This is a genomic window from Apibacter sp. B2912 (genome assembly GCF_009827835.1).
In the GTDB taxonomy this organism is placed as follows: domain Bacteria; phylum Bacteroidota; class Bacteroidia; order Flavobacteriales; family Weeksellaceae; genus Apibacter.
The window spans coordinates 1-57,671 of the sequence record NZ_WINV01000003.1 but is presented as its reverse complement, the minus strand read 5'-3'; the positions used below and the strand labels follow the sequence as shown (position 1 = coordinate 57,671).

Sequence of the window (57,671 nt, the reverse complement as noted above, 5' to 3'; positions counted from 1 at the left end):
ATTTTTTGGACATGGAATCTTTGGCTAAATAAATCCTTCCCTCATAATGTTCCACTATTTCATCTAATTCCTTAACTAGAAATGGTAATTTTTTATTGATTTTAAAATCCAATGCTAAACTGTATCCGTCAATAGGAAACGAATTATGAGCATTTATATTTCCTTTTTTATATAATTTTAAAACTGCAAGGAATGAACCTTGGCCACTTTTTGCTATGGTTTTTAAAATCTCTGTCATTCCCTCTTTACCAACCTTTTTAGGTATTATAAATTGATATTGTATAAACCCATTTTTACCATAAATTCTGTTCCAATTGTTGATCGCATCTAAAGGGTAGAAAAATGTATCATAGTCTACTACATTACTTATGATTTTTTTTCTTTGTTTCAAATAATATAAAAAATTAAAAGCCTTAACAGACCATGTATTCAACACAAATGACGGAAAATCAAAAGGAACATTTAATTTTAATTTTTTCTTAGTTTGTAATGGATTTTCTTTCCATTGAGTGGGTAATTCAGACAACTTTGCATGTTCTCCCACCATTAATATTGATCTCCCCATTTGGTTGCCTTTTTGTAGGCAATCAATCCATGCTACACTATACGTCCAATTTTCACATTCCTCGAAAAATTTAAAAATCTCCTCAAGATTTTCAGCTTTTAAGACCTTTTGTTTAATATAAGCCGTCTGTATTCTTTTTAAAGTAAATTTTGCAGAAATGATGATACCGGTTAATCCCATACCTCCAATGGTATTCCAAAATAAATCGGAATTTTCCTCACGGGAGCATTTTTTTATTTCTCCATCTTGGGTGATTATTTTAAAATCAATCAAATAATCCCCAAAACAACCTTCAGAATGATTATTTTTTCCATGAACATCAGATCCTATAGCCCCTCCAACCGTAATTAATTTAGTACCTGGTGTTACAGGTAAAAAATAACCTTCCGGAACAATTACATCAAGTATATCGGATAAAATAACTCCGGATTCACATTCAAAAATACCCTTTTCCCTATCAAAGGATAAAAATTTATTTAATCGCAGAGTAGATAAAATATGATCGCTGTTTAATGAATTATCACCATAGGACCTCCCATTTCCCCTTGCAATAATAGAAGTACTATTTTTTATTATTTTTACTATTTCTTTTACGTCAGATGTTACATGAAAATTAGTATTAACTACCGGATATTTCCCCCAATTAGTTATATTTATTTTATTTTCAATTTCACTCATCTTTTTAATTTAAATATTTTAGTATAAAAATCATCACAACCCAAATTGCCAAGTCTATTTGGAGAAATAAGTCTCTGTAAAGCACCTTGGTAGGAGATTCTGTTTTATTATATACAAAAGTTAATTGTAAATACCTTAGTATACCAATTAACGCAAACAAAGAAGTATATACAATATAATAATGGAAGTTCATTTTTATTACAGGATCTAAGGTATACATAATATAGCAAACGACAAAACAGGTAGAAACCATCGTAATTGCAATATCTATAAATTGAAGATTATATCCGTCTAATGCTTTTCTAGTTTCGCCGGTTAATTGAACGTTTATTAATTCTCCCCTTCTTTTCCCTAAAGCCATAACTAGTGCTAAAAAAAAGGTAACTAATATCGCCCATACAGTAATGGGTAAATTTGTTGCAAATCCTCCCATATAAATCCTTAGTAAAAATCCTAAGGCAATAATCACTACATCTATAATAGCAATTTGCTTTAATTTAAAGCTATAAGCTAAATTCATTACAAAGTAAACCGAAATTATTAAAATTACTCCCCAAGAATGAATAAGATACCCCATAAAATAGGATGCAAGAACTAGAAATAGAAAAACAATAATTGCATGATTAATTCGTATCTTCCCGGCGGCCAGAGGTCTATTTTTTTTTTCAGGATGCATTTTATCTTTTTCAATATCTATATAATCGTTAATTATATAAATTGAACTGGCTATAAATGAAAACGAAAAAAAAGCGACTATTGAATTTAACAATAAATGCAAATCCAAAATCTTACCTGCAAAAAATATAGGAAGAAATACAAAAAGATTTTTTAACCATTGCTTGATCCTTATTAACCTTAAATAATCCACTTTTATTTTATGTTCTTGAATATATAAGTTGTAAAGATATAAAATTTATGTCAATTATATCTTTATACAATGAGCTTTAAAAGCTATAATTTATAAATTTAAGAATAATTGATTGTCTAACAGTTTAAAAGTCTTTCTATGAAGGTAAGTAATTCCATATTTTTTTATTGCTTGCCTATGAGCAATCGTTGGGTACCCCTTGTTCTTTTTCCATAAATAATCAGGAAATTCTTCATGGAATTTATCCATTAAAAAATCTCTGTGATTTTTAGCCAAGATGGATGCAGCAGCTATATTCATATAATTAGCATCACCCTTTATCGCACAAAAATGCGGTATTTCTTTATATTTATGGAATCTATTTCCATCAACTAATAAAAATTCGGGTTGAACTTTTAATTTATCTACAGCTAAATGCATAGCTAAAAAGCTGGCATTTAAAATATTAATTTCATCAATTTTTTGTGGAGAAACTTCTGCAATAGCATAATCAATTGCATTTTGTCTAATAATACTATCTAATTCTTTTCTTTTCCTTTCACTTAGCTGTTTGGAATCATTGATTTCTTCATTAAAAAAGTCTTCAGGAAGCACGACTGCTGCTGCAACTACAGGACCTGCCAAACAACCTCTTCCTACTTCATCCAGTGCAACTTCAAATTTATATTTTGAATATTTTAATTTCATTTAGAATATTCTTCTGATAAAACGCAACTGATGCGTATATTTATTAAGGTCTGAATTAAATATCCCTGTATAATCTAAATTGTCAATGCGCACTTTTCCGTGGGCATGTAAAATTTTCCGATCAGGAAGTATAAACCCCACGTGTATAATTTTTCCATCCTGATTTTCAAAAAAAGCAAGATCTCCCGGTTCTGCTTCTTCTATAAAACTTAATACTTGCCCTTCTAATGCTTGTTGACCGGCATCTCTTGGTAATTTATACCCGGCTAATTTATAAACCATTTGAACCAAGCCACTGCAATCAATGCCATAGGTTGTTTTCCCCCCCCACAAATAGGGAGTGTTTATGTATTTAAAAGCCAATTCTAAAATTTGATCTTTTTTTTGTTTTCCTTTTAATAAAGTCTCATCAATAAAAAAATGTTTATCGGGAGCTAATTTAAAAACACTATTATCAATAGCACCGTGAACCTCTGCCCCAATGGTAACCGGAAAAGGTTGATTATTTAAAATTAATAAGCTGAAAGGCTCAGATATATATGAATGATCTTGAGAAAAATTAGCAAATTCTATTTCACTGAGAATGGAAACCTGTTTATAATCTACCCATCCTTCATAGCCATCAAAATAAATTTTAATTTTAACCCATTGTTGTTTCACTTCTAAAATCTCACATAGCTCTCCAAACAACAATTGAGTAACCATTTCTGAAGAATCAGACGGTTCTTTTCGTACTGGGGCAACACTTACCTGGCAAATAGATTTACTCATAAATGCAAATTTATTTTTTTCTAACAATACTTATACCATCTCTGATAGGTAAAATTAGCACTTCTAGTGATGAATCTGATCTCATAAAAGAATTGAATTCCCTTATACTTTCCGTTTTTTTATCTTTAAAATCTTCGACAACCTTTCCCTTCCATAAAATATTATCTGCTATTATTATTCCCCCTGAACGCAACTTTGGCTTAACTATCTCAACATACTTACTATAATTCTTTTTATCGGCATCCAGAAAAACCATATCAATTTCCTGATTGATTTCTTGTAAAACATTTATAGCATCATCCAAAATAAAATTAATTTTGTGGGAGTATTCAGATTTTAAAAAGTATTTTTTAGGTATATATGCCGTTTCGCGATTATTATCTACTGTAATTATTTTACCGGACTCTGAAAGTCCTTCAGCTAAACATAATGTTGAATATCCGGTAAAAGTTCCTATTTCAACTATTAAATGGGGAGAAATTAATTTCGAAATCATACTTAGTAGCCTTCCTTGCAACAAACCGGACAACATATGTGGTTGTGTCGTTTTTAAATACGTTTCTCTCCTTAATTCTTTTAATAAAGTCGGTTCTTCTGTACTGTTTTTTTCAATATAATCTTCAAGTAAAGGGGTTATCTCCATTATTTTATATTATTCTTTACAAATATAATTCGTTTCTAAAAAATCGTTACCATTAAATGGTATTATATCTAACTAATAATTAGGATATTTAATCTTACTAATATTTACACCCTATTATATAAAACGTCTTCTATAAAGCAAATTATAAACAAAATTCTTTTATTAAAATTTAATTACACATATTTTTAATGAATTTAATAACATAAATTATATTAATTTTTTAACAGTATAACATAATGCTTAAAATACAATATTTTTGTACACATAAAAGTTACAAAGAAAAAATATAACCATAAAGTATATATAAGATAAACTAAAATCATATAAAATTGCATGCAACTAGTGAAAAATGCAAAAATGTCAGTATACAATTTTGTGTACACCGTTGTAAAAATTATCTTAAAAAATGTTAAAATTTAAATTATAAATTTTATTCAAAATAAGCTACAATCCTTTATTTTAGCCTATCCTATGATGTAATCACATTTTTTATCTATTGTTAAAAAATACAGAATAGTTTTGTTTATAAAATAATGGCATGATTTTTTCCTACCTTATGCCATATTAACACTAAATAGTATAACAATATGTTTGAAATTTTCAAAGACAAAGAAGGAGCTTTTTTCTTTAGATTAAAAGAAAAAAATGGTCAAATTATTCTTGAAAGTGATGGATATACACAAAAAACAAATTGTCAAAAAGGAATCAGTTCAGTAAAAAGAAATTCCAAAAATGAAGATCGTTTTGAAGTGAAACAAGCTTCCAATAAAAAATGGATGTTTAGTTTAAAATCCGGAAACGGACAATTAGTAGGGACCAGTTCTTATTTTGATTCTGAAACCGATGCTAAAAACGGTATAAGAACAGTAATGAAAACTGCACCTGTATCCGAAACAGTTGACTTGTCAAAATAATAGATTCCATAAATTGTTATCAAAAAATGAAAAAACCATCCGCTGGATGGTTTTTTTTTATAATTAATACGATACTAATTACATTTTTAAAAAATTATTTATTTCCCTACCTTTGTATATACTATATTTATAGTAAAATAGCATTACTTTTCAATTTAGCTAATCAAATACAAACTTTTGAAAACAAATAATAAAATTAAAACACATCCAGATCAAGATGTGGTTTTCATAAAAAATGCACATCTTCATAATCTTAGAAATATAGATGTTTCCATTCCCAAAAATAAATTAACCATAATAACAGGGGTATCCGGAAGTGGAAAATCTACCCTGGCTTTTGATACCTTATATGCAGAAGGTCAAAGACGATATGTGGAAAGCCTAAGCTCCTATGCGCGGCAATTTTTAGGAAAATTAGAGAAACCTCAAGTAGATGACATTAAGGGACTTGCTCCGGCAATTGCCATTCAACAAAAAGTCATTTCAGGAAACCCTAGATCAACCGTAGGAACTTCTACTGAAATTTATGATTATTTAAGACTATTGTTTTCTCGTGTTGGTAAAACCTATTCGCCCATATCGGGACAAGAAGTAAAAAAAGATGAGGTTACAGATGTTATCGATTATATACTCTCTTTAGCGGAAGGTGGTAAATACATCTTATCTGCTCCGATTACTACGATAGATAAAGATTTTAAAATATTTTTAAATACTTTGAAAGGCCAAGGATATGTCAGGTTGGAAGTTGGTGGAAATATTGCTACTATTGAGGATTTGGAAAGTTTTGGATTTGTACCGGATAGCAATACCCCTATAAATTTAGTTATTGAACGTTTTTCCGTTGAACATAATGAGGAATTCTTACAAAGATTTGCTGATAGTGTTCAAATAGCTTTTTACGAAGGCAAAGGCTCTTGTTCCATTAAAAATGTTGACACCCAAGAAATTAAAACCTTTTCTAATGCTTTTGAACTGGACGGAATTAAGTTTTTGGAGCCTACCATACATTTTTTTAGCTTTAATAATCCTTATGGAGCTTGTCCGGTTTGTGAAGGCTATGGAAAAATTTTAGGTATTGATGAAGACCTGGTAATTCCTAACAAAAATTTATCCATCTATGAAGATGCTGTTGTTGCTTGGAGAGGAGAAAAAATGAGTGAATGGAAAGATGATTTTATTAAAAAATCATCTAAACTCAACTTTCCCATTCATAAACCGTATTTCGAATTAACAGATAAACAAAAAGATATTTTATGGAAAGGTACAGGGGATCATAGTTTTCCCAGCCTGAACCATTTCTTCAAAATGGTTGAAGAAAATACATATAAAATTCAATACAGAGTAATGCTTTCCAGATATAGAGGCAAAACTATTTGCCCAGAATGCAAAGGAAAACGTTTACGACCTGAAACCAATTACGTTAAAATCAATGGATATTCGATTAACGATTGGACTGATTTACCTATAGACCAGTTACACGGTATAATAAAAAATTTAACGCTTAATGAATATCAACAAAAAATTGCCAAACGATTACTTTTTGAAATTAATAGCAGAATTGAATTTCTTTTAGACGTTGGCTTAGGATATTTAACTTTAAATCGAGCTTCTAATACCCTCTCAGGGGGAGAATCTCAACGAATTAATTTAGCAACGTCATTAGGAAGTAGTTTAGTAGGATCTATCTATATTTTAGATGAACCTAGTATCGGACTACATGGAAGAGATACCAACCGCTTAATTACTGTTCTGGAAAAATTAAGAGATCTGGGAAATACCGTGGTTGTAGTTGAACATGATGAGGATATTATGAAAGCTGCCGATTATTTGGTTGATATTGGACCAAAAGCAGGTAGTCTGGGAGGGAATGTCGTATTTTCGGGCACTTATTCGGAAATGATGCAAACCCATACATTAACCGCCGAATATTTAAATGGTGAAAAGAAAATTGAAATACCTAAAACTCGAAGAAAAACTAAAGAATTTATTGAAATAACGGGAGCCAGACAAAACAATTTAAAAGGCATTGATGTTAAATTACCCTTACACTGTTTAACGGTTATAACCGGAGTAAGCGGTTCAGGTAAAAGTACCTTAATGAAAAATATCTTAACTCCTGCATTACAAAGAAAATTGGGAATAAACGGTGATAAACCCGGTAATTTTTCTGAATTAAAGGGAAATTGGAAGGAAATTAAACATCTAGAACTGATTGACCAAAATCCAATCGGAAAATCTTCTCGATCTAATCCTGCTACCTATGTTAAGGCTTTTGACGATATACGCGATTTATTTTCCAAGCAAAAACTAAGTAAGCTTAACAATTTCAAACCGAAACATTTTTCATTCAATGTAGAGGGCGGACGTTGTGAAACTTGTTTAGGAGAAGGATTTATAACTGTTGAAATGCAGTTTATGGCAGATATTGAATTAGAATGCGAAACCTGTCATGGCAAAAGATTTAAGCAAGATGTTTTGGAAGTAAAATATGAAGGTAAAAATATTGCTGATGTCTTAGAAATGACCATTGATGAGGCCATAGCCTTTTTCAACGAACACAATCAGGATAAAATTGCAACCAAATTGCAACCTTTACAAGATGTGGGCTTAGGTTATTTGGAATTAGGACAATCATCCGGTACACTATCCGGAGGAGAAGCTCAACGAATTAAATTAGCTTCATTTTTGGTAAAAGGTAATTCTTCCGAAAATACCTTATTTATTTTTGATGAACCAAGTACCGGTTTGCATTTTGATGACATAAATAAATTACTAAAATCATTTAATGCATTAATTGAGAAAGGCCACAGTGTAATGGTTATTGAACATCATCCGGATATCATCAAATATGCAGATTATCTGGTTGATATCGGGCCGGATGCCGGAATTAATGGAGGAAATATTGTCTTTCAAGGCACTCCTGAAGAAATTATTAAATGTAAAGAATCTTATACCGGACAATTTTTAAAAGAAAAGTTTAACGAATAATGATACGTACACTTTGTTTACACGTTTAAATGTTTATTTAAAAATGACAAAATTTCAGTGGTCAATCATTATATTATTAAAAGAAAAAACACCGGAATGAACCGGTGTTTTGTTATGATTGTTTTTTTATTTTAGATCTTACCCTCATTTTTCTTAATTAAATTTAATGCTGAACCTGCCTTAAACCATTCGATTTGTCCATTATTATAAGTATGATTGGCTATGATATTTTCTCTAGTTCCATCAGAATGAACTAATTCAATAGTAATAGGTTTTCCGGGAGCAAATTGATCTAAATCTAAAAAATTAAATAGATCATCTTCCTGAATTTTATCGTAATCTTCGGGATTACCAAAAGTTAAAGCTAACATCCCCTGTTTTTTTAAGTTTGTTTCATGTATTCTTGCAAAGGATTTAACCAAAACAGCTCTTACTCCTAAATGACGTGGCTGCATAGCTGCATGTTCTCTTGATGATCCTTCTCCATAATTATAATCCCCTACAACAATAGTAGGAACTCCATCTGCTTTATATTTTCTTGCCGAATCAGGAACAGCCATATATTCCCTCGTATCTTCATTCTTAACTTTATTTGTTTCCATGTTAAAAGCATTTACAGCACCAATCAAAGTATTATTTGAAATATTGTCTAAATGCCCTCTGTATTTTAACCAAGGTCCGGCCATAGAAATATGGTCTGTAGTACATTTTCCATAAGCTTTAATCAGCAATCTCATTCCGGTAATATTTTTGCCGTCCCATGCAGGGAAGCTTTCTAACAACTGTAATCTTTCTGAAGTAGGTGAAACTTGAACCTGTATTCCGGAACCATCTTCGGCAGGTTTTTGATATCCCGGATCATCTACTTCAAATCCTCTCGGTGGAAGCTCAAATCCTTGAGGTTCGTCCAACATAACCTCTTCTCCTAGATCGTTTATCAATTTATCTTTTCTAGGATCAAAACTTAAATCTCCTGCAATAGCCAATGCAGTAACTAATTCCGGAGAAGCTACAAAAGCATATGTATTAGGATTTCCATCTGCTCTTTTGGCAAAATTTCTATTGAAGGAATGTACAATAGTATTCTTTTGTTGTTTTTCTGCCCCTTCTCTAGCCCATTGTCCAATACATGGTCCACATGCATTTGCAAAGACTTTGCCTCCAATTTTATCGAAAACAGTTAAATATCCATCTCTTTCTACGGTATAACGTACCAATTCTGACCCCGGTGTAATGGTATATTCTGCTTTAGGACTAATCTTTTTATCTGCTGCTTGTTTCGCTATCGAGGCTGCTCTTGAAATATCTTCATAAGAAGAATTGGTACAAGAACCTATTAATCCGACATCTACTTTTAAAGGCCATCCATTTTTTTCAGCTACTTCTTTAATTCGAGATATAGGTGTTGCTATATCCGGAGAAAATGGACCATTGAGATGAGGCTCTAAAGAAGTTAAATCTATTTCAACAACCTGGTCATAATATTTTTCCGGGTTTTCATAAACTTCTTTATCGGAACGAAGTTCCTCTTTAATTTTATCTGCCATGTCTGCAACCTCTGTACGTCCGGTAGCTTTTAGATACTTTGACATATTTTCGTCATAAGCAAATATTGAAGTAGTTGCTCCTACTTCCGCACCCATGTTACAGATAGTTCCTTTTCCGGTAGCCGATAATGATTCTGCTCCTTCTCCGAAGTATTCTATGATACATCCGGTACCTCCTTTTACGGTCAAAAGACCTGTTACTTCCAATATGATATCTTTAGGTGCAGTCCAGCCATTGAGTTTACCTTTAAGATGAATTCCAATTAATTTTGGAAATTTTAATTCCCAAGACATACCCGCCATAACGTCGACCGCATCAGCTCCTCCAACTCCAATGGCAACCATCCCTAAACCACCTGCATTCGGCGTATGGGAATCAGTTCCTATCATCATTCCTCCCGGAAATGCATAATTTTCAAGAATTACCTGATGTATAATTCCCGCTCCGGGTTTCCAAAATCCTATATTGTATTTGTTGGAAACCGATGATAGAAAATTATATACTTCGTTATTTTTATTGATTGCCTCTTGCAAGTCTTTATCGGCTCCAACTCTGGCCTGAATTAAATGATCGGCATGAACGGTAGACGGCACCGCTACCTTTTTCTTACCGGCTTGCATAAATTGTAATAAGGCCATTTGTGCAGTAGCATCCTGCATAGCTACTCTATCCGGTGCAAAATCTACATAAGATTCTCCTCTTTTATATGCTTCAGATGGATTTCCATCAAACAAATGTGAATATAATATTTTTTCAGAATATGTCAGAGGCCTCCCCACTACTTTTCGCGCCATTCCAACCTTTAACTGAAAGCGATTATACACCGCTTTTATCATATCTAAATCAAAAATCATATAGTAAATTTATTTTTTGCATTGTTAATTTTATGTAACATTTAAATTTTACTTTACTATTGCTGTTTAATGACAGCCTTTTAATAAAACGAGTATTTTTAAAGGAAAATTTATCTGCTAGGTTTTTAAATATACAATTTTAAAATCAATATATACGATGTTTTAATTTTCTGACAGATATTTATAAAGATTCTAAATAATTTTAAGATATATTACAGGTATTATATTAAATAAAGCACTTTATATATAAATTTATTTGATATAAGAATTTATCTTTTTTATTTAATTTATACGCATTTATTAATGTTTAAATACAACTAATTAAATAAACTGTAAAACTATTTATAATTTAAAAAAAAGAGGCCGTTATTAACATATGTTTAAAATTATTCAAGTATATAAATGGAATTATTTACCTATAAATTTAAAGCATTAAACAAACAAAAAATAATTTTATTTAATCGATTAAATTTTATTTGAGTTTTCAATTAAAAGCTCTCTTTTTTTTAAAAAAAAGAGAGCTTAAACTACACTAATTAGTTGTTTTGGCTATAACAATAGGTGCTTAAATATTTAAAATTTGTACTTAGCAAAGATATTCTATTATTACTATATTAAATTGAGGAATCCCGTAATAATTATTTTTTTTATTGATTTTTTTTATCAAAATATAGTTTTTTAATTAAAAAAAATTTCATTATACAATAAATCTTCTTTATTATAGCTTATTCACGTATAATATAATTCATTATAAATTTATTTTATAATTTTAATTTTAAATATAAATTTAATCGAAATATGAAAAAAATCATATTAAAAAAAAATTACCTAATAATCTAAGATATATACTAAATACTATAAATGAATAAAAATATATTACATTTTGAAGAATCTAAAATTACAATTTTTATATTTAGTATATTTATATAATATTAACATACAAATAAACATTATAATTATATATTATTATAATATTTAATATTAATGCTTTTAATTAATGACAAAAATATTTTTTTCTTAAATTTTAAAATATTTACATCACTGTTGAAACGATTAAGCTGAATTTAATATTTTTAAATTAACAATTTTATTGTAAATATTGATTTTATAATATGCTAAAACTCTTATTATTTAAAATTTAAATCTTCATAATAAAATTATAAGCATATATTTTAATAATTCTTATGAATCATTAATTGCTTAAAGTATAAGAAACTAAATCTTCAATCTTTATGAAATATTTTCCTATTAATCTATTACTTAATTAAATTTTAAATTACATATTTATTATTCTTACTATACAAATAATAATCTATCGGTTGCGGAACACCTTCTAAATAATAATCATAATGATTAAATATATTTTTTTCTCGTTTAGAAGCTTCATACCATTCTTTAAATTTATGCAATCCGTAATAATTATTTTTTTTAAATTCTTTTTCATATCTACCATCATCTTTATAACGATAAAAGTGCCCCATAAACATCTGATTATAATTGTAACATTTATCGTATTTAAATGATTCTCCCCAGTATAGAAGATATGCAGCAATTTTTGCCTTTAATGAAATGTTCAATTCTTTTTCATGTTCTAATTTATTGGCAAGATATTCTGCAATATACATGATATATAAATTTTTATTAGGAGTTGACAGCTCTTTGAATACGTCCAACGTATTCTGATTGATATGTACGTTCCCATCATAATCTTTAGTCCATAATAATTTACCTAATTCCTCAAGATCATTATCATTAGCATGCTTATAAAAATTTGGCAATTTAGTATTCTCTATTACCCATTTCAATAATTTTTTATCTTCCGTATACCCAAAATCAATCACTAAGCTTCTCATGAAACGTGAATCATGTTTAATTAACCAAGAAAATTGACTTGAATCATCATTAAATAAATACTTATTACGAGAAATTAATACTTTTTGATTTATGTTTACCTGTTGAGGCAATTCTTCAATATCTTTCCATCTTAATGTCATCGTAATTTCACCCGTAGAATCAATTATATATGGGGGTTCTTCAAATGGAATATCGCGATATATATTCTGATAATCTAAAATGTATGGTAATGGTAAAAATGATGTTATAAAATTTTTTTTATCAACTATGTATACATTACTATTAATATTTGAATAATCATATTGGTATTTAGATGACTTATCATTTTCTTTAAGACTACTAATTTTTAAATATGAATTTTCTGATTGTGAATCTATAACTTTACCAAAAATTGATTTAATTTTTTCATCAAATATTTCTTGATTTGGAAATTCAAATCCACTACTTTTTAGTATTATTTCTTCTATTGATACTAAAACATCAAAATCTTTTTTAGAATAAAAATTACTGAAAAATTTTGTATTAGCCCCAATTTTAACTTGATTTCTTAAAGTATTTAAAAGATCAGGAATTTCTTTTATATTTCTAATTTTTCTATTTTCTTTTGCTCCTTTTCTTTCTTCCTCCATACTCTTTTCTTGTGTTTTATTCTTTTTAGAATAAATAATTTTATCTTCTTTACAATTATATAGGAATATGATAAGAATAGCAATAATTAAGTTTATTTTCATAGCTTTTGTTAAGAGTTTTACCCTTAGTAAATAATTATCATAAATTAAATTTAACCTTTACATCTTCTTATTTATAATAAATATACTTATTATGATATTTAAAATAATATTAACAAAAGAAACATGTCAAAGAAATAAAGCATGATTATACTTCAATATTTCTCCTAATATTTTTAAATCCAATATTTAATACTGGAAACCTAAAAATTTATAAGTATCATTTATTAATACTAAGATTTAAGCCTATATAGAGGCATTATCAATAAGATAATTATATCGATATTATTTCTTTAGCTTAACCAAACTTTTAAGTATAAAACCATGTGATTCTTTTTACAACGTATAAGATCAGTTTTAAGAAACAATTAATGTCATTGCATCTTAAAAATCTAATTAGTTTAAAATAACTAAATTTATTTATTAATACAACTTTTAAATATTCGTAATTAATAAGTTATAATTTAATTTTTAATAAAAAATTATGATAAAGAATTATAAACATTAAGATCTTTTTCTTTCTGAATAAGATGAAGATTAATTACAATATAACTTAAAAATGAAATTTTTCTCTAAATAGCAGCTTTTGTGAAAAAAATAACAAATAAGATACTTCGATTGAGTAGAAACGAAAATTTTATTTTGATTTATAAATGTTAAATCAATATTTTTTTTCTCATAAGAAGACTTATAACTCATATTATGAAAATTGATATAATAATTATTGTAAAATTTACGATGATTATTAATATTTATCTTATTATTTAAATTTAATTGAAAATTGATGAGATTTTCCTTTCTATTAATAAATTGAGGCAAACTTGAAAGCAAGAACGAACTTTCATAGATTTCTTTTTCTCTGAATTTATCAAAATAAAATTTTTCATTTTTTTTGATTAGATAAAAAAACAATCCATAAAATAAATCATATTTGGCAGAAATATTCATATAAAATAATTTTTATTATTAGTAAAATCAAATTTTAAGCAAATTTAGTAATTATTTTGATATTATATTTATAATTAAAAAAAACAAAAAATATCCTAATAAATAATACACAAAAAAGTAAACATTTTGTTTTATATAAACATTATTTATACTTTTTAATCAACAATACATTTTTACATATTTTCATTAGTATTATTTTTTTTATACTCTATAGTCAATATTGACAATTCATTTTTTACTAAATTAACTTAATTGATTACTCTTATTTTATAAGAATTCTGATTCTACCTAATTATATAATTTTAATTTTAAAATTTATTATTTTTAGATTTTATTTTTAACTTTTTTTATTCAAATAATTCCTATTTTATAAAAATTACTACTTAAATCAATAACTTTATTTTATATTTTTAAAAATTTTATATTATTTTTAAATTATAAAAATGATTGACTAATTTCTTAATTCTCAACATCTACTTTATTATTCAAATTCATAAAGTAATTAATATTTTAAATTTTATGAATTCCTCTTTACAGTTGCAATACAGGCAATTAACTTCCTATTAGATAAATGCCCTATAAGTTTTAGAATATTGTTGGTCATTATCTTTATTAATTATACCGTTTCAGATTGTGGATTTTAATGAAATAAATTGTGGATTTATATTTACCTAATCTTGAAATTTTACAAATTTTGTCAATAGAGAATATTCTATTTATATATAATATTTAGTTGTTAAAAATTCAAATAGTTTATCCTTGTATTTATTTATCCCCGCTAAAATATTCTTTATCGGTAACCCGATGAAGCCACACAGCCCCGCCTAAATTACTATTAGTTCCAATGGCAATATGTGTCATGGACTGATCTTTTGAAGCTCCATGCCAATGCTCAATATCAGGCGGACATTTTATTACGTCTCCTTTTTTAATAATTTCAACGGGCTTACCTTTTTCTTGATACCATCCTACCCCTTCAGTTATCAATAATATTTGTCCTCCTGGGTAATAATGCCAATGAGTTCTTGCTCCCGACTCAAAACTTACAGAACCAATTACAACATTATAAACGCTATCGGATGGAGCTAAATATGTTAACCATACGTTTCCTGTAAAATGCTCATTGGAAACCTTAGTTCCTTTAGGAAAAATCGCCGACACTTCCCGTGCATCCAATCTATTACTTTGTTGGGTACTCCTACACGCAATTAATAATAAAGTACATAAAAGTATTCCTTGAAAAAATGAGCTCCTAATTTGATTCATGGTTTATTAAATTTTAAAAAAACTCGATGATTTATCCACTACTTTTTAAAGGTTTTTCTTATAAAATTCAACTAATTTAGTTACTGCATGAGATACATATTCAGGCTTCCAATAGGTTTGTATATGAGTTGCCCCTTCTATTTGGAATAACTCCTTATTTTTTGCATTAATAGCCTTAGAAAAAGCTTCTTCGGTCATGTATTTGGTATCTGCTTTACTTCCCGCAATCATTACTAATGGCTGATTAAGTAATTCTATTTGATCGGTTGCATCCCACGCCATTAAATACATAAGGCTACTAGTAGTATAAAGAAAAGTTGAATTGGGATGTGCATGAGTTCTATAATAATATACATATCCTTCACGATATAAATCCGTAGGAGTTTTATTAATCTCTTCATCCGTAACACTAGCTACTCCCGAATACAAAATTTTTCCTCCGGATGCTTCTTGGGCTCGAGCCTCGGATGCTTGTTTTAAACGTTCTTGAATAGTACTGACTTGTGAATTTTGGAACCCATTGCGTCGTACTTCTCCCGAATTAAACATACTAAGAGTGGCTATAGCTTTTAATCTTTTATCCGTTTGAGCCGCCTTAAGTGTATACCCACCGCCCCCGCAAATTCCCAGAGCTCCGATACGATTGGCATCAACTCCGGGGTATTGAGAAATGTAGTCTGCCATACCATGAATATCTTCGGTGCGATAGGCCGGATTATCCGTATGACGAGGATCTCCCCCACTGGCTCCTTGATAGGCTGCATCGGCAGCTATGGTAATATAACCTGCTTCTGCCAATTTTTGCGCATAAAGTCCGGCAGTTTGCTCTTTCACTCCCCCGTTAGGATGGGCTACAACTACAGCCGGATATTTTTTTGAAGAATCGTAATGGGCCGGAGTATAAACATTAGCCGCTATTTCAATCCCATGTAATTTATAGGTAACCGGATGTATATTTACTTTTCCCGGTTCATTTTTTCCGATCGCGCCTTCATAAACTAAGGTAAACGGATTATGTTGATCGTTTTTATGAGACGATTGTGCTTGCATTGCATCAGCCCCTACTAATGATGTTGCAATAGCTAATATTGAGGTTAATTTATTCATGATTAAAATGGTATGTATTTTTTTCTTGCTGTTCAACTATTTCATTTACAATTTTTCGCACAGAGGTTGCTTCTTTTCTTTTTAAAGTTGTTTTTATTATAGTTGTAAATTGTCGAAGTTGTCGGGGAGACCAACCTACATTAAGACAGATATTTAAATGGGAACGAAGCATAGGTTCTGCTTTTCCTATTGTACTAATAGCTGAAATGGTTACTAATTCCCTTTCAGCATAAGTAAGAATATCTCTTTCAAAAATATCGGCAAATAAATGTTCTTTCAAAAAGGTATCAATTATCGGAGCAAATGCTGAATAACCACTAAGTTTTACAGGTTGTTGGGTTTTAGTCAATTCTTCCAGTATCTTTTTTCCTCTTTCATATTTGTTTTCGTTCCTCTTAAAGTGAGAAATATCTTTTCCATCTATATCTTTTATGCCTTGATTTTTACGATCCTCAATCACTTCCATAAAGGTTTGTAATCCCGGAATACTTCGCGGAAATCCACAATAGGCATATAAATGTACCAAGATCTCTTTGATTTCATTTACTGTTAAACCGGAGTTAAGCCCATTATTTAACGCTTTTTTAAGTTGAGATAAGTCTCCTTTAGCTGTATAGCTCGATATAATTATTATACTTTGCTGTCTGGAATTCAAAAGAGGATCCTGTATTATATTGTTATGTTGCGATTTAAGATGGCTAACCATACCTATGACAATAAATAAAAACAGTATGGTTTTATAATATATTATTTTCATCCTTTAAATACATGCAGTTGTTAACAAGAATCTTCTAAAATTTAATTACTTCATCTCTACCTATACTCTAATTGCAATGATTATACCTTTATAATTTTTAAATCGTTGATAAAGACACCGATGATATTTTTTTAAACTTTTTTTATTTCATAAACAAATTATTTTAATGATAATCTTGTTTATTAACATTGATAGAGCTAATGTAAATTTCTGATTTTAAACCACGTTAATTTGTATACTGATTACCTTTATTTCTACCAATAAAACTGATTTTTATATGGATTGATTTTCAAAGGAGAGGAGGTACTTATAAGTGTAGAAATTAGAGTAATTAAAAAAATAAAAGCACCGAAAATATAATTTGGTGCTTGGATATTATGCTCAAGTTTAATTTCTTTTTTAAATAGTAAAATAAAGAGCTAATTAAATACTAATCCGGTGTCCATCTCCTGCCCACTTTTACTGTTTGTATATTCAACACTAAGTCTAACACTTTATTGAAATATTTTTATCCATCTTTTTGATTAATATTATATCATGCTAAAAAAACAAAGTCTTTTATAGTTAAGGTTGAATTTTTCAACAATTAACTCTAAAGTTTCTTCAAACTTAATTTTAGACTAATAATATTCTAAATATTTTAAAAAAGACATAATAAAATACGATAAATGTAATCCAGCATTGCCTTATTTATTAAATAAATGTTTTTATGAAATAACTTTAAAATTTAATTGTTGGATTACTTGATTGTATAATTTCATATCTCATTTTGTTTGCATCTGCCAATTGTTTAGCATACTCACTTTTAGCTTTTACCACATCATCATCAATCATATAATCAGCTTTCACTTCTAATATAACATATGAACCATCTTTAAGCAATACTAGAAAGTCAGGATAATAACTGCGTAATGTATGCGAAACATTATCTATGTAATGTATTACAAAATCAGATTGGCCATTTGCTAACATGCCTGTAAACCATACTTTGTCAACCTTGTTTTCATTAAGCAATATTTGGAATAATATTTTTTCTGGAACACTATCAAAACAATAATTGTCAAGATGGAACGATTTGTTTTTGAAAGGTTTGTATTTATTGTCTTCTAAACTTGCTAAGAGTTCAGGCTTAACCTTCATTTGGTAAAATCCTTCTTTTGGTGCTTTTACTAATTTAACTTTTATTTCATCCGTAGAGGTAAATTCCTGTATATCCCAATAATAATTGAATAGTTTGGGTATAACCCAATCGTATAACAATTCATTATAGTCATTTACCCATTTTAAAACTTCATCAAGCCTTTGTTTGGATTCTTGTAATATCTGTTTTATATGTGTTGGTTTGAGATTCAAATATCTTGATATTTCACCGATTAATAATAATGTTGAATATTTAAATTTCTCTTTTATATAAGTAATATCTTTAAAATATCTTTTTTTTGATAAATCGGTAATTGATCTTTCTGTTTGAATAATCCTATACCTTTCAATATCAACCTTTTCAAATTCAAAGTCTATACCCTCATTAAGTTTTCGTTCTTTCAGTTTGTATAATTTCTTAACCTGTTTTAATTTCAATTCTACTGGTGGTGGAACGAAACGAACCTCAACTAATTCTTTGTCATCGTTTTCTCCTTTTAAATCATCAATCGTTAGTCTGAAATTTTCTTCCAATTCAGCATTCAAAATATCAACGTTTTCTTTGGATAGGAATACCATGGCTGTTTCTTGATACTCTGTGATTTTACGCAAACAACGCATTGTCGCCTGAAGTACAAATATCTTTGACTTAGGGCATCGATGCATACCCACACCAAATAATGAACGACAGTTCCAACCCTCTTTTCCTTTGTTTACAAGAAGAACGAATTGCTTCTCTGAGCTTATGGTGTCCAAATTAATAAACTCTCTTAAATCATCATTATTTGTGATAGTTGCATCACCTACATTTACAAGAATTTTTGAAATTGGTATATTCAATTCTATTAATACCTGCTCAACTGCAGGGCGTAATTCATTTTGAAGTTCATCTATTGAACTTGCAAAGAATGCTATTTTAGGTAACATCCCTTCAAAGCGTTTCCCATCATAAGCATCCCAAAATTTAGTAATTGAATATCTTACAAATGCTTGTGTTTGATTTCTTATATTTTCAAATTCTTCTATTTTGACTTTTTTCAAATACTTGTTATCAATCGCATCTTTCAAACCGTAATAATAAACTACCTCAGGTAATAAACGTTTACCAACGTATGGAGTTCCTGTATAATTGTAACAGCCTACAATGTGAGTTCCTGCGTAATTCAAACTTTCTGCTAACTTATTGATAGTGTTTCGTAAACTTGTAGCCTTGTTGGGATCAAAATCTTTCTTTAAGGTACTACCAAATACATGGTGAGCTTCATCAACATAAATTCCTAGTTGAGAAATACGCCTTAAGGATTCAAAACGTTGATTTGTAAGGAGATTGTGTACATTTAGTTCTTCACCATACAAGTCTTTTCCCATTTTCAAAAATGCATGGGTTCGATCACTGAATAATTGTTGAATTTGAGTTTGCTCATTTTGTTGCCTTCTCAAAATTATTTTTTGAGTATTGGATATGATAATATTAAATCTTGAACCTTCGAGCAGATTCAATGTAAGTCCTGTATCATCCAAAAAATGGAATTTTATATTTTCTATAAAATTGACATATTCAGGAGGTACAACTTTTGATTTGTCAAAAGTTTGAATCTCTTTTAGTGATTGTAAAACAGTCTTGTCTGGTGCAAATACCAAAGCATTATGACAAAATTTTGGGTCTTTGGGAAATTTATTTGCTAATAGGAATTCATAAAAGATCGATGTAGCCATCAGAACAGTCTTCCCTAGCCCCATTGTGAGAGAAAAGATATAGTTGGGATACTCTTGTTTGAATTCTTCTATTTGATTAAAGACTGCTTGATAAAGATCCTTATTTTCATCGAAGTTAAATTCGTTTTCAAATAAATCTATTTGTCCTTTAGAACTTAATCCCGTGGTTTCTCTGTCTTTAAACTCATTTTTTTTATAAACCCATTCTATAAATATTTCGTTTAAATGCTTGTTTTCACAAAACTCTTTTAGGAAAACATACATTTCCAAGGCTTCAAATTGTGGTTTGCGAAGATAGGCTTCAACATTTTCTTCAGGATTATTAAAAATTAAATATTTCTTAGTTATTCCTTTAAATTCTTTATATATCCGTTTCCTTTCTTGTGAAATGAATAAGTTCAAATACCGATAAAAGGGAAAATCAATATGTGATGATTTTTTCTTTGCCATTATTTAATAGTCTTTTCAAAAGTTTCACTCAAAAGGTCTGTTATTTTGATATGGATTGTACCCGAATCTTTTGGTATATCATAGACTCCCTTTACCAATTCATTTTTCTCCGGTATATCAACAATCTGAGGTTCGAAAATAGAACCATCATAATTGAAGTCTATCATTATACTTTCTGTCATTTCTTTCCAATTCTCTACATTTTCTTTTTGGATGGAAAGTTTTTGAAGTAAATTCATTGGATAGAATTCACGAACCAACAAACGATTACCCTCGATACTGATTTCAGCATCGCTGTCATGTTTGAATTCTAAGTTCGATTTATCCCTCAAAACATCCACTATTTTCACATCTAATGGAAAGGGTACTTGTTCTTTCAAATGTGCTGCCAAATCGGGTTCGTGTCCCATACACACCAAAAGAATGGCTTCAACAGGTTTGTTTGGGCTTTCATTGTGACGTTTTTCAAATGTTTTGTAATCGAAATTAACTATTAGTTCATTCAGGTCGGCACGTGTAGCAATACGATTTACAGGCATCACTTTTACAAAACGTCCATCTTTTTCACCATCATACAACATGCTGTTTGGCATGGGTTGTACTTCTAATGCCTTTAGCAACAAATCTTTTGCTTCGATAGGATTACGAAAAACATCGTAATTGTTAACATTATAAACTTGAAATCCTGTATAGTAATTCTCAATCTTATTTTCATCATCAAAGCCGATCTTATTTTGTTGACTATTCAACTCATTAGCTACCTTTATCAAACGTTTAGTGGTTGTTTGAACTGCTCCTAAATTGATATCTGCACCAATAAAACGTCTGCCAAGTTTCATTGCAACAGCCTGAGTGGTTCCACTTCCCATAAAACAGTCAAAAACAAGGTCTCCTTCTTTTGTTGACGCTTTTATTATTCGTTCCAATAGAGTCTCAGGTTTTTGAGTTGGATAACCTTGTATCTCATTAGAGGTTGCTGCTTGTTGAAAGGACATGATGTCATCCCAAACATCACCCATCGCAATGCCTTTTAATTCATCTAAATATTGTTTTTCTCCATTACTCCTGTCGTCTCTGTACTTTCTACCTTGTTCATCTACCCTATGAAATCTTTTCTTATACTCTTCGGTATAATCCCAATATTGTTTATTGAATTTATATTCAGGTGTTTTTGTATAAAAATATAAAATGTCATGAGTTCGAATCCAATTATATGCCGATGTTTTAAAACCCGAAGAGGTTTTAGTAGACCAAATAATTTCTCTTTTAAAATTTGAAGAGCCAAATATCTCATCTAAAATGATTTTTATAAAATGCCCTCTTTTTTCATCCATATGTATATAGATACTTCCATTTTCAGCTAATAACTCTTTCAATATCATTATTCTTTCATACATAAATTGCAGATATTCGTCATTAGACCAAATATCTGTATATTGTTTTTCTTCAAATGCAGTATTATCATTTTCTACACTTTGTCCTTTCAGCGATATTTTCTTTTTATAATCAGCTTTACTGTCATAAGGAGGGTCAATATAAATTAAATCTACCTGTCCACGATATTTTTTCAAAAGATGTGACATTACTTGCAGGTTATCACCCCAAAAAATTTGATTGATCCAACCATCGGTTTCTTCACCATGTTGTTCCTTCAATTGTGCAGGGTAATATTGCGTACTTGTAAAAGGACGTTTACCCTTCCATCTCAACATGGGATAACCTTTGATAGGTTCAAATTTAAATTTTTCAACCGAATCTATTTTTCGTTCTGCATTCAGATTTAATATATTATCTTCCATAGTATTTAATTCTTTCTTTTATTCACTAAACATATGTGGATTACAATAATATCGCATATCACATTCACCGCATTGCTTTTCACCTTTAGGCGTACGACTCATATCGTAATCTTTTGATTCTATTCTGTTTACTACCTCAGAAAATATATCAATCGTAGCGTTTATATTATCTATATTTGCTTTAAAAGTAATGTATGGGATACCATCATCTTCTTTTGGGTAGCACAAATGCAGTTTACTTATTTTTACCCCTTTGTTTTTCTCGATAATATGTGCATAAACTTCCAATTGACGTTGGTATTGGTTCAACAATTTTCGCTCCTTAGGGTCAGTTGAGTTTACATCGGGTTTATCACCTGATTTGAAATCCACCAATTCTACTGTTTCATTATCACCCTTTATAAGGTCGATAGTTCCTTTCAGAATATAATCTTCTTTTACCAAAGACACATCAACTTCGGTTTCTAATATCAAATTCCAACGACTCTGATTGCGGTCACGATACCTTAACACCTGTTTCAACAATGCGTTAAGCTGTCCTTGGTGTAGATAACTTCTTTGCTGTTTGGATAATAGTTGATAATTACGATTAAACCAATCGGTTATATTATCATTAGTGAGCTTATTTTCTTCTTTCTTCAATACTGCACGATGAATATCTTCAATCGTTTGATGTAATAAACTACCCCCTAAAACGCCCCCTGTACGAACTTCAACAAATCCTAATTCTTTATAGAATTTATATTGTAAAGGACAGTTTTCATATAATAAGATATCGGATGTAAAAGCATATTCACGCTTTATATTGATGGGTTTTAGGTTTTCTAATTCAAGCAATTCGGGTTTAAAACGTTCATCTGTCCAAGATGGCAATTTATTAAAAGTATCCGCAAAATGTTTGGATGGTGTGCGTCCTTGTCCCTCTCTTGTACAAGCTGATAATACCAATAGGTTCTGAGGTCTTGAAAAAGCAGTATAAAACAACCTGTAAAAGTCATAATACTTAGTTTTTTCAATCGGTTCGAAGGGTGGCTTGTGATAGTAGTCTGATTGAAGTTTCAAATCAATATCATCATATTGTTTTCGTGGTGATGCGTTTAGTGAACCAACAATAACAATAGGGAATTCAAGCCCTTTGGATTGGTGAATAGTCATAAATGAAATACAACCTGAGGGAGCGTATTCTTCAAAGTCTTCATATTCTTCAAGACCACCTTCCTTCAAAAATCGTAAGAATTTATTAAACAATTCTTTTAATGTTCTGTCAATATTCTTTTCTGTAAAAACAGTGAAATTATAGGTATGTTCAAACTTAAATAATAGTTTGGAGAACATAGCGATATTATATGTTGCTCTCAGGTCTGTTTTCTTTTCTTGTAGGTTGACATCCAAATATTTTGAAAACATTGGAAATTCAAGAAGTTGATACAAAAGGGCAGCAAATGCATAGTTGGTACTTTGAGAAAAGTTATTATGAGCTTTCATCTTACTCAAAGTCCACTTATAAAGTGTTTTGTGAGTTTGTGAGTCTTTCGTAAACTCATTCATAAATTCTACCTGACAACCTCTATAATAATCCCATATATCCAATTCTGCTGTATCATTCCATTTCAGACGTTGAAATAGGTTAGGAAATATGGTAACAAATGCACCAATCAGCAAACGTATTTCTTCACGTTCAAAAAACATCTTGGAACGTGGTGAGAATACAGGTATGCCCTTATCTTCTAAAAATTCAGCTAATCCAATGGCTTGGTCACTTTGAACAGATTTGAATAGAAATGCTATTTGATTGTAATCAGTCAGTACACCCTTATCTTTTAAATCTTTGATGAAATTATAAACTTCTTGATGATAAGCTTCTGTATCATTATGTTTAGATACTTTTATTACAGCAGGGATGTTTGGAAATTCACCATCATTTGGTTTGATGGTCTTTTCATATCTGAAAGTTTTACCATTATGATTCCAATTATGTCTGTTCATAAACCTGTTATAGAAATTGATAATATCAGGGTGTGAACGATAATTGGTATCTAATGTAACCTTTTTACAAGTCCCTTTTTCAAAGTGTGTAGAAAACTCTAAAATATTTCGTATAGAAGCTCCTCGAAAACGATATAAACTTTGATCATCATCTCCAACAACACAAATATTTTTGTGTTTATCAGCTAGTAACAGAATAAGTCGTTCTTGAATAGTATTAGTATCTTGATATTCATCAATCATTATATATTTAATCTTATTCTGCAATTCTGCTAATATATCAGGATTGTCCTCTAATAACCCTAGAGCTTTACTCTGTATAGTAGCAAAATCAAGTACGTTTTCTTCTTTCAGTAGGTTTTGATATTCTTTGTAGAAATTACCAATCACCTGTAAATCAGGCTCATCAGAATTGTATAGCTCATCAGGGTCGATATATTCTTCTGCTATTTTAGATACATATTTTACAACGATATCAGCTTTAATCCAATTGGATAAATTTATCTTCCAAATGAAGTCACTATTTTCAACTGCTGTGAATCTATTGATATTTCTAAATATAAGATATCGTTGGTCAAATTGATCAAGAATATTATAGTTTCGGTTAAGACTCGTAAACTCTCTATATTCTTCCAATATTCTAAGAAAAATAGAATGTAGTGTACCAATATACATTTCATTGAGATTAATATCTATCCCAAGTTGTAATAATCGATTTGAAATTCTTGTGACAAGTTCTTTTGCTGCTTTCTCAGTGAATGTAGCAACAAGTATATTCTCTGCATTAACACCTTTTGATATAAGGTAAACTACACGTTCCACAAGGGTTTTTGTTTTACCTGCTCCTGGACCCGCAATTATTAGCAGGGGGCCTTCTGTATTTAAAATAGCTTCCTTTTGGTTTTTATTAAGAGCTTGTTTATCGATTTTCAATATTTCTTCTAATACCATTGTATATCAACATAACGTCAAAATCAAAGGATAAATATATATATTAATATAAAATAAAACAACAAAAAGTAAAAGGCTTATATACTTAATACTTTGACACTAAACAAAAACAAATCAATTTTATAAACCATTATTTGTTTCATGTATCTATAATTAATTGAATATAAAAACAATGATGGGAAAATTGTTTATAATAAAAAATGCTAGGGAAATCTTATTTTCGAGCTAGATCCAAAAATGTATCATGGAAAAAATGTAATATCTTCTTGAATTATTAAGAGTTTAGCTGGAAGAATAGGTAAATAAGTTGAAACTTTCTTAACAAACGGTATCTAAACTTGAGAAAAAGGAGTAAATAAATGATAATATTCTAGATAAAAATGCTTCTGCTCTACATTTTCTTATTGAAGCCATTAAGATTTATAAAGAAAAGGGTATTATTATAATAAATACATGTCAAGATGAATCATTCAGTTACGCTGTTCATTATAAATATGCTATTTATCCTATTGAAAAAAAAGTAGAACTCTACAGTATGAAATAAGCACTTTAAGAAAAAATGATTTAATAGAGAAACTATTTAATAAGTAAAATAATATTTATTGAAAATAAAAATCAAACCGGCTTTATAGATATTGCCTAAAAATAAAAAACACCAAATATTAAAATTCGGTGTTTCAGATATTTGAATTTTAATCTTGTGGAGCTGATGGGGCTCGAACCCACGACCTTTAGACTGCCAGTCTAACACTCTAGCCAGCTGAGCTACAGCCCCGAATTTTCGATCACAAAGATAACTTATTTTTCTTTTTTGCCAAACTTGCTAAGGTTGTTTTTCTATAGATTTCTAAGGTTGCATCTCGAACTTCTATAAATACATCGCGTATGGTACAAGTGTCTTCTGTTGTACACGTATCACACGGCTGATGGTACATAATCGACACACAAGGCAATAATGCTATCGGCCCATCCATTAATCGAATCACTTCTATCAAGGTTACTTTTTCGGGATCTTTATTCAATCGATACCCTCCTTTTGCTCCTCTTCTACTAGTTAAAAATTGTGCATTCTTAAGGTCTCTTAAAATATTCTCCAAAAACTTTTTGGGAATATTTTCATCATTAGAGATTTCTGTCGACAATATACTTTTATCCTTATCTTGTCTTGCTATATAAATTAAAGCTTTTAAAGCGTATTTACACCGGTTGGAAATCATAAATCTAAAGATACTTATTTTCCTTCAATTAGTAAAACTATTTCGCCTTTCAAAGGCTTTTCTTTGCATATTTTTACTATTTCACCTACGCTGCCCCGCAACGTTTCTTCATACATTTTGGTAAGTTCCCTGCTTATGCTAACTCTTCGATCTTCTCCGAAGATTTCAGAGATTTGTTCCAAAGTAGTATTTATTTTATGGGGGCTTTCATATAAAATAATAGTTCTGCTCTCTTGAGATAGCTCTTTAAGTTTGGATTGCCTTCCTTTTTTGGCCGGTAAAAAGCCTACAAAAATAAATTCATGAGAAGGAAGCCCGGAGATTGCCAGGGCAGGAACAAAAGCCGTTGCTCCCGGAAGGCATTCTACCGATATATTTTTTTCGATACACGATTTTACAAGCATATATCCGGGGTCCGAGATACCCGGCGTTCCGGCATCGGTGATTAAAGCAATGACACGTCCTTCAGAAATTTGCTGAGTATACCCCTCTGTTTTTTGATGTTCATTAAACATATGATATGATTGCATAGGTGTTTGGATATCGTAATGCTTTAAAAGCTTTCCGGAAGTACGAGTATCTTCAGCCAAAATTAAGTCTACTTCCTTTAAAAGCCGTAAAGCCCGCAGGGTAATATCTTCCAGATTTCCAATAGGAGTTGGAATTAAATATAGCTTTCCACTCATATATTTTATAAACTTTTAAGAATCAAACCTGTGTACTATTAAACCGGATAGACGTTCCACATATTCTTCTTTGTTTTTCCAATTGTATTTTACGAACATTTTTTCCATCCATCTTTTTGCTTCTTCTATCGTTTGGGTTTGGTTTAACTGAGCAAATTCAGCATCCATATCTGATTTGCTGCCATTAAACAATTGACTGATAAATGCTATGGAATCATTAAAATCTAAATTAATTGGTCGTACAACTCTATTCTTTTCTTGAGGTTTTATTTCTGCAATTTGTATATTCAGAGAATCCATTTTTTTTAAATTTTCTTCCTCTGATTTTCTCATCTCCTCAGTTGTATCAACTGCTTCTACAAAAGGATCCTCAACTTTTTGTTCTTCTATGATTATATTGTTTTCAACATTATCTTTATTTATTGATTCTATAGGATCAGACACTTCACTTGCCGACTCTTTGTCCGTTTCATAAAAATCTCTAACCTCTACTTTTTTTTCCTGAACTTTACCATTACTTTCTAAATTTTCAAGAATCTGCTGATATTTAGAAGTAGATAATTGTTTTAAAAAAATAAATTTTTCGTATAAATTTTGAATTTTCTGCTGATGTGACAAAAGACCTGAAAAGCTTTGCACACGGCTAATTTCTCCGGCAATGGATTTGATTTCCTCTAGAACTTCCTTTTGAAATATTTCTTTAGCATTCATAATTTGCTTTTTAATATGTTCGTTAATTTCTACTTTTGTAAAAATTTTTATTAAAGACCCGAAATTTACAAATGTTTCTTGAAAATACAACAAATAGCACTCAACAAACTGGCTGGATTGAAGTAATTTGCGGTTCCATGTTCTCCGGTAAAACAGAAGAACTTATACGCAGACTCAAACGTGCAGAATTTGCAAAACAAAAGGTTGAAATTTTCAAACCTGCCATGGATGTAAGATATGATGAAACATTGGTGGTTTCCCATGATCAAACTTCTTATCCCAGCACTCCTATTGATAATCCTTTAGAAATTCCTCTTTTGGCAGCCGATTGCGATGTTGTAGGAATCGATGAAGCTCAGTTTTTTAGCGATACTATAGTGGAAGTTTGCAATCTACTTGCTAATCAAGGCAAAAGAGTTATAGTTGCAGGTTTGGATATGGATTTTAAAGGCAGACCTTTTGGACCGATGCCTTTTTTAATGGCTACCGCCGAATACGTAACAAAAGTACATGCTGTTTGCGTAAAAACCGGAAATTTAGCTAATTATTCCCATCGAATTTCATCCGGCGAGAACTTGGTGGAATTAGGAGAAAAGGACAAATATGAACCTCTAAGCAGGCAAGCTTTTTGGGAGATAATGAATAAGGAAAAAGTACAGAAAAAGGATGAAATTTAACTAGAGATTCTACGATGAAATATTCAGCATCTCAACTGGCTCGAATTATCGATGCCCAACTCATCGGCAATCCTGATAGAATAATTAAACATGTATTCTATGACAGCCGAAATATAGTATCTCCTGCAGATGGTACTTTTATTGCATTTAAAGGAGTTCGAGACGGACATACTTATATGGAAGATGCTTATAATAAATCGGTTCGAATTTTTATAGCGTCACATATTCCCTCAATGCATCCTGATGCTACATATTTAATAGTAGATGATACGGTTTCAGCGTTGCAAAAATGGGCTCGCCATCACGCAAATCCTTTTCCTAATCTTCTAACCATAGGCATTACCGGAAGTAATGGTAAAACTATACTAAAAGAGTGGCTTGACCAATGTTTATGGGATGAATTTTCAATTATAAAAAGTCCTAAAAGTTTTAATTCACAAATTGGACTTCCCCTATCTCTATTACAAATTACATCTAAACACAATTTAGGAATTTTTGAAGTCGGAATTTCCAAACCCGGTGAAATGGATAAACAGGAAGATGTTTTGCATCCTTCAATTGGTGTCCTCACAAATGTATTAGCAGCTCATTCCGAATATTTTAAAGATCGGGAAGAGCAAGTTATAGAAAAAATTAAACTTTTTAAAAACTCACGGGTAATTATTTATCCAAGTGATCCGATTATTTCAAAAATAATTCAAAAAACGTATCCCAATAAAAAATTAATTTCTTTCGGAAAGGAAAATTCAGACATCCAATTATTAGATATTTCTCTTACCGGTAATACAACAGAATTGAACGTTTCCATTTGGGGGGAAAAAAGAACATATACTATCCCTTTTACTGATAATGCCTCTATTCAAAATGCATTATGTTTAGTAGCCGTACTTTCTGAATTGGGTTGTAAATACGATTTTATACAAGAAAAAATTTTTCATTTGCAACCGGTATCGATGCGTTTAGAACAAGTATCGGGAATTAATAATTGTACTATTATAAACGATACCTTCAATTCCGATTATCAATCTTTGGAAATAGCCTTACAGTTTCTTTTTCAGCAAAATAAACCTAAAAAAGTATTGATATTGTCGGATATTTTCCAATCTCGTCTTCCTGAAGCTTCATTGTATAAAAAAATTGCTGACTTAGTTAATTCTTTTCCTTTACATCATGTCCTTTTAGTAGGAGAAAAAATGCACCAATATCAAAGCTTATTTAATGCTATGTTAAAAAGCTTTTTGTCAACAGCAGAAGTTATTAAGTTTTTAGAAAGTCGATCTATAAAAGATGCTGCCCTATTAATTAAAGGGGCCCGTGCATTTGAATTGGAAAAAGTTGCTCAATTATTGCAAGTTCAATCTCATGATACCATACTGGAAGTTAATCTGAATTCACTTTTGAATAATGTAAATTATTTCAAAAGTCAATTAAATCCGAAAACTAAAATTATTGCCATGGTTAAGGCTTTTTCTTACGGTTTGGGAAATTTTGAAATTGCAGAAGTTTTACAATATTATCATATAGATTATCTGGCCGTAGCTTATGCGGATGAAGGTATTAATTTAAGAGACCGGGGGATTTATTTGCCCATTATGGTTATGAATCCTGAAATAAGCAGTTATGATCGTGTCATTGAATATAACTTGGAGCCGGAAATATACAGTTTTAGAGAACTTGACTTATTTACACAAAAATTAAAAGAAAAAAACGTATCGGATTATCCTATTCATATTAAAATAGATACCGGAATGCATCGCTTAGGCTTCCAACCCGATGAAGCTCAAAAATTAGGTGACTTATTAAAAGATAATATTTATGTAAAGGTAAAATCGGTTTTCAGTCATTTTGCAGTGTCCGATGTGTTAGAGCAAGAAGAATTTACCAGATTGCAAGCGACGAAACTGAAATATTCATTTGATCTATTAGTTAAAATATTAGGTTATCGACCTCTTCTTCATATAGCAAATTCAAACGGTATTCTTAATTATCCCGAATATCAATTTGACGCTGTTCGTTTAGGTATTGGTATGTATGGATATATTGATAACGAAAAGGCTTTAAAAATGCTGGAAAATGTAATTACTTTAAAAACTGTTATCTCTAATATTCACAATCTTAAACCCGGAGAAACGGTCGGATATGGTCGACATTATGTTGTTGAAAAAAATTCTTCTATTGCAACTTTACCTATTGGCTATGCAGATGGTATTCGTAGAATCATAGGAAATGGTAAAGGATATGTAACGATACATGGAATGAAAGCTCCTATCATTGGAAATATTTGTATGGATATGATGATGATTGATGTAACGGGGATTGCTTGCAAAGAAGGAGATCCAGTCATTATAATTGGTGAAAATCCTAGTTTGAAAGAATATGCTGACTGGTATCAAACAATTCCTTATGAAGTCTTAACCTCTATTTCGCCCAGAGTAAAGCGCATCTATTACAGGGATTAAATATTCCTTATTATACTATTATATTTGAGGATCATCTATATTCTTATATAATTTTGAACTAATAAGCCTTTAATTACTATCGATCACAATATTATTTATTTATAAAAAATTTATAATATCTACAGGTTTTAAAAAAAACGGTTAAGGTAAAAAAGTTACTTTATGAAGTTTACAAATAAATTTTACTTAACCGTATAAAATCTTAAATGTATTAAAAATAGTAATTTAATTATGCAACCGTATACTTGCTCGTATTAAAGCAATAGCATTTATATGTTCCATTAACATATCTTTAGGCTGATGATGTTGATTCTGTGAAACCAGCTTTATATAATTGTCTCCTAATTCGGATTTTTGGACAAACTTAACGGTAATATATTCACTCCAATCATCAATTTTTATAGATAGTAAATACATTTCTCCCCAAAAAATTTTATCTAAAGTTATTTCTTTATATAATACTATATCACCACTTTTCAGTAATGGATACATGGAATCTCCTTTCACATATACTCCTCCATCACAATTAGCTATACCCGGTATACGAATTCGATCCAGAACCGCTTCACTGGAAGTCCCCTTAAAAAGCTCAACCAAACCGGCTGTAGCTTCTAAATCATATAATGGAACATCTTGTATTTCTCTAACAGGATCCGCCGTTTTACGGTGCATATTTATCGGAACAGTAATAATTTCTTTTCCTCTCGGAAATCCAGATCCTCTTTTTAACATAGATTCTCTTCCGGTAAGAAGCCAATTTACATTTATTTCATCAAACTTATTGGCAATATCTTCTAATATGTCATAAGAAGGTTTAGTTCCTTCCCTTTTTAATCGGTTTAATTTTTCCGAAGAACTATATCCCAACCCATTAATTGCAAAATCATGAACACTTCTAAATCCTTTATATTTAATGATCTCAGCTATTCTTTCAAAGAAATTTGTGTTATTTTTCATATTTTATTTATTTTTTGCAAATATGTTTGTATGTTTGCTTTGTATTATAACGTAAATATACATTATTTTTTTAAAAACCCATATAATTACCAGAAAATTAATTTATTAGATATCGAAACTTTTATTTCGATTTACAAACAAACAAGAAAGATGTTAACTAAATAGGAACTAATAAATGATTATATGAATATAAAGAACAAAATACCATTTTTAAGATTGATTCCACGAATTATAACGGTTTAGTTAAATATAGTGCGCGAATTTAGAATGATCCAATTATTAATATTCAATTATAATCCAATTTAGTTTAGTCTCAATTAGCATTTAAAGAGAAGCAATTCACCAATTAATACACCATACCATGAGAAAAAGAAAATTAAACATCCATGATTTAAGAACCTGTTTAAGCTATGATTCTGAAGTTCGAAAATTTCTTAGTTTAAAGGAAAGATGTATCATCCATCATAATCAAATTAAAATTTTAGAGTGGTCCTACCCTTTAGAAATACCCGTCGACCTCATTGATAAAATTGAAGATAAATTAGATGAAATACGTCGAAAAAGATGGAAACGACCTGAGTTTCATTTTGAAAGAGAAAGCAACCATATTACGAGAATACAAATAAAATGAAAGAAAATATTCTTTTTTTAAGATTTATCTATTGATATGTTACCGATTTCATTTTGTAAGAATTTCCTTTTTTTATTCTTTTTTATTGAAAGCTTCTTTATTATTAGCTTTTCTTATCCCTTAATTTTCAAGAAGTAATAAGCTAATAATTTTTGTTATCGAAACTAGACACCCTAAAAATTAATATTTTATATGATATAATTAAAGTGTATTTCATATTAAAACCTTAAATAACAACCTTTAAAAAGCCCATATGATACCATATTGTAAAGAAATTAACGAAACACTATTTGATTTTTTTATCCAAAACAAAGGTGTGATCTTTGTTACTGTGATCAGTATGATAGCTCGTTCCTTATATAAAGGAACTTCGGTATGCAGACTTCTAATCAAAACACCCATTTCCATAATAATAGGAATTTCCATGGGGATACTGATGCAAGAATTTACCGATGTATCCCACAATACTATATACGTATTATGTATGCTTACCGGTGCATATACGGGAGAAATTTTAGATGGCATTGAACAACTTTTAAAATGGATTCCTTCAGCTTTAAAGAAAATTATAAGTAAAAAACTGGATATTGACGATAAAGACTCTTAATTTAAAGAGAATCAACATCAAATGAATTTATTAAACCATACTTTTTTAAATAAGAAGTATTTTAAAATGAGAGATTTTCTGTGAAATATTCCATTTAATAGGAATTTGCATTAGTAAGTCTTTGAAAAATATTTATTTAAATAATGTTAATCAATTTTGAAATCAATAAAATTTATAACCTATTTTTTACAGCAGTTATAAAGGTAGTATATTTGTTTTTGAATAAGTTTAAGATAATATACGATAAAAATGCTATCAATAAAAAATTTGCACGCAAGAATTGGAGAAAAAGAAATACTTAAAGGAATAAATCTTGAAATTAACAAAGGAGAAGTACATGCGATTATGGGGCCTAATGGAGGGGGAAAAAGTACGCTTTCCAATGTAATTACCGGAAGAGAAGATTATGAAGTTACCGAAGGTTCTATTCTTTTAGATGGAATAAATTTGTTAGACCTTGCTCCTGAAGAAAGAGCCAATGCCGGTATATTTATGTCTTTTCAATATCCCGTGGAAATTCCGGGTGTTAGCGTTTCCAACTTTTTAAAGGCAGCCATAAATGCTAACCGCAAAGCTCGTGGACAGGAAGATATTTCGGCACAAGAATTTTTACAAAAAGTTAAAGAAAAATCTGAAATGCTTGAAATAAGAAAAGATTTTCTTTCCAGATCTCTTAATGAAGGATTTTCAGGTGGTGAAAAGAAAAGAAATGAAATTTTCCAAATGGCTATGTTAGAACCTAAATTATCCATCTTGGATGAAACGGATTCAGGACTTGATATTGATGCATTACGTATTGTTTCTAACGGGGTTAATAAATTAAAAAATAAAGATAATGCCGTTTTAGTTATTACTCATTACCAACGCTTATTGGATTATATCGTTCCTGACTTCGTACATGTTTTAATGAATGGAAAAATTATAAAATCGGGAACTAAAGAATTAGCATTGGAATTAGAAGAAAAAGGTTACGATTGGTTATAATTTTCAAATACGCCAATCAGTCATCCTCTTAACTAAAATTAGTAAAATGAACATTCCACAACATACAGAATTAGTAAAAATTATAAAACAAGCTCAACAAACATTAGAGAATAGCAGTCTTCCAACCTCAAAAAATGAAGATTGGAAATTTTCAAAAATAGAAGATTTTAATCCGGAAACTTATGAAGCTGCAAAAAATAATCCTGTTTCTAAAGAGATTATAGAGAGTATTTTAGGTAATGAATCGACTTCTTTTAGAATAGTTTTGATTGATGGAATCATTTCACCAATGTATTCCAATTACCCACAGGATTCATGGAAAGTGCTTCCTTTTTCTGAAGCTTTAAAAAATGAAACATATCAAACAATTATTCTCTCTAAGCTAAATTCCATTTCTAATAATGAGAATTATTTTAACGTATTAAATACGGCATCATATCAAGAAGGAACTTTTATTTATGTACCTAAACATACAATAGAGAATCAGTTAATTGAATTAATCTATATAAGTTCAAAACAAGAATATAAGGCCATTAGCAACCTTCGTAATTTATTTGTTATTGAAGATCAGTCTCAAATTCAAATTTCTGAAAGAATTCATACGCTTTCTGAATTGGACTTCTTTCATAATATCGTTACAGAAATTTTTGTTGGAAAAAATACGAATTTCAGCCTTTATAAAATTCAGGATGATAAACATTCCTCTTGTTTAATAGACTCTACCTATATTGAACAAGAAAAAGACAGCAACGCCTTTGTGCATACTTTTTCTTTTGGCGGCAAAACGGTTCGTAATGAATTATCTTTTGATCATAAAGGAGAAAATATCAATTCAACGTTAAAAGGGGTTACCCTTATAGGAGATGGACAAGAAGTGGGAAATCATACACTTGTTAAACATAACCAACCTAATTGTGAAAGCCATGAACTTTATAGAGGAATATATCAAAATTCTGCACATGGCATATTTAACGGAAAAATTAAAGTAAATAAAATAGCTCAAAAAACGAATGCTTTCCAGCAAAATAATAATATTTTGCTTTCTGAAAATTCGAGCATCGATACGAAACCTCAGTTAGAAATTTTTGCAGACGACGTGAAATGTTCCCATGGGTGTACCGTAGGGCAACTTGATGATGATGCCTTGTTTTATATGAAACAAAGGGGAATTCATGAGAAAGAAGCTAAAGCTTTACTTATGTTCGCATTCTGTGCGGATGTAATGGAATCTGTTTCCATTCCTTATTTGAAAAATAAAATAAACAAGATTATTGCTCAAAAATTAGATGTAAATTCTGATTTTGAAATATAAAAAATATATATAATTTTTTTCAAAGGTTAGGATTAATTCCTAACCTTTCGTATTTAAATAAGTTAAATTCAACGTTTAAACTTCAATCTTTTTTAATAACTTAGCTACATCGCTAATAAATTTTAAATGAAAATACTTCTTTCTCCGGCAAAAATTATGAGTTTGGAAACCAATTCAATCTGGAATCAACACACTCAACCCGAATTCATTGATTATAGTAAAAAATTACAATTTGTTTTAAAGGAATATTCTCCATCTGAATTAGAAAATCTATTGAATATTTCATCAAAATTGTCCGAAGAAAATTGGGAACGAATTCAGAAATGGACTCCCAATCCTTTAAAAAAGGAGTGTGTACAGGCAATTTTTGCATTTAAAGGAGAAGTTTACAGAGGGCTAGATGCCGAATCCTTATCTAAATCCGCCTTAGATTATTTACAAAAAAATTTATTAATTCTTTCAGGCCTTTACGGTTTGCTTCATCCATCAGATGATATTATGTTATATCGATTGGAAATGGGAAAAAAACTTAAAACCGAACAAGCCAACGATTTATATGGGTTTTGGAAAGATATATTGAATACTTATTTGAATAACTTACTTGAAAATGATGAACCTATACTAAACCTTGCGAGTAAAGAATATTTTAAAGTAATTGACCTAAAAAAGTTGAAAGGTCAAGTTATGGATATTGAATTTAAAGATTATAAAAATGGATCTTTAAAAAGCATTATGATGTATTTTAAAAATGCCCGTGGAAAGATGACTCGTTGGTGCGCTGAAAACTCTATCACCCATTGGGAGGATATCAAGACGTATAATGAGGACGGATATGAATATTCAGATCAATTATCTACAGAAAAAAGTTTGGTATTTGTCAGGTAATTAAAGTAAATTTTTTTTAAGATAAAAGCTTACGTGCTCTCATCAAACTTACTTTTACATTAGCTAAAGATAAACCGGTTTCTTCAACTATATCTTTAAGCTTTTTACCTTCTACATATCGAGAATAAATTAATTTTCGATAATTTTCAGGAAGATTATTTAATCTTTTTTCAAATGCTTCTAAATTTTGTTTATCAATAAACAACTGCTCAGGCGATGGTTCCCAATCTCTTGGCTGTTGATAGTCATCATCTAAAAATTTATTTTTATCCTTATTTTTTTTTCTTAAAAAATCTATGGCTGAATTATGCGCAATGGAAGTAACCCAAGTTCTAAAATCAAAATCAGAATTGTATAAATTTAACTTACTTAAAACTTTTGTAAAGGTTTCAACAGTGAGCTCTTCTGAATAATTTTCATCTTTCACTAAAGAAAAAATATAGGACTTAATATCACTCCAAAATAAATTTACTATTTTACTTTGAGCCTGTTGCCTGGAATTTTTTGCTTCTTCGATTAGCTGTAATAGATCTAATTTATTTTTCAATTTGAAATTATTCTCTTTTTAGTTGACAATCTACAATAATAATACCTAATTAAAAAAATAAAAATTTAATAGCTACACTTATTATATGAGTACTTATCAACCTTTATTCCATTTGTATATAACAATTTCATGGCATTATTTTTGAAATTATCTTATCCTAATAATTACATAAAATTTATATGAAATCATTTATAAAAAATTGGTGGATTATGCTCCTTTTAGGCATATTGTTCATTTTAGCAGGTATTATAGTAATGGTGTCTCCTACTCCATCACTAATTTTCTTAACAACATTTTTTTCTGTCTCTTTTCTGGTTTTTGGTATTTTCGAAATTGTTTTTTCATTAAGTAATACTCATACCAGCAATTGGGGTTGGTATTTGGCCGGTGGTATTTTAGATTTATTGGTAGGGATTATATTAATATCCTCCAATATATTTACTCAAATGGGAATCTTATCTTTCTTTATTGGCTTCTGGCTGTTATTTAAAGGAGTTAGTTTAATTGGCCACTCGTTTGATATTAAGAACATGGGGTTAAGTAATTGGGGATGGTTATTAACTTTAGGCATACTGGAAGTTATCCTTTCATTTGTAATAGTGGTATTCCCTCCAATAGGATTAGCCGCTTTGCTAATATGGGTTAGCATATCTATGTTGTTTTTAGGAATTTATTACATCAGTTTATCTTTTAGTGTTAAAAAAATAAAAAATAATATAGTTTAATTTTAAATTATCTATACTTCATTATAGACCTTTGATATTTTTATTTTATCAAAGGTTTTTTCATTTACACTTAACATTTTAAACGTATTTTAAACTTATAGCACTGTATTACAGATACTTATTTATAAAAATAAATACCCCACTTAAACCATATATATAAGTCATCTGACACCTTGACGCGTTTACTTTCTTTTTGTCATAAAACTTTTATTTGGCATATTTTTAGAAAAAAGAAAAGGGTATTACCAATTAGTTTAAAAAAATAATATAAAAATTAAAAATAATAGATATGTCAGAACTATCAATTAAACCATTGGCTGACCGTGTAGTAGTAGAGCCGGCAGCTGCTGAAACAAAAACAGCTTCAGGAATCATTATCCCTGATAGTGCTAAAGAAAAACCACAAGAAGGGGTTATAGTTGCAGTAGGAGCCGGAAAAAAAGACGAACCGTTAACTGTTAAAGTTGGTGATAAAGTTTTATATGGAAAATATTCCGGAACTGAACTAAAACTTAATGGAAAGGATTATCTTATAATGAGAGAGTCTGATATTTTAGCAATTGTTTAATTAAACCAAATACTCAAATCTTAAAAAAATTAAAATGGCAAAAGATATAAAATTTAATATTGAATCTAGAGATGCCCTTAAAAAAGGGGTAGACGCTTTAGCTGACGCTGTTAAAGTTACTTTAGGACCTAAAGGAAGAAATGTAGTTATACAAAAATCTTTCGGAGCTCCTCATGTAACTAAAGATGGTGTTACTGTTGCAAAAGAAATTGAATTAGAAGAGCCTATTGAAAATTTAGGAGCTCAAATGGTTAAAGAAGTTGCTTCTAAAACCAATGATGTTGCCGGTGATGGAACAACTACAGCAACTGTATTGGCACAAGCTATTGTAAGAGAAGGATTAAAAAATGTAGCTGCGGGTGCAAATCCAATGGATTTAAAAAGAGGGATTGATAAAGCAGTAGCTGCTGTTGTTGAAGAATTAAAAAAACAATCTCAAGAAGTTGGTTCTGATTCAGAAAAGATCAAACAAGTTGCATCAATTTCTGCTAATAACGATGATACTATCGGTTCACTTATTGCTGAAGCTTTCGGTAAAGTAGGTAAAGAAGGTGTTATCACTGTGGAAGAAGCAAAAGGTACAGATACTTACGTAGACGTAGTAGAAGGTATGCAATTTGACAGAGGATACCAATCTCCTTACTTTGTAACTAATACAGATAAAATGATCACTGAGCTGGAAAATCCATATATTTTATTATGCGATAAAAAAATATCCAGTATGAAAGATTTACTTCCAGTGTTAGAACCGGTTGCACAACATGGTAAATCTTTACTTATTATTTCTGAAGAAGTAGATGGTGAAGCATTGGCTACTTTAGTAGTAAATAAGTTAAGAGGGTCTTTAAAAATTGCTGCTGTTAAAGCTCCGGGATTTGGAGACAGAAGAAAAGCAATGTTAGAAGATATCGCAATTTTAACAGGAGGAACCGTTATTTCTGAAGAAGCAGGATTAACTCTTGAAGGAGCAACATTAGAAATGTTAGGTACTGCTGAAAAAGTATCTATTGATAAAGATAACACGACCATCGTTAACGGTGCTGGAAGTGATGAAAACATCAAACAAAGAGTAGCTCAAATTAAAGCTCAAATTGAAAATACTACTTCTGATTACGATAAAGAAAAACTTCAAGAGAGACTTGCTAAATTAGCGGGAGGAGTTGCTGTTTTATATGTAGGTGCTGCTTCAGAAGTTGAAATGAAAGAGAAAAAAGACCGAGTAGATGATGCATTACATGCAACTCGTGCTGCTGTTGAAGAAGGTTTTGTTGCCGGAGGTGGTGTCGCTTTAGTTCGCGCAATTAACGGAATTGAATCACTTAAAGGTATTAATCAAGATGAAGAAACCGGTATCAAAATCGTTAGAAGAGCTATTGAAGAACCACTTCGTCAAATTGTAGCTAATGCCGGTGGTGAAGGCTCTGTTGTAGTTAATAAAGTTAAAGAAGGAAAAGATGATTTCGGTTACAATGCCAAATCTGAACAATACGAAAATATGTTCAGCGCCGGAATTATTGACCCTACTAAAGTAACTCGTGTTGCATTAGAAAATGCGGCTTCTGTTGCCGGAATGTTATTAACTACTGAATGTGTAATTACTGATATTAAAAAAGATGAACCTGCAATGCCTCCAATGGGTGGAGGAATGCCGGGAATGATGTAACAATCACATTTTTTCTTTATAAAAATAAAAAATCCCGGAATTCCGGGATTTTTTTATTTTATTTTAAATTATTTAATTGATTTTTAGAATATTCTTTATTTTATATTTAAACCATTATTCGTTGAATTTATTTTCACCCATACATTACAGCTAGTTAACTTCTTATTTAAAAAACCATCTACAACAGGGTAATACACTAATTAGGTGAATAATAGCAATTACTTCCAAACCTAAAAAAAACTACTGATACGTATGCAATATCCCAAAATTTGTATATAATTAAGTTAATGTTTTAATCTCTAAAAAAATTAATGCCAACTTTTTCATTATCAGCATGAATATTTTGTTTTTATATCCAATGGATTTAGATAATTTTTAAAATTAGAAACTGTCAAAGGTTTATAAAAATATTAGTTAAATTTTAATTACAAAATTAATATAATGTGTAAATTTGTAATGTTTTTTGAAGAATATTAAAATATGAAGCATCCTTTATTTTATGCAAAAATTTTACTCTTTGGAGAATATGGAATTATTGAAAATTCAAGAGGGTTAACCCTACCCTACAATGCCTATAAAGGAACTTTACAGTTTTCTTCAAAACTTAATGAAAATGAATCAAAATCAAATAAATCATTGCATAAATTTGCAGATTATTTGAAAACTTTATCATTACCTGAAAAATTTTCGATTAATATTTCTCAGCTTGAAAAAGATATTGAAAAAGGAATGTTCTTCGATTCTAATATTCCTCAAGGATATGGGGTTGGTAGCTCCGGTGCTCTGGTAGCTGCTATCTTCGATAAATATTCTGTAAATAAAATTTCATCTGATAAGATTCTAAAAACTGATTTAAAAGATTTAAAAAACGTTTTAGGACAAATGGAATCTTTTTTTCACGGAAAAAGTTCAGGCATTGACCCTCTTATCTGTTATATGAATATCCCGTTATTAATTCAACCTAATGCAGATGTTGACAAAATAGGATTAACTGAGAGCAAAGATGGAAAAGGAGCTGTTTTTTTAATTAATTCCGGCATGCCCGGTGAAACAGAACCTATGGTTCAGATTTTTTTTGAAAAACTTAAAAATGAAGGTTTTAGAAAAACTTTAAAAGAAGAATTTATAAAATATAATAACAATTGTATAGATTCTTTTCTCAATAGGGATATGGGATCCTTTTTTCAAAACTTGAAACATCTTTCTCTGTGGGCCTTAGATCATTTTACCCCTATGATCCCTCGAAAATTTTTAAAAATTTGGAAAAAGGGTATTGATACTAATACTTATTATTTGAAACTTTGCGGATCCGGAGGTGGCGGATATATATTAGGCTTTACCCAGGATTATGAAGCTACTGAAAAAATGTTAAAAAATTATAAAAAAGAAATCGTATATCGTTTTTAATTATAAATCCCTTAATTTTTTTGTATTTTTACCTGATTAATATCCTTAATGGATGTACTCTTCAGGAAAAAAAATATTTTTAATTAATCTTTCTTTTTTGGTTAGGGTTAGAATTTTTAATGTAATTATGCTAATTCTAGCCATGTATATTTCTGCAATTTATTTATTTGGTGATGAAAAAAATATTGTTGAGAATTTAAAAAATATAAAGCTTCATGGTATTATCTTATCCTCGTCACTAAGTGCCATGGCTGGTTATATTATAAATTTTTTTTACGATCAGGAAAAAGATATGATATATAAACCGATAACTTCTATATTGCAACGATTTATCAGTAATGGAATAGCTTTACGATTTTACATTTTTTTCAATTTCATATCTTTAACTATTGCCATAGTGTTATCTTATCGTATTTTTATTTTTTTTCTAATTTATCAATTTATCATTTGGTTTTACAGCCATAAACTCAGTCGAATAGTTTTTATCAATAATTTGACTAATTCTGCTATCATGCTTTTTCCTTTTTTAGCACTGTTTTTATTTTATGAAAATTTTTCTTCTTACATTTTATATCTTTCTGGATTTTTATTCTTAATCATCTTCATCAAAGATATTTGTAAAGATCTTCTCTCCTATAAATATGATCATCTTTTTAATTACCATACTTTGCCTAATACTTTGGGAATTATACCTACCAAAATTATATTAAACATATTATTTTGTTTATTATTATGTATTTCCTTTCAATTAAGCTGTGAACCTCATCTCTATGAAATAAGACTTTATTATTTACTAACCATACTATTATGCGTTTGTTCGATTGTGGTTATCTGGTTAAGTAAACCTCAATATATTCAGATATTAATATTTATGATCAAATTTTGGATTTTTTTAGGCACTATTTCTCTAGTATTTATTGATGGGAATCCCTTAACTTTGCACTTTTAATGAAGTTTGTTTAAAAATAGCTTTCTACCCTATTTATACATACGTATATCATAAAGGTATATTAACATAGATTTGCAACAAATGAAAAATAATAAATCATACGACAGAAGAGGCTCTGGAAGAAATGAAAAATCTTATAAAAAAGAATATTTCAAAGCCAATGATAAAAAGGAAAATAAACCTGGTAAAAAAAATAAATTTGAGGATAAAAAAAGGTACGCATCCGCTGCTCCATTTAGAAAAAGATTACCTAAAACTCCTAAAGAAAATGACGGAACAAGACTCAATAAATATATAGCAAATTCAGGCGTTTGCAGCAGAAGAGAAGCGGATATATTTATTCAAAATGGAGTTGTTGAAGTTAACGGAAAAATTATTACAGAATTTGGGTATAAAGTACAACCGGGCGATGAAGTATTTTTTGACGGAAGATATATTCGTCCTGAGAAAAATGTATACGTACTTTTGAATAAACCCAAAGGTTATATTTCAACCACTAAGGATGAAAAGGCCAGAAAGACTGTATTGGATTTAGTCGCCAATGCTTCTCCTTATCGTTTATATCCTGTCGGCCGATTGGATAGGCAAACCACCGGTGTACTTCTTTTAACTAATGATGGAGATCTTACTAAAAAATTAACCCATCCTTCCCATGAAGTTAAAAAGATTTATCATGTCACATTAAATAAAAAAGTTTCGGTTGAAGATTTTGGTAAATTGTTGGAAGGTTTACGATTTGAAGAGGGAATTGCTAAGGTTGACAAGATATCCTACATTGAAGGAGCTCCAAAAAACGAAGTAGGAGTTGAAATCCATATCGGGTGGAACCGTATTATTCGAAGAATGTTTGAAAGGTTAGGATATGAGGTAGAAAAGCTCGATCGGGTAATGTTTGCCGGATTAACAAAAAAAGCATTAAAACGAGGTTACTGGAGAATTCTCACAGACCTCGAAGTTAATACTTTAAAAATGCTTTAAATATTTGTTATTATAACTTTCCTATTGGAAAGTTTTTTTTTTCTTTATAGTTATCTTATTTACAATATTGTCAATTAATTTTTGCCATACATACGCTAAAATAAATGTTAAAATGAATGCACATATATTTTCAATGTTGGAAGGCAAAAACAGATGAAATAAATAGAGGATTTTCTCATGAAATATAAATAAGGTAAGGCTATGTATTCCTAAAAATGTAAGAATCGGAAATTTATACGACTTAAATAAAGAAAATAAATAACATAAGAACATACACAATGGCAAGGTAATAAGAATGAAAGGGGCTACATAAATTCCATACTCTTCAAAATAGGGAGTATAATAATAAAAATAATAAAGAAGACTTACTCCTACTATTAGACTTAATGCAAATAAAACTATTGTAAATTTATTAAATTCATATTCCTTATTTCTAATTAAGAAATCGGCTAGCCAAAAACCTATAACGTAATGGGGTATTCTAAATGTTAAATTATAAAGATATTCGTACGTATTATAGGTTGAATAGCTAAAAATATAAGCTGCTGCTATGGCACATAGTGTAGTTGCAGTCTTATTTATTTTAAAAAACTTGTAATATAAAGGTGTTACAAGGTATAAAAACAAAAGTGCAGGAATATACCAATCATATATTTTTCCTAAACCCACATTTCTCCAATAGCCTAAAGTAGTTAAATTATAAAATAATGAATCTGTATTCCAAATCCCTAATTTTATCGCTATGATAGTAACTATTAAAACAACTGGATAATAATAAGGTAATATACGTAATGCTCTTTTTTTATAAAAATGTCTAATTGAATCATCATTATGGATAGAAAAATAGACACCAAAACCGGATACTAATATAAAAATATCCACCCCACCATAGCCTATCCGTTTAAAGAATTCTAAAAATTTTGATGTACCTACATACACGTGAGAATGGTAAAACATAACCCATAAAATGGCAAAACCCATCAATAAGGTTCTGTATTTACTAAGTAAATTTAATTTCATAATATTTATTTTAGTTTATTTTGAGCGAATTTAACCAATCAATGTAGTCTCTGGCATTTTTCATATGCTCTGTCGGATTGGAGGTGAAGGCATGTCTGCCGGTATTTCTTATGGCACACATATACAAATAATCAGTTTTAGCCGGATTTAAAACGGCATCGACTACAAAATCATTAGGAACACAAATAGGTAGAGGAGGTAAACCTTTATACTTATAGGTATTGTATGGAGAATCAATAGATACATTTTTTACTCTCTTAACTTGAACCTTAAAGCCATATACTTTTCTTTCAGCATACTGAACGGTAGGATCCGATTGTAATTTCATATCATTTTTTAGACGATTAAGATATAAGCTGGCGATGATAGGCAGTTCGTCTTTTTTTACATATTCCCTTTGAACTATGGAAGCTAAGGTATAAACCTCTAGAACAGACAACCCTAATTTATCGGCTTCTGCTTTTCTTTTTTCATTCCAAAAACGGTTATGAATAGTTTCAAATCTTGAAAATAATTTTTCAGGCGAAGTATTCCAGTCCATATAATAGGTTTCAGGAGTGAAATATATTTTCAGCTCTTCCACATCATTATATCCTTTTAACGATGCTTGTTTTTTAAAATAATTTATAAAATGTAAAGAATCATCTTCTAAATTCTTACCTAAATCGGAAGCTAATTCATAAATGTCATCATATGATTTAATTCTTAAATGAACTTCATCTTGCTTGCCTAATAGTAATCGCCTGATTAAATCTTTATTATTTTCGCCTACATTTAATTTATACCTTCCTGCTTTTATTTTATCCGGATATTTTTCGGCATAAGCTACTTTGTCAAAAGATTCGATGTCTTTAAGATATGGAGCAAGCATTTTTTTTACCTGATGGTAACTAGCTCGAGTTGGAATATATATAAGCTTTTCCTGAATAACATTAGAGCTGTAATATTTTTTGTAATAAGGAACGCCTACTATAATTAATCCAAACGAAAATAATAAAAACAAAATTATTATAACAATAATTATTTTTTTCATATTCGATTACTTGGTTCGACAAACATCCAATTAGGATTAAACGCTACAAAAATACATATCTTTATTTAATTTGTATAATATAAACTTGGGTTTTTATATATTTGTTAGTAACTTCAAGTTGATTAAATATGATTTTAGGTTTATTAGGGAAAAATATTTCTTATTCTTTTTCCAAAAATTATTTCACGGAAAAATTTAAATTACTGGGACTAAAAGATTTTTCTTATAAAATATTTGATATTCCTTCCAAAAATGATATTTCAAAACTCTTTAACACGCCAGATTTAATCGGTTTTAATGTTACCATTCCTTATAAAAAAGATATACTAGATTTTCTAGATGAATTAAGTCCTGAGGCTGAAAAAATTGGAGCTGTTAATACGGTTAAAATTAAAGGTAAAAAAAGAATAGGTTATAATACCGATGCTATTGGTTTTAAAAACTCATTAGTTCCTTTATTAAAACCTCAACACCAATCGGCTTTAATTCTCGGTAACGGTGGAGCTTCCCAAGCGGTCGCTTATATTTTATACCATCTTTCCATACCTTATACAATCATATCCCGAAACGGAATAAATACCTATAGCTCATTAACCCAAGAAATAATTTCATCTCACAATTTAATTATAAATACAACACCGGTAGGAACTTATCCTAATATAGATGATTGTCCCCCCATACCCGCTCATTTTTTTACCCCTCAACATCTAATTTATGATTTGATATACAATCCGGAAGAAACTAAATTGTTACAACTGGGAAAAAAAGCAGGTTCACAAACTAAAAATGGATTGGAAATGCTCCATTTACAAGCTGATCATGCCTGGAATATTTGGTATGAAAATAAGTAACTAAAAAATTATTTTCTGTCAAATAACGTTCCTGAAGCTTGAGCTTTCGGAAATATGGTCATGTCCGCAATTTGTACATGGTCGGGTCTTGAAACGGCATAATAGATAGCATCCGCTATATCTTCTGCAACTAAAGGCTCAAAACCCTGATAAACAGAGTCTGCTCTTTTTTGGTCTCCTTTAAATCGAACTAAGGAAAATTCAGTTTCAACAGCACCCGGAGCAATATTGGTAACTTTTATCCCTTGAGTTAATAAATCCATTCTCATTCCTTTACTGATTGCTTCCACGGCATGTTTGGTAGCACAATATACCATTCCTTTTGGATAAGTTTCTTTTCCTGCAATAGAACTTATATTTATTATATGCCCTCTTTTGTTGGCAACCAAAATAGGCACAACTGCTTTGGATACATACAGAAGTCCTTTAACATTCGAATCGATCATCGAATCAAAATCATCAATTGAAGAATCCAAAAATGTGTCTAATCCATGGGCATTTCCTGCACAATTTACTAATATATTTATATCTTTCTTATTTTGATCCGACAAACTTTCTATTGCAGAAAATACCGCTTCTCTATTTCCAACATCGAATGAAAGAGTGGTTATTTTCACATTATCTTCCAATTCTTTTTTTATATCGTCCAATCTACTTTTTCTTCTTCCACAGAGTATAAGGTTGATTCCTTTTTCAGCGAAAATTTTCGCCGTAGCTTGGCCTATACCTGAAGTAGCCCCGGTAATTAAAGCTGTTTTTTGCATATACTATTTTTAAAGAATTAACTTACTAAATATACAAAATTATTCCAATTAAAATAGTTTATAAAAAACAGTTTGTATATTATTTGCCTTTATTCTAAATTCGGAAAATTCTCAACCAATTCAATATCATCAACTCTAAAACCTCTATCATTACTTGCCGCTTCACTGATCAATTCTAAGGTTGAAATTTCTTTTAAAATTTCATCAGGAATTCTGATCATTACGCCTTTGTATTTGTTTCTATTGTTGAATGCATTGAGTTCAATATCGGGTAATGTCAGCTCTTTCTCATTAAATCTAATTCTTAGCTTGTTTGTATTAGAAATTTCATCTGAGTTATAAATATTTGCATTGAAATTATATCTCAAGGCTATATTTTTCCGGTTTCCTAATGGAATATTACTTATGATTAAAGATGATTCTTTGTTTGCCGGGAACCATATAAAAAATTCTTTCTTGGCAATTTCACTGGATCCGTTTAATTTTCTTATATCAGCCAACCTAAATGGATCCGAATAAACTGCTCCTTCAGCCTCTCCATCAAAATTAGTAACCGCAGATACTTTAGGCCATGGACTTGAACTAATTATTCCTCCCTTGACTTTAGTTACCTTATTAAAAGTTTCTTTAAAAAATCCGCTTGGAGGAATCGGTGGCGTTGAGTAGTCATCATTATCAACACAGGAGATAAGAAATCCCTTAATTACCAATCCAATAATTATAAGTGAATATGTGTATTTTAATTTCATCATTTCAATAATTAATCTTCCAATTGTATCATATCAATCCTAATTCCTTTTTTATTTTTACTTGCTGATCCAAAAAATTCAATTTTTTGAGTACCATCCGGAATAGGAATTCGCACAGTATAAAATGTATTTTTATTGTTGCTTATATCTAAAGCAATATGGGGAAGCTCCACTTCAACATCATTACATTTAACTATTAAATCATCCACAAAGCCAATATCCAATGAATTAAAAATGCCTACATTGAGTTTAAACGATAAAACCATTTGTTTATGACCGGATGTATTGATATGGTCTATAATTAATGAAGCATTCGTATTTGCCGGAAACCAAACCAAAGGGGAAGGAAATGAAGTTCCTGAAGTTCTAATATCTGCTTTTCCATAAGGATCACTATAGGTGACCGATTGAGAATTATCAAAACCGATTGCATTATTTATTTTAGGTCTTACGGATACATTTGAAACCTTATTAAAAGTTTCAATAAAAAAAGGTTGAGTAAGTGGAAAATCTTTGACATCTTCTATAGTTCTCAGGTTCAACCTATAGGTTTTATACTTTCCATCATATCGGGTCATAATTCCTCTCAATTTACCCTCTCCATAGGGAATTTTATATCCCGCAAAAGAAGCATAATTACTTATAGGTACAGCAAAATAATTGAGATTTATAGTATTTACCTGATTGTCTGTACTAGAATTGTTTCTAACAAATGTTTTTCCCGAGTCATTAAATTCTACTCCGCTAATTTCAACCAAAGTACACAAATATTTTTCATTATTATTGACCTCTCTTGCAGTTAACAATTTACCGGCTGAATTTCTTTTAATAACCAATTCTTCATCATTTTTTTGATCTTTACCCAAGATAATATTCGATTTCATAACTGAAGGAGTTATTTGATCGACGATATATTTTTCCGGCTGAGTGGGAAGCATACCAATCTGAACCATACCGTTTTGCTTTCCATAATAGAGATCATCTAATTTAATATATAGTTTAGATCCAAGCGGATAATAAGTATATAAGCTGGATTTATTAATGCTGAGTACAATCCCTTGAGTTCCATCTTCAGTAACTAAAAATAAATTTTTATAAAAATTTCCGGCATGATCTGTTGAAATAACATAGCCCTCTAAAATTTCGCCATTTGTAAAAGCTTGTGCCTCTATACCATTTTTTCCGGTAAAAACAGGAGCTGTTTTTAAAAGATCGGAAATGTATACAGTCGCTTGCATTAGCCGACCTTGATTTACTGAGGGATTTTTATAATCATCATCATGTACACAGGCCAAGAGAAACCAAGATATAAATATAAATAGTACACTATTTTTAATCATTTTTTCAATTTTAAAATTTATCGTTTATTTCAGCATTAATTTAAAATCTAAAAGAAACGTTTATGAAATACGATCTGCCTCTATCGTAAAAAAGCTTATTACCAAAAAGCGGATAGGCCAACGATTTATCTTTTTCCAATTGTTCATAATTGGAATATCTTCCTTGCTCAAATGATCCGGTAACATAACCTCTTTCATTTAAAATATTATTTATCGAAGCACTTAAACTCAAGGAATACTTACCCATTTTAAGAGATTTACCCAAAGAAGCATTTAACATAAAAACATCTTGAAATTGCTTCTGTTTTATAATTGATTTAACATTTTCTTGAGTAGCTCCCTCATATGGAAAAGCATCATCTTTCATAATAAAATTTTTGGTTCTTGATAGAGAAGATATATTCGAATAATTATCTTGTAAGAAATTACCACTAACTCCTACCCACCAATAGTTAGGCGAATCATATTTAATTCCAACAACATATGCTTTTTGTGGTGTTCCGGTAATCTTATAATTTTTAATGAAAGAAGATCCGTAATCATGTACACCCGGTGAATTATCACTAAGTATGTACAAATTAGGATTATTTTTATACGTATATTGTCCTACAGATGCTATTCCGGAGAGGGTTAAAGATGGTGTTAATTTCCATTCCAACCCTATTTCAGAACCCAAATATTCTTTTTCAACACCTGCTAAAACTTCTGAAACAAATGCATCTTCACTTTCATCTAAACTAACTCCTTTAGCATAATAACGAGTTATTTCTACCGCATCTTTTATCTTTGTATAGTATCCGGTAATCCTGGCTTTCACAGAAGGAGACCTTAAAATATATGTTAAATCATTAGTATTTATTCTTTGATTGGATATATGAGGTGTTATGTCATTATTTAATCGGGAATTCACAAAAATTTCATTTAAAGTTGGTGAAGACTCAAAATAGGCGGAGTTTACTATAATGAAATTTCTTCCATTAATCTTATAAGTTATTCCTGTTCTAAGACCCAATTCCGTAAAATTGGCTTTATTAGATTTTCCGTACGAATTATTCGGATATAATCCGTGTTTAAATTTTCCGTCTCTATAGGCTTCACTCCAACCGAATACTAATGATACTGCCATCTCCCAATGGTTAAACGTTACTCTTGAGGTAGCATTTCCCGTTATTTCCTGCCTGAACATTCGGTAATCATATTCTGTTTTCTCGCCTTTTCTTGTTGCTACACTACCGGGTTTTAAGCTGTTATAATCATCGGTAGATGAACCGGAACCATCACCCTTTATAAATGAACTTTTATTTACGACAAAATCTGCTCCCAATAAATCATTTACCTCTCTATAATTATCTGAAACTAAATTTTGATAATTTAAATTGAGAAAAAATTTCCAATTATCGCTCAAAAAAGTCTGCAAATGAATGGCAGCATTAAAGGTTTTATCTTTATAAACATCATCCACCAGGAAATAGGAAGCTCTTCTGCCTATTTGCCCGCTGTAGGGATCTTGATATGTTGGAGCATGATAATTTGTATTATATAAATATCCCCAATCGAGTTGAGTCACGTTGAGATCATTTGTCTTCCAAGCATGAAGAAAATTTTCATATTCCGTCATATTTCCCTGACTAAGCCAGTAACTAGGTAAATTTTTATAATAAGTTGGAGATGGGTTATCGGCTTCATACCTATTTAGACGGGAACTTTTATTATATCCAAATTGATATGAGGCTGTAGTTGTTAACTTTGATTTATCGCTTAAATTCCAGTAATGAGTTAACATAAATATCGGCTCAAAAATTCTTTTTACCCTTTCATTTCTTTTATCTCCATCTTGCCAGCCCCAATATGAATTATAATTCTTACCTCTTAGGTCATATACTTCTTGTGTATTAGGACTCATTCCTGTTTTTCTTGTTGGAGTACCGAATGCAGTAAGATTTAGTCTGTGGTTATCATTAATTTTTTTCTCAAGAGATGCGAAGTACGCATAGGAATTATTATAGGTCCCATCAATTACTCCTTCTTCCATCCATCTTCTGGAACCTGAAAAAGTGAAAGCCCATCCCGACGGAAGCATTCCCGAGGAATACGTTGTCATGATTCTATGTTGATACGTACGATTTGAGAAAGAATAGGTTAGCTGAAATCCTTTCCTGTAAGAAGAAGAACGTGTATCGTAATAAGTTGTTCCTCCCAAATTGCTGAAAGAATAATCAGAGATGGTATTATTTTCCGCTAATTCGTAAGGATATTTAACAACATTATTTAAACCACCCCAATTTCCAAAATCAGGTTTTCCTGTATGATTTTTAGACATTGGAATACCATTAAACATAATATTTGCATAGCTGTTATCAATTCCCCTTACTTTGAACCAGTAAGATCCTAATTCAAAAGAGGCGGTTTTAGAAAATACATCTTTAGAAGATTGTAATAACCCAATTCCTGTCATTGATTGAGAACTCTCTTCATCCGACGAAAAATCATCTTCCATCAAAGTCAATAAACCTTCATCCTCTTGAGAAGGATTATATTCTAATTTTATTACTCCTAAATCTTTCCTCGTTTCTTTAGGAAAAACTTTTACCGTTAAAGTTAAGGGCACATAGCCTACTCTATTAATGATTATTAGATAAGTTCCAGCAGCTACATCTTTAAATTGAAAATATCCTACCCTATCGGATTTGGATTGTATCAAACGATCTTCACCTAAGCTAACGACAGCCTGATCTAAAGGTTTATCTTGATCTCCTTTGAGATAACCATAGATCATAGTTTGCGCAAATATTACCTGATTTACAAAAAGTATCCAATACAATAACTTAAATTTCATCATCTTTCAGTAATTTCAAGAAGCCTATTGAAGCAAATATAATTATTTATTTTTAGTTTTGTTAATATAAAAAAAACGGATCTATGCGTATATTATTAAAAAATATATTTGTTTTTATTTTTTTATTACTTGATAATACCCCCATTGAAGCACAAATACGATATAAATCAGCAACCGTCATGTTTTATAACGTAGAAAATCTCTATGACACTATTCCATCTGCTGATCTTATTAACGGCACCCTGGATCCTAACGATCCAAAGTATCAAATAAGCGTATCCGAAGATGAAGCTTTACAATCCGGATATGAGGTGTACCGAGATGAACTATCCTTCAATAAACTAAAAGGAAAAAAAGTAGTCAGAAAGCATATTTTAACCGATGAATTCCATTATAAAGGACCAAAACGCTGGAATACAAAAAAATATAAAGAAAAAATCAATAACATCAGCCGAGTTATATCCGAAACCGGAAAATCAGAAACTCAATCTATGCCGGTAATCATTGGTTTATGTGAAATTGAAAATGAGCATGTATTGAATGATCTATGCGAAGCCATCAATAAAAGAGGAGGAAATTATGAATTTATTCATCTCAATTCTTTCGATGAAAGAGGCATAGACGTTGGCTTATTATATAACAAAACAAGGTTTATCCCGCTAAATAAACAAAAGCTTTTCATAAATTTACCCAGACAAGAAGGTTATAAAAATTATACACGCGATATACTTCTGGTAGAAGGTCTGTTAGAGGGAGAAAAAATGTATTTCTTCGTCAACCATTGGCCTTCCCGACGAGGAGGTGAACAAAGAAGTCTTCCCAAAAGGATGGCGGCTGCCAAAGTCTTAAAACAAGCAATGGACAGCCTTATAAGCATCAACCCAAAGGCAAAAATAGTAGCAATGGGTGATTTTAATGATGATTGCACCAGCCCCAGTATTAAAAAAGGGTTAAATACGGTATCTAAAAAAGAAAACGTAACAACCGGTTCTTATTATAATCCCGCAGAGAACTTATTCAAAAAAGGATTGGGGACTATTGCTTATCAAGATTCATTTAATTTTTTCGATCAACAAATTATGTCTCCTGCCCTTGTTACAGATAAAGAAGGCTATCGCTTTTACAAAATGAATGTGTTTACGCCTTTTTATTTAGTTACTCAAGAAGGTCCTGATAAAGGTTACCCTTACCGTACTTTTTCTAATAATAATTATACGGGAGGATATAGTGACCATTTTCCGGTTTATACTATTCTTATTAAAGAAATTAAATGAGTGTAATTTAATATAAATTATCCATATAAAATACCATCCTACTATAACAGCTTAAACTTACCAACATACCAATAAAAAAAGCGAGATAATTCCCGCCTTTAATGTTTTCACAACGGAATAATCCTTATTGTGAATTGCTTTCAAATTTTATTTGCTTCAAAGATAATCAATAAATCAAACTAATTCATCATAAATATACATTTTTTTTATTTCTAATTAGTTTATACTTTTATTGAATAATTACTAAAACCAAATAGATCATTATGTCTTTTAAGAAAATTCTTGGCCTGAACGTAGGAGTATCTTCAATTGGCTGGGCTGTTGTCCATGAAAATGAAGAAAATCCAAATTTAAATTCTATTACTAAATTAGGGGTGCGGGTAATTCCTATAACCAAAGATGAAAAGAATAATTTTGAGAAAGGATTGTCTGTTACACCCAATGCAGAAAGATCTTCAGTAAGAAGCGCTAGAAGAAACCTTCAACGTTTTAAGCTGAGAAGAAATAACTTAATCGCATTACTACTTCAAAACCAAATTATTTCATCCAACTCTTCCTTGACAGAAAAAGGTAAATTTACCTCTTTCGAAACCTTAAAAAATCGAGCAAAAGCAACAAAAGAAAGAATTGAACTGGAAGAATTAGCCAGGGTTTTACTTCATATAAACAAAAAGAGAGGATATAAAAGCAGTAGAAAAGTAAAAAACAATGAGGATGGGAAGACAATAGACGGAATGGAGATTGCTAAGCTTTTATATGAAAGAAAGTTAACTCCCGGACAATATACTTTTCAACTTATAAAAAAAGGGAAAAAGCAAATTCCAGACTTTTACCGTTCCGATTTAGAAAAGGAATGGTCCACATTATGGGATTTTCAAAAAAAATATTATCCCGATATTTTGACCGAAGATTTTAAAAAAGAACTGGAAGGAAAAGGACAAAGAGCAACTGCCGCTTTATTTCTAAAAAAATATGGAATCAGAATCGCCATAAATAAAGGGAAAAGAGATGAAAAAAAGTTACAAGCCTTTAAATGGAGAGACCAAGCAGTCTCGGAAAAAATAACTCTTGAAGAAATAGCCTATGTTTTGGCTGAAATAAATAACCATATTGCTAATTCCAGCGGATATTTAGGCGCAATTAGTGATCGCAGTAAAGAGCTATATTTTAATCAACAGACAATAGGCGAAAATCTTTTTTCCCAAGTAGCAAAAAATATTCACACCAAATTAAAAAATCAAGTATTTTTGAGACAAGACTATCTTGATGAGTTTGAGCAAATATGGGAAACTCAAGCGCAATTCCACCCTCAACTTACTCCTGAGCTAAAAAAAAAGATTCGAGATTCCGTTATCTTTTACCAACGTAAACTTCGTTCCCAAAAAAGATTAATTAATCTTTGTGAATTTGAAAACAAAGAAATTGAAATAAATAAAAACGGAAAAAAGAAAAAGAAAAAAATCGGTTTAAAGGTTGCCCCTAAGTCCTCCCCTCTTTTCCAACAGTTCAAAATATGGCAAAGCCTTGGTAATGTACTTATCAAAAGGGAAGGAAGCGATCGTCCGTTGACGTTAAAAGAAAAAGAATTACTATTTACAGAACTGAATATTAAAGGAAACCTATCCGGACTAAAGGCTTTATCCCTATTAAAATTGCCCTCTAAAGAAACTAAAATCAATTTTACAATCCTGGAAGGAAATCGAACTCAAGAACAGCTTTACCGAATTTATCTTAAAATTTTAGATATGGAAGGATATAATGTTTTTGAACTTTTGGACATACCGGAAGACCAAGAAGAATTAAAACCGGGAGACAGTAAAATCCCTGCCGCAGAAATCAAAGAAATAGTAAAATCTGTTTTTGAAACATGTTCTATTTCTACTTTTATATTAGATTTTGACCCGTTGCTTCCGAATCCTGAATTTGAAAATCAAAGCGCATATCAGCTCTGGCATTTAGTATATTCTTATGAAGGAGACAATTCTACCTCGGGAAATGATAAATTGTTGGAACTGTTAACTACTAAATTCGGATTTAAAAAGGAATATGCACAACTCTTTGCTTCCATCTCATATGATTCAGAATATGGTAATTTAAGTAGTAAGGCAATGCGAAAAATTTACCCCTATTGTAAAGAAAATACTTTTAGTGAGGCATGCATAATGGCGGGATATAAACATTCTAAACATTCCCTGCCCCGTGAGGATAGTAATAACCGCAAATTAAAAGATCGACTCGAAATTTTACCTAAAAATTCTTTGAGAAGCCCTGTAGTGGAAAAAGTCATAAACCAATTAATTAACCTGGTAAATTCATTAATGGATGAGTATGGTGCATTTGATGAAGTACGCCTTGAATTAGCAAAAGAGCTCAAAAAAAATGCTAAAGAGCGAGAAAAAATTTCAAAAAATAGGGATGCTGCTAAAATTCGATATCAAAAATATTCAGAAATACTAAAAAAAGAATTTAATATTTCGAACCCCTCAAAGAACGATATAACTCGCTATCGATTATATTTAGAATTGGAAGCGAACGGTTTTAACGATTTATATACTGATACTCCTATAAATAAAGATTATCTTTTTACAAACAACTATGACGTTGACCATATCATCCCGCAATCCAAAGTATTTGATGACAGCTTTTCCAATAAAGTACTGGTTCCCAGGCAAGCAAACCTTGAAAAAAGTAATTTAACTGCTTTCGATTACCTATCAAATCAAGGAAAAGAGAAAGAAGAACACTTTCAATATGTAATTTCAGAATTATATAAGAAAGGAGCTATTTCCGAAACCAAATATAAAAACTTACGTAAAAAAGGATCCGAAATAGGTGAAAGTTTTATCAACAGAGAGTTGCAAGATACACCATATATTGCCGGAAAAATTAAGGAACTCCTTTTTGAAATTGCTCCCGATGTGGTTACTACTTGCAGTGATATTACTTCTAAATTACGTAAAGATTGGAACTTATCTGATCTTATGAAAGAATTGAATATTGAAAAATTCCGTAACGCCGGACTTACAAAGTTGGTTGAAAATTCAAGAGGTGAAAAAAAAGAAATGATCATCGATTGGGACAAAGGAAATGACCATCGTCATCAAGCTCTCGATGCCTTACTTGTTGCTTTTACATCCAGAAATCATATTCAATATTTAAATCATATGAATGCTCGGGACGATGAAAAACATAAACGACATGCAGTTATTCTTGCTATTGAAAAGAAGATCAAATATGATAAAATCAATGAAAATGGAAGCAGACCCTCTCGATTTACTTTTCCAACTCAAAATTTTCGACAAGAAGTCGAAAAGCAATTAAAAGAAATATTGGTTTCATACAAAACTAAAAATACGGTAGCCACTGTAAACTTAAATAAACCTAAGAAAAAAGGCGGATATTCGCCCAAGCTTGAACTTACGCCAAGAGGCCCTTTACATAAAGAAACCATTTATGGGATGTCAAAAATTTCCCGGACTAAAGAAATAATGATTTCTTCAAAATGTAACTATGAGACAGTATCAATGATTCAAAATCCTATATACAAAAATGCTTTATTAAAACGATTGAATGATCATTTCAATGATCCTAAAAAAGCTTTTTCCGGTAAAAATTCAGTAACTAAAAAACCAATTTTTTTGAATGCTTATTCAACCGATACCATTCCTGAAAAAGTTACCATCCAATGGTTTGAAAAAGTTTATACTATAAGAAAAGCTATTACCCCCGAAAATTTTAAAAATGAAAAAATTATTGAAAAAGTATTGGATCCCACTACCCAAAACATACTAAAAAATCGATTAAAAGAAGCCCATGGAAATGCTAAAGAAGCCTTTTCAGATTTGGAAAAAAAACCAATCTGGCTAAACCAAGAAAAGGGAATCTGCATTAAAACAGCAACTATAATCGGAGTTAGTAATGTGGAATCGCTACATACTAAAAAAGACCATTTCGGAAACGAACTTTTCGATTTAAACGGCAAACCTATTCCGGTGGACTTTGTGAGTACGGGAAATAATCATCATGTAGCTATTTATGAAGATGCAGAAGGAAACCTACAGGAAAAAATAGTCAGTTTTTTTGAAGCGGTCGAAAAAGTAAATCAAGGACTTCCCGTAATTGATAAGTTCTATAATGAAAACCTGGGTTGGAAATTTCTTTTTACCATGAAACAAAACGAGATGTTTTTATTTCCTTCAGAAGATTTCAATCCAAATGATCTAGATATCAACGATGAAAAAAATTTAAATCTAATTTCCCAACATCTATTCAGAGTCCAAAAATTAGCTTCTAAAGACTATTATTTCAGACATCATTTGGAAACCGGCATTGAATTTAATGATGCAAATTTAAAAAGAATAATCTGGAGGAGGGAAAGACCTAGTGGGGTTAGAAATATCGTTAAAGTTCGTTTGAATCATATGGGGAAAATTGTTCATATTGGTGAATAAAAACAACACCCCAACACTGTAAATCCATAAACCACAAACAGATAGCCTGTAGTTATTTTCAAAGAAACCCTGAAACCAACCCATAATTTTGTTCAGACAACCCAACAGCATCTTTGTGATGATCAACAAGTTAAAGTAAAAATAACCGTAAAAGTTATAAATTCTGATAAAA

Annotated in this window: 42 protein-coding genes and 1 tRNA gene (1 of these 43 running past the window's edge); 18 read left to right on the top strand and 25 right to left on the bottom strand. The window is 30.3% G+C overall.

Annotated features, from left to right (window positions below; all coding sequences use genetic code 11):
* The 5 genes from GFV01_RS06365 to GFV01_RS06345 all read right to left on the bottom strand — a co-directional run.
* A protein-coding gene (locus GFV01_RS06365; RefSeq protein WP_160565697.1) for an FAD-binding oxidoreductase crosses the window boundary here: on the bottom strand, positions 1 to 1,243 show its 5' portion. It extends 83 nt beyond the left edge of the window; 1,243 of the gene's 1,326 nt are visible here — the first part of the coding sequence; its start codon is at positions 1,241 to 1,243; its stop codon lies off the left edge, out of view.
* 4 nt (positions 1,244 to 1,247) lie between these two features.
* Positions 1,248 to 2,111 carry a decaprenyl-phosphate phosphoribosyltransferase gene (locus tag GFV01_RS06360; protein WP_160557630.1) on the bottom strand — a complete coding sequence of 288 codons (864 nt, stop codon included), beginning with the start codon at positions 2,109 to 2,111 and terminating at the stop codon, positions 1,248 to 1,250.
* 90 nt (positions 2,112 to 2,201) lie between these two features.
* A complete protein-coding gene (locus GFV01_RS06355) occupies positions 2,202 to 2,798 on the bottom strand; it encodes a ribonuclease HII (RefSeq protein ID WP_160557631.1) in 597 nt (198 codons plus the stop codon).
* On the bottom strand, positions 2,799 to 3,569 hold the full coding sequence (locus GFV01_RS06350) for a C40 family peptidase (RefSeq protein WP_160557632.1): 771 nt from the start codon (positions 3,567 to 3,569) through the stop codon (positions 2,799 to 2,801).
* A 10-nt stretch (positions 3,570 to 3,579) separates the two neighbouring features.
* Positions 3,580 to 4,212, bottom strand: a complete 633-nt coding sequence (locus GFV01_RS06345) for an O-methyltransferase (protein ID WP_160557633.1) — start codon at positions 4,210 to 4,212, stop codon at positions 3,580 to 3,582.
* Between the two features lie 587 nt (positions 4,213 to 4,799).
* On the opposite strand from GFV01_RS06345, the gene GFV01_RS06340 reads away from it, so the two are divergent.
* Both GFV01_RS06340 and uvrA read left to right on the top strand, forming a co-directional pair.
* The gene (locus tag GFV01_RS06340) at positions 4,800 to 5,126 is read left to right on the top strand and encodes a YegP family protein (RefSeq protein WP_105296398.1); all 327 of its coding nucleotides are present in this window, start codon (positions 4,800 to 4,802) and stop codon (positions 5,124 to 5,126) included.
* A 177-nt stretch (positions 5,127 to 5,303) separates the two neighbouring features.
* Positions 5,304 to 8,114, top strand: a complete 2,811-nt coding sequence (gene uvrA, locus GFV01_RS06335) for an excinuclease ABC subunit UvrA (RefSeq protein ID WP_185150332.1) — start codon at positions 5,304 to 5,306, stop codon at positions 8,112 to 8,114.
* 131 nt (positions 8,115 to 8,245) lie between these two features.
* Here the strand turns inward: uvrA and GFV01_RS06330 are convergent, their stop codons facing one another.
* From GFV01_RS06330 to GFV01_RS06275, 12 genes are all read right to left on the bottom strand, one after another.
* Positions 8,246 to 10,516 (bottom strand): aconitate hydratase, encoded by a 2,271-nt coding sequence (locus GFV01_RS06330; protein ID WP_160565695.1) that lies wholly within the window; start codon positions 10,514 to 10,516, stop codon positions 8,246 to 8,248.
* A 1,271-nt stretch (positions 10,517 to 11,787) separates the two neighbouring features.
* Positions 11,788 to 13,101 carry a hypothetical protein gene (locus GFV01_RS06325; protein WP_160565693.1) on the bottom strand — a complete coding sequence of 438 codons (1,314 nt, stop codon included), beginning with the start codon at positions 13,099 to 13,101 and terminating at the stop codon, positions 11,788 to 11,790.
* 1,710 nt (positions 13,102 to 14,811) lie between these two features.
* Complete coding sequence (locus tag GFV01_RS06320; RefSeq protein ID WP_221411117.1) at positions 14,812 to 15,312, bottom strand: cupin domain-containing protein; 501 nt, start codon at positions 15,310 to 15,312, stop codon at positions 14,812 to 14,814.
* Positions 15,313 to 15,357: 45 nt separating this feature from the next.
* Positions 15,358 to 16,419: an alpha/beta hydrolase gene (locus tag GFV01_RS06315; protein WP_160565691.1), complete on the bottom strand. Its 1,062-nt coding sequence runs from the start codon at positions 16,417 to 16,419 to the stop codon at positions 15,358 to 15,360.
* Entirely contained in the window at positions 16,412 to 17,176 is a 765-nt protein-coding gene (locus tag GFV01_RS06310; RefSeq protein WP_160565689.1) for a carboxymuconolactone decarboxylase family protein, read from the bottom strand. The genes GFV01_RS06315 and GFV01_RS06310 overlap by 8 nt, the downstream gene beginning before the upstream one ends.
* A 720-nt stretch (positions 17,177 to 17,896) precedes the next feature.
* The gene (locus GFV01_RS06305) at positions 17,897 to 20,482 is read right to left on the bottom strand and encodes a TnsA endonuclease N-terminal domain-containing protein (protein ID WP_160565687.1); all 2,586 of its coding nucleotides are present in this window, start codon (positions 20,480 to 20,482) and stop codon (positions 17,897 to 17,899) included.
* Positions 20,482 to 22,281: a site-specific DNA-methyltransferase gene (locus GFV01_RS06300; RefSeq protein ID WP_160565685.1), complete on the bottom strand. Its 1,800-nt coding sequence runs from the start codon at positions 22,279 to 22,281 to the stop codon at positions 20,482 to 20,484. The genes GFV01_RS06305 and GFV01_RS06300 overlap by 1 nt, the downstream gene beginning before the upstream one ends.
* A gap of 18 nt (positions 22,282 to 22,299) precedes the next feature.
* Complete coding sequence (locus GFV01_RS06295) at positions 22,300 to 25,218, bottom strand: ATP-dependent DNA helicase (protein WP_160565684.1); 2,919 nt, start codon at positions 25,216 to 25,218, stop codon at positions 22,300 to 22,302.
* A 701-nt stretch (positions 25,219 to 25,919) separates the two neighbouring features.
* Positions 25,920 to 25,993: transfer RNA gene (locus GFV01_RS06290), tRNA-Ala, on the bottom strand.
* 10 nt (positions 25,994 to 26,003) lie between these two features.
* Positions 26,004 to 26,435, bottom strand: coding sequence for an Rrf2 family transcriptional regulator (locus GFV01_RS06285; protein WP_105296402.1), 432 nt, complete (start codon positions 26,433 to 26,435; stop codon positions 26,004 to 26,006).
* A 14-nt stretch (positions 26,436 to 26,449) separates the two neighbouring features.
* The gene (gene rsmI, locus GFV01_RS06280; RefSeq protein WP_160565682.1) at positions 26,450 to 27,121 is read right to left on the bottom strand and encodes a 16S rRNA (cytidine(1402)-2'-O)-methyltransferase; all 672 of its coding nucleotides are present in this window, start codon (positions 27,119 to 27,121) and stop codon (positions 26,450 to 26,452) included.
* Between the two features lie 15 nt (positions 27,122 to 27,136).
* Positions 27,137 to 27,832, bottom strand: coding sequence for a hypothetical protein (locus GFV01_RS06275; protein ID WP_160565680.1), 696 nt, complete (start codon positions 27,830 to 27,832; stop codon positions 27,137 to 27,139).
* 71 nt (positions 27,833 to 27,903) lie between these two features.
* Here GFV01_RS06275 and GFV01_RS06270 point away from each other — a divergent pair, with 71 nt between their 5' ends.
* Together GFV01_RS06270 and GFV01_RS06265 are read left to right on the top strand one after the other, a co-directional pair.
* The gene (locus tag GFV01_RS06270; RefSeq protein ID WP_160557642.1) at positions 27,904 to 28,509 is read left to right on the top strand and encodes a thymidine kinase; all 606 of its coding nucleotides are present in this window, start codon (positions 27,904 to 27,906) and stop codon (positions 28,507 to 28,509) included.
* A 14-nt stretch (positions 28,510 to 28,523) separates the two neighbouring features.
* Positions 28,524 to 30,968 (top strand): bifunctional UDP-N-acetylmuramoyl-tripeptide:D-alanyl-D-alanine ligase/alanine racemase, encoded by a 2,445-nt coding sequence (locus GFV01_RS06265; protein WP_160565678.1) that lies wholly within the window; start codon positions 28,524 to 28,526, stop codon positions 30,966 to 30,968.
* Positions 30,969 to 31,193: 225 nt separating this feature from the next.
* Here the strand turns inward: GFV01_RS06265 and GFV01_RS06260 are convergent, their stop codons facing one another.
* Positions 31,194 to 31,925, bottom strand: a complete 732-nt coding sequence (locus GFV01_RS06260; protein WP_185150331.1) for a S24 family peptidase — start codon at positions 31,923 to 31,925, stop codon at positions 31,194 to 31,196.
* 361 nt (positions 31,926 to 32,286) lie between these two features.
* On the opposite strand from GFV01_RS06260, the gene GFV01_RS06255 reads away from it, so the two are divergent.
* From GFV01_RS06255 to yaaA, 5 genes are all read left to right on the top strand, one after another.
* Positions 32,287 to 32,556, top strand: a complete 270-nt coding sequence (locus tag GFV01_RS06255; protein ID WP_105296408.1) for a hypothetical protein — start codon at positions 32,287 to 32,289, stop codon at positions 32,554 to 32,556.
* A gap of 253 nt (positions 32,557 to 32,809) precedes the next feature.
* Positions 32,810 to 33,163 (top strand): hypothetical protein, encoded by a 354-nt coding sequence (locus GFV01_RS06250; RefSeq protein WP_160565676.1) that lies wholly within the window; start codon positions 32,810 to 32,812, stop codon positions 33,161 to 33,163.
* Between the two features lie 249 nt (positions 33,164 to 33,412).
* Positions 33,413 to 34,147: a Fe-S cluster assembly ATPase SufC gene (sufC, locus tag GFV01_RS06245; protein WP_160565674.1), complete on the top strand. Its 735-nt coding sequence runs from the start codon at positions 33,413 to 33,415 to the stop codon at positions 34,145 to 34,147.
* Between the two features lie 46 nt (positions 34,148 to 34,193).
* Complete coding sequence (gene sufD, locus GFV01_RS06240; protein WP_160565672.1) at positions 34,194 to 35,459, top strand: Fe-S cluster assembly protein SufD; 1,266 nt, start codon at positions 34,194 to 34,196, stop codon at positions 35,457 to 35,459.
* Positions 35,460 to 35,585: 126 nt separating this feature from the next.
* The gene (gene yaaA, locus GFV01_RS06235; protein WP_160565670.1) at positions 35,586 to 36,344 is read left to right on the top strand and encodes a peroxide stress protein YaaA; all 759 of its coding nucleotides are present in this window, start codon (positions 35,586 to 35,588) and stop codon (positions 36,342 to 36,344) included.
* 16 nt (positions 36,345 to 36,360) lie between these two features.
* Here the strand turns inward: yaaA and GFV01_RS06230 are convergent, their stop codons facing one another.
* Positions 36,361 to 36,891 carry an RNA polymerase sigma factor gene (locus GFV01_RS06230; RefSeq protein ID WP_158254190.1) on the bottom strand — a complete coding sequence of 177 codons (531 nt, stop codon included), beginning with the start codon at positions 36,889 to 36,891 and terminating at the stop codon, positions 36,361 to 36,363.
* Between the two features lie 179 nt (positions 36,892 to 37,070).
* Here GFV01_RS06230 and GFV01_RS06225 point away from each other — a divergent pair, with 179 nt between their 5' ends.
* The 6 genes from GFV01_RS06225 to GFV01_RS06200 all read left to right on the top strand — a co-directional run bounded on the left by GFV01_RS06225 (position 37,071) and on the right by GFV01_RS06200 (position 43,181).
* Entirely contained in the window at positions 37,071 to 37,616 is a 546-nt protein-coding gene (locus tag GFV01_RS06225) for an HdeD family acid-resistance protein (RefSeq protein ID WP_105296414.1), read from the top strand.
* A 289-nt stretch (positions 37,617 to 37,905) separates the two neighbouring features.
* Positions 37,906 to 38,184 (top strand): co-chaperone GroES, encoded by a 279-nt coding sequence (groES, locus tag GFV01_RS06220; RefSeq protein WP_055426187.1) that lies wholly within the window; start codon positions 37,906 to 37,908, stop codon positions 38,182 to 38,184.
* A 34-nt stretch (positions 38,185 to 38,218) separates the two neighbouring features.
* Complete coding sequence (gene groL / locus GFV01_RS06215; protein WP_105296415.1) at positions 38,219 to 39,847, top strand: chaperonin GroEL; 1,629 nt, start codon at positions 38,219 to 38,221, stop codon at positions 39,845 to 39,847.
* 480 nt (positions 39,848 to 40,327) lie between these two features.
* Positions 40,328 to 41,254 (top strand): mevalonate kinase, encoded by a 927-nt coding sequence (locus tag GFV01_RS06210; protein ID WP_160565668.1) that lies wholly within the window; start codon positions 40,328 to 40,330, stop codon positions 41,252 to 41,254.
* A gap of 52 nt (positions 41,255 to 41,306) precedes the next feature.
* Positions 41,307 to 42,203 carry a UbiA family prenyltransferase gene (locus tag GFV01_RS06205; protein WP_160565666.1) on the top strand — a complete coding sequence of 299 codons (897 nt, stop codon included), beginning with the start codon at positions 41,307 to 41,309 and terminating at the stop codon, positions 42,201 to 42,203.
* 81 nt (positions 42,204 to 42,284) lie between these two features.
* Positions 42,285 to 43,181, top strand: a complete 897-nt coding sequence (locus GFV01_RS06200; RefSeq protein WP_160565664.1) for a pseudouridine synthase — start codon at positions 42,285 to 42,287, stop codon at positions 43,179 to 43,181.
* Positions 43,182 to 43,202: 21 nt separating this feature from the next.
* On the opposite strand, the gene GFV01_RS06195 is transcribed toward GFV01_RS06200, so the two are convergent.
* Complete coding sequence (locus tag GFV01_RS06195; protein ID WP_160557650.1) at positions 43,203 to 44,201, bottom strand: acyltransferase; 999 nt, start codon at positions 44,199 to 44,201, stop codon at positions 43,203 to 43,205.
* A gap of 10 nt (positions 44,202 to 44,211) precedes the next feature.
* Positions 44,212 to 45,234, bottom strand: a complete 1,023-nt coding sequence (gene mltG / locus GFV01_RS06190) for an endolytic transglycosylase MltG (protein WP_160565662.1) — start codon at positions 45,232 to 45,234, stop codon at positions 44,212 to 44,214.
* Between the two features lie 128 nt (positions 45,235 to 45,362).
* Between mltG and GFV01_RS06185 the strand changes: the two genes are divergently transcribed.
* A complete protein-coding gene (locus GFV01_RS06185) occupies positions 45,363 to 46,085 on the top strand; it encodes a shikimate dehydrogenase (protein ID WP_160565660.1) in 723 nt (240 codons plus the stop codon).
* Positions 46,086 to 46,093: 8 nt separating this feature from the next.
* Here GFV01_RS06185 and GFV01_RS06180 read toward each other — a convergent pair whose 3' ends face one another.
* The 4 genes from GFV01_RS06180 to GFV01_RS06165 all read right to left on the bottom strand — a co-directional run bounded on the left by GFV01_RS06180 (position 46,094) and on the right by GFV01_RS06165 (position 51,777).
* Entirely contained in the window at positions 46,094 to 46,849 is a 756-nt protein-coding gene (locus GFV01_RS06180; RefSeq protein WP_160565658.1) for an SDR family NAD(P)-dependent oxidoreductase, read from the bottom strand.
* Positions 46,850 to 46,938: 89 nt separating this feature from the next.
* Positions 46,939 to 47,601, bottom strand: coding sequence for a hypothetical protein (locus tag GFV01_RS06175; RefSeq protein WP_160565656.1), 663 nt, complete (start codon positions 47,599 to 47,601; stop codon positions 46,939 to 46,941).
* An 8-nt stretch (positions 47,602 to 47,609) separates the two neighbouring features.
* Positions 47,610 to 48,938, bottom strand: a complete 1,329-nt coding sequence (locus GFV01_RS06170; RefSeq protein WP_160565654.1) for a DUF5689 domain-containing protein — start codon at positions 48,936 to 48,938, stop codon at positions 47,610 to 47,612.
* 40 nt (positions 48,939 to 48,978) lie between these two features.
* Positions 48,979 to 51,777, bottom strand: a complete 2,799-nt coding sequence (locus tag GFV01_RS06165) for a TonB-dependent receptor (protein ID WP_160565652.1) — start codon at positions 51,775 to 51,777, stop codon at positions 48,979 to 48,981.
* Between the two features lie 80 nt (positions 51,778 to 51,857).
* Between GFV01_RS06165 and GFV01_RS06160 the strand changes: the two genes are divergently transcribed.
* Together GFV01_RS06160 and cas9 are read left to right on the top strand one after the other, a co-directional pair.
* The gene (locus GFV01_RS06160; RefSeq protein ID WP_160565650.1) at positions 51,858 to 53,048 is read left to right on the top strand and encodes an endonuclease; all 1,191 of its coding nucleotides are present in this window, start codon (positions 51,858 to 51,860) and stop codon (positions 53,046 to 53,048) included.
* Positions 53,049 to 53,311: 263 nt separating this feature from the next.
* Positions 53,312 to 57,499 (top strand): type II CRISPR RNA-guided endonuclease Cas9, encoded by a 4,188-nt coding sequence (cas9, locus tag GFV01_RS06155; RefSeq protein WP_160565648.1) that lies wholly within the window; start codon positions 53,312 to 53,314, stop codon positions 57,497 to 57,499.
* The last annotated feature ends 172 nt before the right edge of the window (positions 57,500 to 57,671 follow it).

Excerpts from the sequence above, each read along its gene's own strand:
- GFV01_RS06355 (WP_160557631.1), bottom strand. The coding sequence starts at position 2,798 with ATGAAATTAAAATATTCAAAATATAAATTTGAAGTTGCACTGGATGAA.
- GFV01_RS06350 (WP_160557632.1), bottom strand. The coding sequence starts at position 3,569 with ATGAGTAAATCTATTTGCCAGGTAAGTGTTGCCCCAGTACGAAAAGAA.
- GFV01_RS06345 (WP_160557633.1), bottom strand. The coding sequence starts at position 4,212 with ATGGAGATAACCCCTTTACTTGAAGATTATATTGAAAAAAACAGTACA.
- GFV01_RS06340 (WP_105296398.1), top strand. The coding sequence starts at position 4,800 with ATGTTTGAAATTTTCAAAGACAAAGAAGGAGCTTTTTTCTTTAGATTA.
- GFV01_RS06330 (WP_160565695.1), bottom strand. The coding sequence starts at position 10,516 with ATGATTTTTGATTTAGATATGATAAAAGCGGTGTATAATCGCTTTCAG.
- GFV01_RS06325 (WP_160565693.1), bottom strand. The coding sequence starts at position 13,101 with ATGAAAATAAACTTAATTATTGCTATTCTTATCATATTCCTATATAAT.
- GFV01_RS06320 (WP_221411117.1), bottom strand. The coding sequence starts at position 15,312 with ATGAATCAAATTAGGAGCTCATTTTTTCAAGGAATACTTTTATGTACT.
- GFV01_RS06315 (WP_160565691.1), bottom strand. The coding sequence starts at position 16,419 with ATGAATAAATTAACCTCAATATTAGCTATTGCAACATCATTAGTAGGG.
- GFV01_RS06310 (WP_160565689.1), bottom strand. The coding sequence starts at position 17,176 with ATGAAAATAATATATTATAAAACCATACTGTTTTTATTTATTGTCATA.
- GFV01_RS06305 (WP_160565687.1), bottom strand. The coding sequence starts at position 20,482 with ATGGCAAAGAAAAAATCATCACATATTGATTTTCCCTTTTATCGGTAT.
- GFV01_RS06300 (WP_160565685.1), bottom strand. The coding sequence starts at position 22,281 with ATGGAAGATAATATATTAAATCTGAATGCAGAACGAAAAATAGATTCG.
- GFV01_RS06295 (WP_160565684.1), bottom strand. The coding sequence starts at position 25,218 with ATGGTATTAGAAGAAATATTGAAAATCGATAAACAAGCTCTTAATAAA.
- GFV01_RS06285 (WP_105296402.1), bottom strand. The coding sequence starts at position 26,435 with ATGATTTCCAACCGGTGTAAATACGCTTTAAAAGCTTTAATTTATATA.
- rsmI (WP_160565682.1), bottom strand. The coding sequence starts at position 27,121 with ATGAGTGGAAAGCTATATTTAATTCCAACTCCTATTGGAAATCTGGAA.
- GFV01_RS06275 (WP_160565680.1), bottom strand. The coding sequence starts at position 27,832 with ATGAATGCTAAAGAAATATTTCAAAAGGAAGTTCTAGAGGAAATCAAA.
- GFV01_RS06270 (WP_160557642.1), top strand. The coding sequence starts at position 27,904 with ATGTTTCTTGAAAATACAACAAATAGCACTCAACAAACTGGCTGGATT.
- GFV01_RS06265 (WP_160565678.1), top strand. The coding sequence starts at position 28,524 with ATGAAATATTCAGCATCTCAACTGGCTCGAATTATCGATGCCCAACTC.
- GFV01_RS06260 (WP_185150331.1), bottom strand. The coding sequence starts at position 31,925 with ATGAAAAATAACACAAATTTCTTTGAAAGAATAGCTGAGATCATTAAA.
- GFV01_RS06255 (WP_105296408.1), top strand. The coding sequence starts at position 32,287 with ATGAGAAAAAGAAAATTAAACATCCATGATTTAAGAACCTGTTTAAGC.
- GFV01_RS06250 (WP_160565676.1), top strand. The coding sequence starts at position 32,810 with ATGATACCATATTGTAAAGAAATTAACGAAACACTATTTGATTTTTTT.
- sufC (WP_160565674.1), top strand. The coding sequence starts at position 33,413 with ATGCTATCAATAAAAAATTTGCACGCAAGAATTGGAGAAAAAGAAATA.
- sufD (WP_160565672.1), top strand. The coding sequence starts at position 34,194 with ATGAACATTCCACAACATACAGAATTAGTAAAAATTATAAAACAAGCT.
- yaaA (WP_160565670.1), top strand. The coding sequence starts at position 35,586 with ATGAAAATACTTCTTTCTCCGGCAAAAATTATGAGTTTGGAAACCAAT.
- GFV01_RS06225 (WP_105296414.1), top strand. The coding sequence starts at position 37,071 with ATGAAATCATTTATAAAAAATTGGTGGATTATGCTCCTTTTAGGCATA.
- groES (WP_055426187.1), top strand. The coding sequence starts at position 37,906 with ATGTCAGAACTATCAATTAAACCATTGGCTGACCGTGTAGTAGTAGAG.
- groL (WP_105296415.1), top strand. The coding sequence starts at position 38,219 with ATGGCAAAAGATATAAAATTTAATATTGAATCTAGAGATGCCCTTAAA.
- GFV01_RS06210 (WP_160565668.1), top strand. The coding sequence starts at position 40,328 with ATGAAGCATCCTTTATTTTATGCAAAAATTTTACTCTTTGGAGAATAT.
- GFV01_RS06205 (WP_160565666.1), top strand. The coding sequence starts at position 41,307 with ATGTACTCTTCAGGAAAAAAAATATTTTTAATTAATCTTTCTTTTTTG.
- GFV01_RS06200 (WP_160565664.1), top strand. The coding sequence starts at position 42,285 with ATGAAAAATAATAAATCATACGACAGAAGAGGCTCTGGAAGAAATGAA.
- GFV01_RS06195 (WP_160557650.1), bottom strand. The coding sequence starts at position 44,201 with ATGAAATTAAATTTACTTAGTAAATACAGAACCTTATTGATGGGTTTT.
- mltG (WP_160565662.1), bottom strand. The coding sequence starts at position 45,234 with ATGAAAAAAATAATTATTGTTATAATAATTTTGTTTTTATTATTTTCG.
- GFV01_RS06185 (WP_160565660.1), top strand. The coding sequence starts at position 45,363 with ATGATTTTAGGTTTATTAGGGAAAAATATTTCTTATTCTTTTTCCAAA.
- GFV01_RS06180 (WP_160565658.1), bottom strand. The coding sequence starts at position 46,849 with ATGCAAAAAACAGCTTTAATTACCGGGGCTACTTCAGGTATAGGCCAA.
- GFV01_RS06175 (WP_160565656.1), bottom strand. The coding sequence starts at position 47,601 with ATGATGAAATTAAAATACACATATTCACTTATAATTATTGGATTGGTA.
- GFV01_RS06170 (WP_160565654.1), bottom strand. The coding sequence starts at position 48,938 with ATGATTAAAAATAGTGTACTATTTATATTTATATCTTGGTTTCTCTTG.
- GFV01_RS06165 (WP_160565652.1), bottom strand. The coding sequence starts at position 51,777 with ATGATGAAATTTAAGTTATTGTATTGGATACTTTTTGTAAATCAGGTA.
- GFV01_RS06160 (WP_160565650.1), top strand. The coding sequence starts at position 51,858 with ATGCGTATATTATTAAAAAATATATTTGTTTTTATTTTTTTATTACTT.
- cas9 (WP_160565648.1), top strand. The coding sequence starts at position 53,312 with ATGTCTTTTAAGAAAATTCTTGGCCTGAACGTAGGAGTATCTTCAATT.